The organism is Anaerococcus senegalensis JC48 (assembly GCF_000321005.1).
GTDB lineage: Bacteria > Bacillota > Clostridia > Tissierellales > Peptoniphilaceae > Anaerococcus > Anaerococcus senegalensis.
Window position 1 is genome coordinate 385,930 of record NZ_HE578907.1, and the last position, 57,671, is coordinate 443,600.

The 57,671-nt window shown below is 26.0% G+C and carries 65 protein-coding genes and 1 pseudogene (1 of these 66 running past the window's edge); 4 read left to right on the plus strand and 62 right to left on the minus strand.

Translation table 11 applies throughout. The annotated features are described in order from the left end of the window. The first annotated feature begins 517 nt into the window (after positions 1-517). Positions 518-1,510 carry a tyrosine recombinase XerC gene (locus tag ASHG_RS01945; RefSeq protein WP_040397161.1) on the plus strand — a complete coding sequence of 331 codons (993 nt, stop codon included), beginning with the start codon at positions 518-520 and terminating at the stop codon, positions 1,508-1,510. Between the two features lie 5 nt (positions 1,511-1,515). Here ASHG_RS01945 and ASHG_RS01950 read toward each other — a convergent pair whose 3' ends face one another. The 6 genes from ASHG_RS01950 to dut all read right to left on the minus strand — a co-directional run bounded on the left by ASHG_RS01950 (position 1,516) and on the right by dut (position 9,223). Next, on the minus strand, positions 1,516-2,802 hold the full coding sequence (locus tag ASHG_RS01950) for a methionine gamma-lyase family protein (RefSeq protein WP_040397162.1): 1,287 nt from the start codon (positions 2,800-2,802) through the stop codon (positions 1,516-1,518). Next, on the minus strand, positions 2,792-3,745 hold the full coding sequence (gene miaA, locus ASHG_RS01955) for a tRNA (adenosine(37)-N6)-dimethylallyltransferase MiaA (RefSeq protein WP_051145893.1): 954 nt from the start codon (positions 3,743-3,745) through the stop codon (positions 2,792-2,794). The genes ASHG_RS01950 and miaA overlap by 11 nt, the downstream gene beginning before the upstream one ends. Beyond that, positions 3,735-5,543, minus strand: coding sequence for a DNA mismatch repair endonuclease MutL (gene mutL, locus ASHG_RS01960; protein ID WP_040397165.1), 1,809 nt, complete (start codon positions 5,541-5,543; stop codon positions 3,735-3,737). Before mutL ends, miaA begins: the two co-directional genes overlap by 11 nt. Further along, entirely contained in the window at positions 5,540-8,149 is a 2,610-nt protein-coding gene (gene mutS / locus ASHG_RS01965) for a DNA mismatch repair protein MutS (RefSeq protein ID WP_040397167.1), read from the minus strand. The genes mutL and mutS overlap by 4 nt, the downstream gene beginning before the upstream one ends. A gap of 97 nt (positions 8,150-8,246) precedes the next feature. After that, a complete protein-coding gene (locus ASHG_RS01970) occupies positions 8,247-8,789 on the minus strand; it encodes an oxidoreductase (protein WP_040397169.1) in 543 nt (180 codons plus the stop codon). Continuing rightward, positions 8,789-9,223, minus strand: a complete 435-nt coding sequence (dut, locus tag ASHG_RS01975; RefSeq protein WP_040397170.1) for a dUTP diphosphatase — start codon at positions 9,221-9,223, stop codon at positions 8,789-8,791. The genes ASHG_RS01970 and dut overlap by 1 nt, the downstream gene beginning before the upstream one ends. 116 nt (positions 9,224-9,339) lie before the next feature. Here dut and pepT point away from each other — a divergent pair, with 116 nt between their 5' ends. Both pepT and ASHG_RS01985 read left to right on the plus strand, forming a co-directional pair. Next, positions 9,340-10,557, plus strand: a complete 1,218-nt coding sequence (gene pepT, locus ASHG_RS01980) for a peptidase T (RefSeq protein WP_040397171.1) — start codon at positions 9,340-9,342, stop codon at positions 10,555-10,557. A 72-nt stretch (positions 10,558-10,629) separates the two neighbouring features. Further along, positions 10,630-10,866, plus strand: coding sequence for a hypothetical protein (locus ASHG_RS01985; protein ID WP_040397172.1), 237 nt, complete (start codon positions 10,630-10,632; stop codon positions 10,864-10,866). Positions 10,867-10,930: 64 nt separating this feature from the next. Here ASHG_RS01985 and ASHG_RS01990 read toward each other — a convergent pair whose 3' ends face one another. The 21 genes and pseudogenes from ASHG_RS01990 to ASHG_RS02090 all read right to left on the minus strand — a co-directional run bounded on the left by ASHG_RS01990 (position 10,931) and on the right by ASHG_RS02090 (position 26,712). Continuing rightward, positions 10,931-11,554, minus strand: a complete 624-nt coding sequence (locus ASHG_RS01990; RefSeq protein ID WP_040397173.1) for a class I SAM-dependent methyltransferase — start codon at positions 11,552-11,554, stop codon at positions 10,931-10,933. A gap of 223 nt (positions 11,555-11,777) precedes the next feature. Next, positions 11,778-13,007 (minus strand): peptidase U32 family protein, encoded by a 1,230-nt coding sequence (locus tag ASHG_RS01995; RefSeq protein ID WP_040397174.1) that lies wholly within the window; start codon positions 13,005-13,007, stop codon positions 11,778-11,780. After that, positions 12,991-13,632: an O-methyltransferase gene (locus ASHG_RS02000; protein ID WP_040397175.1), complete on the minus strand. Its 642-nt coding sequence runs from the start codon at positions 13,630-13,632 to the stop codon at positions 12,991-12,993. The genes ASHG_RS01995 and ASHG_RS02000 overlap by 17 nt, the downstream gene beginning before the upstream one ends. Next, positions 13,622-15,298: a ribonuclease J gene (locus tag ASHG_RS02005; protein ID WP_040397176.1), complete on the minus strand. Its 1,677-nt coding sequence runs from the start codon at positions 15,296-15,298 to the stop codon at positions 13,622-13,624. The genes ASHG_RS02000 and ASHG_RS02005 overlap by 11 nt, the downstream gene beginning before the upstream one ends. Further along, positions 15,282-15,740, minus strand: coding sequence for a Fur family transcriptional regulator (locus ASHG_RS02010; RefSeq protein ID WP_040397178.1), 459 nt, complete (start codon positions 15,738-15,740; stop codon positions 15,282-15,284). Before ASHG_RS02010 ends, ASHG_RS02005 begins: the two co-directional genes overlap by 17 nt. Further along, the gene (locus ASHG_RS02015; protein ID WP_040397180.1) at positions 15,730-15,972 is read right to left on the minus strand and encodes a DUF1292 domain-containing protein; all 243 of its coding nucleotides are present in this window, start codon (positions 15,970-15,972) and stop codon (positions 15,730-15,732) included. Before ASHG_RS02015 ends, ASHG_RS02010 begins: the two co-directional genes overlap by 11 nt. Further along, the gene (ruvX, locus tag ASHG_RS02020; protein ID WP_040397183.1) at positions 15,965-16,384 is read right to left on the minus strand and encodes a Holliday junction resolvase RuvX; all 420 of its coding nucleotides are present in this window, start codon (positions 16,382-16,384) and stop codon (positions 15,965-15,967) included. Before ruvX ends, ASHG_RS02015 begins: the two co-directional genes overlap by 8 nt. Continuing rightward, on the minus strand, positions 16,377-16,634 hold the full coding sequence (locus ASHG_RS02025) for an IreB family regulatory phosphoprotein (RefSeq protein ID WP_040397184.1): 258 nt from the start codon (positions 16,632-16,634) through the stop codon (positions 16,377-16,379). The genes ruvX and ASHG_RS02025 overlap by 8 nt, the downstream gene beginning before the upstream one ends. Before the next feature lie 9 nt (positions 16,635-16,643). After that, positions 16,644-19,256, minus strand: coding sequence for an alanine--tRNA ligase (gene alaS / locus ASHG_RS02030; RefSeq protein WP_040397186.1), 2,613 nt, complete (start codon positions 19,254-19,256; stop codon positions 16,644-16,646). A gap of 13 nt (positions 19,257-19,269) precedes the next feature. Beyond that, positions 19,270-19,673: pseudogene (locus ASHG_RS09560) on the minus strand (RrF2 family transcriptional regulator). A 9-nt stretch (positions 19,674-19,682) separates the two neighbouring features. Next, positions 19,683-20,309, minus strand: coding sequence for a helix-hairpin-helix domain-containing protein (locus ASHG_RS02040; RefSeq protein ID WP_040397188.1), 627 nt, complete (start codon positions 20,307-20,309; stop codon positions 19,683-19,685). A gap of 22 nt (positions 20,310-20,331) precedes the next feature. After that, positions 20,332-20,643: a ribosome silencing factor gene (gene rsfS, locus ASHG_RS02045; RefSeq protein ID WP_040397190.1), complete on the minus strand. Its 312-nt coding sequence runs from the start codon at positions 20,641-20,643 to the stop codon at positions 20,332-20,334. Then, positions 20,636-21,196 (minus strand): bis(5'-nucleosyl)-tetraphosphatase (symmetrical) YqeK, encoded by a 561-nt coding sequence (gene yqeK / locus ASHG_RS02050; RefSeq protein WP_040397191.1) that lies wholly within the window; start codon positions 21,194-21,196, stop codon positions 20,636-20,638. Before yqeK ends, rsfS begins: the two co-directional genes overlap by 8 nt. Continuing rightward, positions 21,189-21,782, minus strand: coding sequence for a nicotinate (nicotinamide) nucleotide adenylyltransferase (gene nadD, locus ASHG_RS02055; RefSeq protein WP_040397192.1), 594 nt, complete (start codon positions 21,780-21,782; stop codon positions 21,189-21,191). Before nadD ends, yqeK begins: the two co-directional genes overlap by 8 nt. Further along, a complete protein-coding gene (gene yhbY, locus ASHG_RS02060) occupies positions 21,782-22,069 on the minus strand; it encodes a ribosome assembly RNA-binding protein YhbY (RefSeq protein ID WP_040397193.1) in 288 nt (95 codons plus the stop codon). Before yhbY ends, nadD begins: the two co-directional genes overlap by 1 nt. 8 nt (positions 22,070-22,077) lie before the next feature. Beyond that, complete coding sequence (gene obgE / locus ASHG_RS02065) at positions 22,078-23,361, minus strand: GTPase ObgE (RefSeq protein ID WP_040397195.1); 1,284 nt, start codon at positions 23,359-23,361, stop codon at positions 22,078-22,080. A 50-nt stretch (positions 23,362-23,411) separates the two neighbouring features. Next, entirely contained in the window at positions 23,412-23,705 is a 294-nt protein-coding gene (gene rpmA / locus ASHG_RS02070) for a 50S ribosomal protein L27 (RefSeq protein ID WP_040397197.1), read from the minus strand. A 1-nt stretch (position 23,706) separates the two neighbouring features. Then, entirely contained in the window at positions 23,707-23,979 is a 273-nt protein-coding gene (locus tag ASHG_RS02075) for a ribosomal-processing cysteine protease Prp (protein WP_051145860.1), read from the minus strand. Positions 23,980-24,016: 37 nt separating this feature from the next. Beyond that, complete coding sequence (gene rplU / locus ASHG_RS02080) at positions 24,017-24,328, minus strand: 50S ribosomal protein L21 (RefSeq protein ID WP_040397201.1); 312 nt, start codon at positions 24,326-24,328, stop codon at positions 24,017-24,019. 99 nt (positions 24,329-24,427) lie between these two features. Further along, positions 24,428-25,594, minus strand: a complete 1,167-nt coding sequence (thiI, locus tag ASHG_RS02085) for a tRNA uracil 4-sulfurtransferase ThiI (RefSeq protein WP_040397203.1) — start codon at positions 25,592-25,594, stop codon at positions 24,428-24,430. Continuing rightward, on the minus strand, positions 25,594-26,712 hold the full coding sequence (locus ASHG_RS02090; protein ID WP_040397204.1) for a cysteine desulfurase family protein: 1,119 nt from the start codon (positions 26,710-26,712) through the stop codon (positions 25,594-25,596). The genes thiI and ASHG_RS02090 overlap by 1 nt, the downstream gene beginning before the upstream one ends. Positions 26,713-26,842: 130 nt before the next feature. Here ASHG_RS02090 and ASHG_RS02095 point away from each other — a divergent pair, with 130 nt between their 5' ends. Next, positions 26,843-27,697: a ribonuclease H-like domain-containing protein gene (locus ASHG_RS02095; RefSeq protein ID WP_244264226.1), complete on the plus strand. Its 855-nt coding sequence runs from the start codon at positions 26,843-26,845 to the stop codon at positions 27,695-27,697. On the opposite strand, the gene ASHG_RS02100 is transcribed toward ASHG_RS02095, so the two are convergent. The 35 genes from ASHG_RS02100 to mnmL all read right to left on the minus strand — a co-directional run. Beyond that, positions 27,692-28,375 carry a uracil-DNA glycosylase gene (locus ASHG_RS02100; protein ID WP_040397206.1) on the minus strand — a complete coding sequence of 228 codons (684 nt, stop codon included), beginning with the start codon at positions 28,373-28,375 and terminating at the stop codon, positions 27,692-27,694. The genes ASHG_RS02095 and ASHG_RS02100 overlap by 6 nt on opposite strands. Continuing rightward, positions 28,353-28,820, minus strand: a complete 468-nt coding sequence (gene lspA / locus ASHG_RS02105) for a signal peptidase II (RefSeq protein WP_040397207.1) — start codon at positions 28,818-28,820, stop codon at positions 28,353-28,355. Before lspA ends, ASHG_RS02100 begins: the two co-directional genes overlap by 23 nt. Then, positions 28,817-29,584 (minus strand): YlmH/Sll1252 family protein, encoded by a 768-nt coding sequence (locus ASHG_RS02110; RefSeq protein WP_040397208.1) that lies wholly within the window; start codon positions 29,582-29,584, stop codon positions 28,817-28,819. The genes lspA and ASHG_RS02110 overlap by 4 nt, the downstream gene beginning before the upstream one ends. A 25-nt stretch (positions 29,585-29,609) precedes the next feature. Then, positions 29,610-30,188, minus strand: a complete 579-nt coding sequence (locus ASHG_RS02115) for a cell division protein SepF (protein WP_040397209.1) — start codon at positions 30,186-30,188, stop codon at positions 29,610-29,612. Continuing rightward, on the minus strand, positions 30,178-30,852 hold the full coding sequence (locus tag ASHG_RS02120) for a YggS family pyridoxal phosphate-dependent enzyme (RefSeq protein WP_040397210.1): 675 nt from the start codon (positions 30,850-30,852) through the stop codon (positions 30,178-30,180). Before ASHG_RS02120 ends, ASHG_RS02115 begins: the two co-directional genes overlap by 11 nt. Before the next feature lie 10 nt (positions 30,853-30,862). Continuing rightward, positions 30,863-31,843, minus strand: coding sequence for an NAD(P)H-dependent glycerol-3-phosphate dehydrogenase (locus tag ASHG_RS02125; protein WP_040397211.1), 981 nt, complete (start codon positions 31,841-31,843; stop codon positions 30,863-30,865). Between the two features lie 9 nt (positions 31,844-31,852). Further along, positions 31,853-32,431 (minus strand): glycerol-3-phosphate 1-O-acyltransferase PlsY, encoded by a 579-nt coding sequence (gene plsY / locus ASHG_RS02130; RefSeq protein ID WP_040397212.1) that lies wholly within the window; start codon positions 32,429-32,431, stop codon positions 31,853-31,855. After that, entirely contained in the window at positions 32,428-33,744 is a 1,317-nt protein-coding gene (gene der / locus ASHG_RS02135) for a ribosome biogenesis GTPase Der (RefSeq protein WP_040397213.1), read from the minus strand. The genes plsY and der overlap by 4 nt, the downstream gene beginning before the upstream one ends. A 62-nt stretch (positions 33,745-33,806) precedes the next feature. Continuing rightward, complete coding sequence (locus ASHG_RS02140) at positions 33,807-34,220, minus strand: SoxR reducing system RseC family protein (protein ID WP_040397215.1); 414 nt, start codon at positions 34,218-34,220, stop codon at positions 33,807-33,809. An 11-nt stretch (positions 34,221-34,231) separates the two neighbouring features. After that, positions 34,232-35,989: an aspartate--tRNA ligase gene (gene aspS, locus ASHG_RS02145; protein ID WP_040397217.1), complete on the minus strand. Its 1,758-nt coding sequence runs from the start codon at positions 35,987-35,989 to the stop codon at positions 34,232-34,234. A gap of 8 nt (positions 35,990-35,997) precedes the next feature. Then, positions 35,998-36,603 carry an MBL fold metallo-hydrolase gene (locus ASHG_RS02150; RefSeq protein WP_040397218.1) on the minus strand — a complete coding sequence of 202 codons (606 nt, stop codon included), beginning with the start codon at positions 36,601-36,603 and terminating at the stop codon, positions 35,998-36,000. After that, entirely contained in the window at positions 36,603-37,052 is a 450-nt protein-coding gene (gene dtd, locus ASHG_RS02155; protein WP_040397220.1) for a D-aminoacyl-tRNA deacylase, read from the minus strand. The genes ASHG_RS02150 and dtd overlap by 1 nt, the downstream gene beginning before the upstream one ends. Then, positions 37,052-39,232 (minus strand): RelA/SpoT family protein, encoded by a 2,181-nt coding sequence (locus ASHG_RS02160; protein WP_040397222.1) that lies wholly within the window; start codon positions 39,230-39,232, stop codon positions 37,052-37,054. The genes dtd and ASHG_RS02160 overlap by 1 nt, the downstream gene beginning before the upstream one ends. Positions 39,233-39,240: 8 nt before the next feature. Continuing rightward, entirely contained in the window at positions 39,241-40,971 is a 1,731-nt protein-coding gene (recJ, locus tag ASHG_RS02165; RefSeq protein WP_040397224.1) for a single-stranded-DNA-specific exonuclease RecJ, read from the minus strand. Between the two features lie 60 nt (positions 40,972-41,031). Then, positions 41,032-41,301: a preprotein translocase subunit YajC gene (locus tag ASHG_RS02170; protein ID WP_244264227.1), complete on the minus strand. Its 270-nt coding sequence runs from the start codon at positions 41,299-41,301 to the stop codon at positions 41,032-41,034. Further along, positions 41,291-42,415: a tRNA guanosine(34) transglycosylase Tgt gene (gene tgt, locus ASHG_RS02175; RefSeq protein WP_040397227.1), complete on the minus strand. Its 1,125-nt coding sequence runs from the start codon at positions 42,413-42,415 to the stop codon at positions 41,291-41,293. The genes ASHG_RS02170 and tgt overlap by 11 nt, the downstream gene beginning before the upstream one ends. A gap of 8 nt (positions 42,416-42,423) precedes the next feature. Beyond that, positions 42,424-43,446: a tRNA preQ1(34) S-adenosylmethionine ribosyltransferase-isomerase QueA gene (queA, locus tag ASHG_RS02180; protein WP_040397229.1), complete on the minus strand. Its 1,023-nt coding sequence runs from the start codon at positions 43,444-43,446 to the stop codon at positions 42,424-42,426. After that, positions 43,443-44,456 carry a Holliday junction branch migration DNA helicase RuvB gene (gene ruvB / locus ASHG_RS02185; RefSeq protein ID WP_040397231.1) on the minus strand — a complete coding sequence of 338 codons (1,014 nt, stop codon included), beginning with the start codon at positions 44,454-44,456 and terminating at the stop codon, positions 43,443-43,445. The genes queA and ruvB overlap by 4 nt, the downstream gene beginning before the upstream one ends. Before the next feature lie 9 nt (positions 44,457-44,465). Beyond that, positions 44,466-45,059, minus strand: a complete 594-nt coding sequence (gene ruvA / locus ASHG_RS02190) for a Holliday junction branch migration protein RuvA (RefSeq protein ID WP_040397232.1) — start codon at positions 45,057-45,059, stop codon at positions 44,466-44,468. After that, positions 45,059-45,553, minus strand: coding sequence for a crossover junction endodeoxyribonuclease RuvC (gene ruvC, locus ASHG_RS02195; protein ID WP_040397236.1), 495 nt, complete (start codon positions 45,551-45,553; stop codon positions 45,059-45,061). The genes ruvA and ruvC overlap by 1 nt, the downstream gene beginning before the upstream one ends. 41 nt (positions 45,554-45,594) lie before the next feature. Continuing rightward, entirely contained in the window at positions 45,595-46,302 is a 708-nt protein-coding gene (locus ASHG_RS02200) for a hypothetical protein (RefSeq protein ID WP_040397238.1), read from the minus strand. Positions 46,303-46,499: 197 nt separating this feature from the next. Continuing rightward, positions 46,500-47,243 (minus strand): HAD family hydrolase, encoded by a 744-nt coding sequence (locus tag ASHG_RS02205; RefSeq protein ID WP_040397240.1) that lies wholly within the window; start codon positions 47,241-47,243, stop codon positions 46,500-46,502. Continuing rightward, complete coding sequence (locus ASHG_RS02210; RefSeq protein ID WP_040397241.1) at positions 47,230-47,583, minus strand: hypothetical protein; 354 nt, start codon at positions 47,581-47,583, stop codon at positions 47,230-47,232. Before ASHG_RS02210 ends, ASHG_RS02205 begins: the two co-directional genes overlap by 14 nt. 13 nt (positions 47,584-47,596) lie before the next feature. After that, a complete protein-coding gene (locus ASHG_RS02215) occupies positions 47,597-48,073 on the minus strand; it encodes a metallophosphoesterase family protein (protein WP_040397242.1) in 477 nt (158 codons plus the stop codon). Then, entirely contained in the window at positions 48,054-48,659 is a 606-nt protein-coding gene (gene rdgB, locus ASHG_RS02220; protein ID WP_040397243.1) for an RdgB/HAM1 family non-canonical purine NTP pyrophosphatase, read from the minus strand. The genes ASHG_RS02215 and rdgB overlap by 20 nt, the downstream gene beginning before the upstream one ends. Before the next feature lie 56 nt (positions 48,660-48,715). Further along, the gene (locus tag ASHG_RS02225) at positions 48,716-50,182 is read right to left on the minus strand and encodes a hypothetical protein (RefSeq protein WP_040397244.1); all 1,467 of its coding nucleotides are present in this window, start codon (positions 50,180-50,182) and stop codon (positions 48,716-48,718) included. 1 nt (position 50,183) lies between these two features. After that, a complete protein-coding gene (locus ASHG_RS09285; RefSeq protein ID WP_244264228.1) occupies positions 50,184-51,032 on the minus strand; it encodes a HAMP domain-containing sensor histidine kinase in 849 nt (282 codons plus the stop codon). Next, complete coding sequence (locus ASHG_RS09290) at positions 50,947-51,543, minus strand: cell wall metabolism sensor histidine kinase WalK (protein WP_244264229.1); 597 nt, start codon at positions 51,541-51,543, stop codon at positions 50,947-50,949. Before ASHG_RS09290 ends, ASHG_RS09285 begins: the two co-directional genes overlap by 86 nt. Before the next feature lie 59 nt (positions 51,544-51,602). Beyond that, a complete protein-coding gene (locus ASHG_RS02235) occupies positions 51,603-52,298 on the minus strand; it encodes a response regulator transcription factor (protein WP_040397246.1) in 696 nt (231 codons plus the stop codon). Next, positions 52,291-53,190, minus strand: coding sequence for an ROK family protein (locus ASHG_RS02240; RefSeq protein WP_040397248.1), 900 nt, complete (start codon positions 53,188-53,190; stop codon positions 52,291-52,293). The genes ASHG_RS02235 and ASHG_RS02240 overlap by 8 nt, the downstream gene beginning before the upstream one ends. Further along, the gene (locus ASHG_RS02245) at positions 53,183-54,811 is read right to left on the minus strand and encodes a nucleoside kinase (protein ID WP_040397249.1); all 1,629 of its coding nucleotides are present in this window, start codon (positions 54,809-54,811) and stop codon (positions 53,183-53,185) included. Before ASHG_RS02245 ends, ASHG_RS02240 begins: the two co-directional genes overlap by 8 nt. Next, the gene (locus ASHG_RS02250; protein ID WP_040397251.1) at positions 54,795-55,751 is read right to left on the minus strand and encodes an RluA family pseudouridine synthase; all 957 of its coding nucleotides are present in this window, start codon (positions 55,749-55,751) and stop codon (positions 54,795-54,797) included. Before ASHG_RS02250 ends, ASHG_RS02245 begins: the two co-directional genes overlap by 17 nt. A 2-nt stretch (positions 55,752-55,753) precedes the next feature. Further along, complete coding sequence (locus tag ASHG_RS02255) at positions 55,754-56,293, minus strand: DUF6648 family protein (protein WP_040397253.1); 540 nt, start codon at positions 56,291-56,293, stop codon at positions 55,754-55,756. Between the two features lie 36 nt (positions 56,294-56,329). Beyond that, positions 56,330-56,758: an ATP-binding protein gene (locus tag ASHG_RS02260; protein ID WP_040397254.1), complete on the minus strand. Its 429-nt coding sequence runs from the start codon at positions 56,756-56,758 to the stop codon at positions 56,330-56,332. Next, a protein-coding gene (mnmL, locus tag ASHG_RS02265; protein ID WP_040397255.1) for a tRNA modification radical SAM protein MnmL/YtqA crosses the window boundary here: on the minus strand, positions 56,755-57,671 show its 3' portion. The gene runs 40 nt beyond the window's last position; 917 of the gene's 957 nt are visible here — the last part of the coding sequence; its start codon lies off the right edge, out of view; it ends in the stop codon at positions 56,755-56,757. Before mnmL ends, ASHG_RS02260 begins: the two co-directional genes overlap by 4 nt.

Sequence of the window (57,671 nt, forward strand, 5' to 3'; positions counted from 1 at the left end):
CAAACTTTAAAGGAAATATTGATTAAAAATATATTAAAATATTTTGAAGTAGACTTTTTTAAAAAAAATTATATTTAATCATATTTTTTTAAGTTATAGATTTATATAAAAGAATTATTCAAAGTAAATTATCTTAAAATTTTCAAGAATATAAAAAGATATAAATAGTAAAAAATAAACAAATATAGTATTTTAATCAAATATGAAGTAATTTTCTAAAAATTTAATTGCTTTGTATGATATTAGAATTATACTGGTACAAATATATTAGAAAAAATATAAATTCGCTTAAAACGTAAAATACAACTTAATTTTTTAGTGAGAATTTAAAGGGGTATTTTGAACTATAGTATAAATTATTTTTTTAATATTCAAATAATTGTATAGATTATTAGTTGGGAGGGATAAATTGGAAAATAATATTATTGCACAAAATAATAATTTTGTGCAATAATTGATATTTGTTTAGAATTGTGTTAAAATATTCTTAGTTAAAAACAATTAGGAGAATTTTTTTATGAATTTAACAACACCTTTAATTCTAGATGATTACCTATCTTATTTAAAATCAATAAGAGCCTTATCCGAAAAAACTATTAGAGAGTATCGATACGACCTTATTAATTTTGTTTATTTTCAAATTTTAAGAAAAGTCTACTTTAATGATAAGGAAAATTTAAATAATGATATTAAAAATGAAAGAATTAATATCAATAAGTTGTTTAACAGATCTTTTATAAACGATATTAATATTCAAGATATGTATTCTTATATATCGTACTTAGATAATGAATTAAATGATAATTCTTCTACAAGATCTAGAAAAATTTCTGCTTTAAGGTCATTTTACAAGTATTTACATCAAGAAATCGAAATAATTGATAATAATATAACAGAAAAATTAAGAAATCCAAAAATACAAAAAAGACAACCGGTTTATCTTACTTTAAGTGAAACTGAACTTTTATTAGATACAATAAATGAGGAAAAAAACGAATTTTTAAGAAATAGAGATTTAGCGATTGTTTTTACCTTTCTTACGACAGGTATGAGACTTTCAGAACTTGTTAGTGTTGATTTAAAAGATATTAAAGATGATCATTTTTCAATTGTTGGTAAAGGAAATAAAGAAAGAACAATCTATCTAACTAAAAATTGTATAGATTTGATTGATAATTATATTATGATAAGAAAAAATTATTTAAAAGAAATTAAAGTTGATGCTCTATTTATTTCAATCAGAAAAAATAGAATATCTAATAGAGCGGTCCAATCAACTGTTGAAAAATATTTAAAAAAAGCTGGATTTGATACAAGAGTCTATTCTACTCATAAATTAAGACATACAGCAGCAACTTTAATGTATAAGTATGGTAATGTAGACATAAGAGCTTTAAAAGATGTTTTAGGTCATGAAAGTGTTTCAACTACACAAATTTATACTCATTTGGATGATGAAGATTTAAAAAATGCTGTTAATAAGAACCCATTATCAAATTTAAAAATATAAACTCTCTATACAAGAGAGTTTATGTCTAATATTTTGTTGTCTATATATTTTTCTAAAACTTTCATCAAAGCTAATTTTCCATGGTACTTATTTAAACCACCTTGAAGATAAACTGTATAAGGTTTTCTAAGCGGTCCGTCGCATGATAATTCTGAAGTAGCTCCTTCTACAAAACCACCTGATGACATTATTACCTTATCTTCATATCCTGGCATATCGTCTGCAATTGGTGTTAGATTGCTATCTACGCTACAAGATTCTTGAATAGCTTTCGCAAATAATTCTAACTTTTCACTTGAATTTAATTTAATCGCTTGAACTATATCACTTCTTGGATCATCCAATCTTGGAATTATTTCAAATCCTAAAATATCAAAAGCTTTGGCAAATAACAAGGCTACTTTTATAGACTCAATTGTGGTTTTGCTTGAATAATAAAGTCCTTGTAAAACATTTCTCGTTGTTCCAAAACTTAATCCCTCATCTTTACCAATACCTGGAGCTGTTAAAGTATTTGAACAATATTCTATTAATTCTTTTTTTCCAGAAATATAGCCTCCGGTAAGAGCGATTCCTCCACCAAGGTTTTTTATTAGAGATCCTGCCATAATATCTGCACCAATTTCTATAGGTTCTTTAGTTTCAGTAAATTCCCCATAGCAATTATCTACAAATATAATCACATCTTCATTTACTTCACGAATAGTTTTGATAGCTTTTTCAATTTCTTCTATACTAAAAGCTCTTCTATTTGTATAACCGGTTGATCTTTGAAGCATTACAAGCTTTATATCATCTTTTAATATTTTTTTTATCTTATCGTATTGAAACTCTTGTTCATTTTTTAATTCGATTTTATCGTATTTTATTCCTTTAGAAATTAAATTTCCTTTTTTATTTCCTTCAATTCCTATAACTTGTTGTAAAGTATCATAAGGATCACCATTAATTGATAATATTTTATCACCGTAATTTAATAGTGAAAATAGGACTAAAGAAATGGCATGAGTACCAGAAACAATGTTGGGTCTAACTAAAGAATCTTCCGACTTAAAAATTGATGAGAAAATCGATTCAACAACTTCTCTTCCAATATCAGCATAACCATATCCAGTTGCAGAATTAAAATGAATGCTAGATAAATTATTATCTTTAAAAGCTTTTAAAACCTTAATATGGTTGTATTCGCTAATTTTATCTAAATTTTTAAACTTATCTTCTAAATCAGTATCAATTTTTTCAACATATTTTTCAATATTTTCATTTATATTATATAATTTATTATAAATCATATTTCTCCTTTGTTAATTTTTTAATATATGATAAATTTTCATCATCTGAAAACTTATCTCTGTAAATTTGATAAGAGAAATCATAGTTTAGGTACTTTTTCATCCAAGTTATTTGCCTTTTAGCGTAATGTCTGGTATTTTTTTTGATTTCATCTAATAAAATTTCTTTGGAAAATTTTCCTTCTATATATGGGAAAAATTCTTTATAACCTATAGCTTGAAGAGATTTTGAATTTTCACACAAAGAGTATTTTTCTACTATATACTTAAATTCCTTTTCTAATCCATATTCAAACATTAAGTCAACTCTTTTGTTAATTTTTTCGTAAAGAGTTTTCCTATTTTCATAGTTAATAAAAAAAAGCAAGGGATTAATTTCTTTGTTTAACTCTTTTGCACCTTTTCTTATTTGGCTAGGTTTTTTGCCACTTAATTCATAAGTTTCTATTGCTCTTATTATTCTTTGAACTTCATTCGGATGATATTTTTCTGCTGCTACTGGATCGATTTTTAATAATTTGTCATAAATATAATTATTTCCATAGATTTCTGCTTCATTTTCCAATTTTTTTCTCAAATTTTCATCTTTTTTGTATGTCCCATAATTCATATCAAAAATTATAGAATCTATATAAAATCCAGTTCCACCTGCAATTATAGGAAGTTTATTCCTTGAATTTATATCCTTGATTAAATCTCTTGATAAGTCTTTAAATTCACTAACTGAATATTCTTGATCAGGATATTTTAAATCTAGACCATAATGCTTGATACCACACATTTCATTTGATTTAATTTTATTTGTACCAATATCCATTTCCTTGTATATTTGCTGGCTATCAGCAGAAATGATTTCTCCATTAAATTCTTTTGCTAAATTTATTGCTATATCACTTTTACCACTCGCTGTAGGACCTGTGATAATTAATACCTTATCTGTCAAAATATTTCTCCAATTCATTTTTCTCAATTGTGATTATAGTAGATTTACCATCATATGTTTTGTATGGATTTTCAGATTTATTTAACTTATTAAGTGTAGCTAAAGCTTCAGATTCATCAATTTTATCACCTTTTCTAAAGGTATTTTTATTTATTAAAGAAGAAATTTTTTCTTTAAATAAAGTTTCATTAGAATTGTCAATATCTAATAGATTATAGAAAAATTCAAGATTTTCTGGATTATCGAAAACTATAGGCACAGACCTTATTATCAATTTATCAAATGAAAAAATATCTATTTCAAAACCAAGTTTCTTGAAAATTTCTTTTTTTTCTAAATACTTATTGTATTCTTCAAGACTTACTTTTATTATTTTAGCTTCTAATAATTGCTGAGAATTTATTTTATCTTTATTAAAATTTTCAATAAATTCATCAAACTTTATTCTTTGATCTGCCCTTCTATGGTCTAATAATAATATTTTATCAGAATTTATAAATAAAGAATATCTATTAAAGATGCTAGTCTTATATAATAGATTTTTAATATTAATTAACTGCTTTTTTTTGTTTTTTTCTATATTCTTATATTCTAACTTTTCATCATCCTTTTCTTCTATAAAATTTAACTCTTCCACTTCAAAAAAATCATCATCAACATTATTATAACTTATATCATCATGAAATTCTTGTTCATAGAAGTTTTTTTCTTCATTTACCCTATTATATAAGTTTAAGACTTCAGTATAATCATCATAAAAATTTAATTCTTCTTTATCTTCTTCTGGTGCTTTTACTTTTTTAAAATCAGAATTATCATATAAAAAATTAGATATATCATCCTCTAATAATTCTAAAAGACTATCTTCATAGGTGAATTTTATTTCTTTTTTATTTGGGTGAATATTTACATCAATATTACTAGTATTTGTGGCAATAAATAAGAAAAATGCAGGAAATCTTTGATTTGGTATTAATGATTTATAATTATTTTCAACAGTTTTAGTGATATTGCTATTTTCAATCAATCTATTATTTACAAATATATATTGAAAAGATCTGTTTCCTCTATAATAATTTGTACTTGAAATATAACCACTAATATCATACAAAGAGTTTTTCGATCTGATTTTTATAATATTATCCTTTAGGTTATCATCAATAAGTTTAAATATTCTATCTTTTAAGCTATCACTTTCTAATGTTTGAAAAACCAATCTATTATCTTTAATAAATTTAAATGAAATATTATCATAACCTAAGGCTAAAGCCTGGATGATTTTTGAAATTTTATTTGATTCATTTATATCAGAACCCAAAAATTTTCTTCTTACTGGAAGATTTGAAAATAGATTAAATACTTCTATACTAGTTCCATTGTTTGTAGCAATAGAATTTATAGATTCTAATTTTCCGTTTTTAAACTCTAATTTTTTTCCTATATCTTGATTTTTTGTTTTAGATACAGCTTTAACATCGGCACAAGATATAATTGATGAAAGGGCTTCACCCCTAAATCCTAAAGAAAAAATCCTATATAGATCTGAAAAATCCTTTATCTTTGATGTTGCATGTCTTTTAAATGCACGTTCAAAATCATCTTCATCAATTCCTATCCCATCATCTGTAACCCTAATATATGATTTTCCACCATTTTTTATTTCAACTATTATATTTTTTGCCTTGGCATCAATTGAATTTTCTACTAACTCTTTAATAATAGAAACAGGAGACTCTATAACCTCTCCTGCTGCAATTTGTTCAATGGTTTTATCATCTAATTCTATGATTTTCATCATATCTCCTTAATATTTTCAATAAGCTTACTCAATACATTCATAGCCTCAAGGGGTGTAAGCTCATTGATATTTATAGAATCAATATTTTCCTTTATCTTATCTACCTTAATCTTATAGATATCGTCAATTGTATTATTAACAATATTAGTACTATTTTTAAATACCCTATCATCTTCGTCTAATTTATCCATGAAAATTTTAGCATTTTCAATTAGTTCATCTGGCAAACCTGACAATTTAGCTACTTCTATTCCATAAGATCTATCAGTTTTCCCTTTTGATATTTTTCTTAAAAAAACTAAGTTATTATTTTCTTCTAGAATATCAATCTTTAAATTAACAACATTATCAAGCTTATTTTCAAGTATTGTAAGTTCATGAAAATGTGTAGCAAAAACAGTTTTTGCTCTTTTTTTCTTACTTAAATAATCAACCAGACTCATAGCAATAGATAAACCATCATCAGAGCTTGTTCCCCTACCAACTTCATCTAAAATTATAAAGGAATTTTCTGTAGAATTTTTCAAAATATTACTAACTTCATTCATTTCAAGCATAAATGTTGATTCACCTTTTGAAATATTATCACTTGCTCCGATCCTTGTAAATACTTTATCACAAACAGAAATACTGGCATTTTGACAAGGAACAAAAGATCCCATTTGAGCTAATATAATTATTATAGCCATTTGTCTCATATAAGTAGATTTTCCAGCCATGTTTGGGCCTGTAATAATTTGAATTAAATTATCATCTTCTCCTATATCAGTATCATTTGCTATAAATTCATTCTCTTTTAAATTTTTCTCAATTACAGGATGCCTACCTTCTTTGATTTTTATAATATTATCATTGGTAATTATTGGTTTTGTATAATTATTTTCTATAGCTAGTTTTGAAAGAGAATTTAATGAATCTATAATAGAAATTAGTTTAGACAGATATTGGAGTTTTTTTGTATTATCTAAAATAAAGTCACGAATTTCTCCAAAAATTTTATATTCAAGTTCATTAATTTTATCACTAGATCCAAGAATTAAATTAGATAATACTTCAAGTTTTTCAGTAGTATATCTTTCTTGATTTTTTAAGGTCTGTTTTCTAATATAATAATCAGGGACAAGGTGTGTATTTGCCTTAGTCACTTCTATTGAATATCCATTATTTTTATTATAATTTATTTTTAATTTATTTATTCCAGTTTTTTCTTTTTCATCTTTTTCGTAATTTATCAAATCTTTTTCAGCCGATAATGATGACTCTTTTAACTTATCTAAATCATCATTAAATCCTTCTTTAATAATACCACCTTCTGTAATTGATATAGGTGGATCATTAATTATTGACTTATCTAAAATTTCATAAATATTTGAAACATCTGGAATATTTTTTGAAAAACTTACTATATCTTTATTATCTAGTTTAGAAAGAAATCTCTTAAATTCAGGGATATTTCTTAAAGAAGTTTTTAAGGATATAAAATCTCTTGCATTTGCTCTTTTGTATGAAATTTTTCCTATTATTCTTTCAAGATCATAAATATCATCTAAGAAAAAAGAAATTTTATTTGAAATATCAGTATTTTGATAAAAATACTCTACCAAATCTAATCTTTTTTCTATTTTTGCTTTATCAATTAAAGGTCTCTCAAGCCATTCATTTAAAAGTCTAGATCCCATAACTGTATCAGCTCTATCTATTAATTTGATTAAAGAATTTTCCTTTCCTTTCTTATCAATATTAGAATGTAATTCTAAATTCCTCCTAGTATTTGCATCAAGTTGCATAAAAGATGATATTTCAAGAATTTCAATTTGATTTAAATGAGCTAAATTTTCTTTATGATACCTATAAACATAATCCAATAAATTTGAAATAGCAATTAGAGATATCCTTAAATTTTGAATCTTTTCAAAGTTTTTATCTCCCAAATGTTTTAATACATTTTTACTTAAAGTATCATAACTATTTGTTTCATCAATTTTGTTAATTAATATATCCTTGTTTAGATCTAAATATTCTAAAACTTTTTTATTAGAGAAACTAGAATTAATTATAATTTCTGATGGAGATATTTTTTCTATTTCATTAATCAATTTATTGGCACTAGAACTTAAATCGCTTCTTATTTCAAAAGCTATCAATTTTCCAGTAGAAATATCAGAAAAACAAGCTCCAAGTCCAAATTTATTTTCAAAAATTGATAATAAAAAATTATTATTTTTTTTATCTAAGGATTCTAAATCAACAACAGTACCTGGACTTATTACTCTTGTAATAGCTCTTTTAACAAGTCCCTTTGCTTTTTTTGGATCTTCAACTTGATCACAAAGTGCAACCTTATAACCATTTTTTACTAATTTATTTATATAAGTATCAATTACATGATGAGGTACTCCACACATTGGAGCTCTTTTATCATGACCACATTCCTTACCTGTCAATGCAAGCTGTAAAGATTTACTGATAGTTATGGCATCTGAAAAAAATGCTTCATAAAAATCTCCAACCCTATACAAAAGTAAAGAGTCTTTAAAATCATTTTTAATATCAACATAATGTTTTAACATGGGTGTTAATTTTTCGTATTTAAATTCTTGATTCATTCAATCACATCCTTAATAAGTGCTTATAACTCTTATATTGTACCATAATTAGCTATAATAAAAACTTATATTTAAAAATAGCTCATGTAAAAATGAGCTATTTAATATTTATTGTTTGTATATTTTTAATCCATTTGCTAGAATCTTTGTCTTGCTTATCAAGAGCAAATAAAACTCCTAATTTTTTATTATACTCAATACTTGGTTTTGAGTTTATTTTATAAACTAATAAAACTCTATTCACTTCCAATGCTGTTTCCATACTCAAGTTTGTTTTATTACCTTTTTGGTCTGAAAATTCTATTATATTATTAAGATTAGGATTGATTTTTTCTTTTTTTAATATTTTTTCAATTGAAATTCCAACTATGCTAAATTCTTCTCCATTTTCAAAAGTAACATTACTTTCTGTTGAACCTAGCTTACGCAAATCTTTTAGCGTTAAAGAATCTATCTCGCTATCATTATTTTTAATTACAAAAATCTCATTATCATAATTAGATAAATTTCTGTTAGATATATAGTTAACAAGCTTTGAGAATAAAATTAGACTTATAACAATTACAACAGCTAATAGAATAATATTATATTTATTTTTTCTAAATAATTTTACTATATTATTATTTTTACTTTTTCTCATTATTTTCCGGTTGAACCTATTCCGCCCTCTCCTCTTTCACTTTCACATAATTCATCAACTTTTTTAACTTCAACTTTTTCATAAGGTTGAATGACCATTTGAGCAAGTCTTTCACCACTTTTAATAGTTTGTTTTTCATTTCCAAAGTTGTAAAAGAATAATTTTATCTCTCCTCTGTAATCACTATCAATTATACCAGTTGAATTTGCAAGCATTAAATGTCTTTTGACACCTGTAGATGATCTAGGATAAATTGCTGCAAAAAATCCTTCAGGTATTTCAATATGTAAACCTGTTTCAACTTTTGCAGTTTCTCCTGGATTAATTACTATATCATTTTCGTTTGCAGAATATATATCCATTCCAGCAGAATATTTGGTCTTATATTCTGGTAAAATATTATCTGTTTCTATTTTAAGAATTTTTTTATTCATATACACTCCTATCTAATTATATGCTTTATTTTATCATATTATACTATAGATTTAAAATTAATATATTTTTATAAATATAAAACATTAATAGTATAATTAAATTAAAGGAGAAAAGTATGGAAAATATAACAAATAGATTTTTAAAATATATATCAATAGATAGCAAAAGTGATGAAAAGAAAGCAAAAATTATAAAACCGACTAGTAAAGGACAAATTGAGTTATCGATGTTACTTAAGGATGAACTAATTAATCTTGGTCTTGAAGCTAATATAAATAACGAAGGATTTGTTTTTTCTACATTAAAAGCAAATACAGACAAAAAAATTCCTAAAGTTGGATTTATTGCTCATGTAGATACTTCACCAGAAATGCCAGGAGGAATTAAAAATCCCCAAATACTAAAATATCAAGGTGGAGATATAAAATTAAAAGATAATATATATATAAAAGAAGAAGACTTTCCAGTTTTAAAAGATTTAATAGGTAAAACTTTAATTACAACAAATGGAGATACACTTTTAGGAGCAGATGATAAAGCTGGAATTGCTGCAATAATGAATGCAGTCGAATATTTTGTAAATAATCCTCAAATTAAACATGGAGATATAAAAATAGCTTTTACTCCTGATGAAGAAATTGGAACAGGTTGCGATAGTTTTGATGTAGAGACTTTTGATGCTGATTTCGCCTATACTATAGATGGAGGTAGACTTGGAGAATTAGAATATGAATCATTCAATGCAGCTGAAGCAAAAATTTTTATCAAGGGGAAGTCTGTTCATCCTGGCACAGCTAAAAACACAATGATTAACTCTATAACAGTTGCAAAAGAGTTAGATGATCTATTAGGTCAAGTACAAAGACCAGAACATACAGAAGGCTATGAAGGATTTTTACATATGATCTCTATTGATGGTAGTATAGAAAATACAGAAATGACTTATATAATAAGAGACTTTGATAGACATAAATTTGAAAAAAAGAAAGAATTTTTTAATGACTGTGTAAATTTCTTGAATAAAAAATACAACAATATAATAAAAGTTGAAATTAGCGATACTTATTATAACATGGGTGATATTTTAAAAGATAGAATGGAAATTGTATATTACGCTAAAAAAGCAATGGAGAACTTAGGTATAAATGTTATTGTTCAACCTATAAGAGGTGGAACAGATGGTTCTAAATTATCATTTATGGGACTTCCTACTCCAAACTTATTTACAGGTGGTTATAATTTTCATGGTATCTATGAATTTATACCGATAGAAGATATGAAAAAATCCAGTGATGTAATAATTGAAATTATAAAATTAATAAGTAAGCAATAAAATTGGTTAAAATTAATACAAAATGGTATAATAACTATAGATTCTAATTTTTAAAATTAAAAGGAGTAAAAAATGTCTGACGAAAAAAACATCACAAATGAAAATCAATACAGAGGAGATAAAGAACTCGACAAGAAAACTAGAGAAGATAATAAATCTGAAGGTGGCGAATCTTTAGATAAAAAAGCACACACAGATCAAGAAAATTTAAGAAGTATTAGCGATGAAGCTGATGAAAACTCAAACGTTGGAGCTGAAGCTAGAAGAACAAGATCTGATTTCTCTGAAAATCCATCAAAGGATAAATAATTATATTTATAGGCTGTAAAATGATTACAGCCTTTTTTATTTATAATTTTATATATAAGTTACTTTAAATAAAATTATTTAAAGTAATTATTCCTGAGCAATCAGAAATTTTTTTAAATTTCATTTTAGGAAAATAATTTTTAAACTCATTGACAACGAAATATATTTCATCTTTATCCCGCTCATTTTTAGCATCTATCATGCACTTATCGTGTTCTTTACGTGATGAAAATATAATATCTCCAATATATATACATCCTTTATTATTCAACAGTTTTTGTAGATCTTTCAAAAATTTAATTTTTTTCTTATTTGTTAAATGATGTAGTGAGTATGTAGCAATTATTGCATCATACTTATGTTCTAATAATGGATCTACTAAGCCATTAGAAAAATTTCCCAAATATAGTTTAGCATGAGGCATTTTTTCTTTCGAAACTTCTAACATTTTTTTAGAAAAATCTTGTCCATAAACTTTATATCCACACTCATATAACCTTGATGTTAATGTTCCTGTACCGAATCCTAAATCCAAAATATTACTATATGATTTACTTAAAATATCATTATAGATTTCATTTAGTATATTATTATATCCTGCAAAAGGATATAATCCATCATTATTAGAGATTTCAACACTTTTATCATACTCTTTAGACCAAAAATCAAAACCTTTATTAGTTAACAATTTATCCCCCTAAAAAATAGTAATTATAAGATTCTATTTTTATTATACATAATATTGTAAGTAATTCAAATGTAATTAAATATCTATATATATTGTAATTATATCTTTAAAAAGTTAAATACTTTTATAAACCTCAAAAAACCTTCTGATCAGTGCAATATTACCCTAATCAGAAGGTATCTATAAAAATTTTAAATATTCCATTACAATATAATATATAAAATTATTCTTTAATTTTACGTCTAATCATATCTCCTTTATTAAGCTCATGATCGATTTTGATATAAACAATTTGTTTTGCCTTATTTGCTACCTCTATATCTCCACCATTTGAATCTTTCATATTATCAATTTTAAATTTAATAAATTCTGGACTATTTCCAAAAATTTCTACTTCATCACCTAAAATAAATTTATTTCTTTCTTCAAGCTTTGCTACTTTGTTTTCTTTATCATAATCTAAGACAACTGCTATAAAATCATAACCTCTGATGTATGATGAATTTTCATAAATTTGTGAATCAGAGCCAGCTTTTTTATAGAAAAACCCTTTGGTAAAATGTCTATGACTAGCTTTTTTTATTTCATCTAAATATTTTTGAGCTATTTTTTCATCAAATGATCCGTTATAATAAGAATCAATTGCTTGCCTATAACTTCTTATTACTGTAGCAACATAAAATACAGTTTTCATTCTTCCTTCAATTTTAAATGAATCAATTCTAGCCTCAATTAATTTATCAATTTCATCAATAAGACAAAGATCTTTTGAATTCATAATAAAGGTACCATTTTCATCTTCACCTATAGGATAATATTCTCCAGGTCTTTTTTCCTCTTGAATAGAATATTTCCATCTGCAAGCATGTGCACAATCTCCCCTATTTGCATCTCTTCCTGTCATATAATTACTTAACAGACATCTTCCAGAATATGAAATACACATGGCTCCATGTATAAAGCATTCGATTTCTAAATCTTTTGGAACATTTTTTCTAATTTCTATTATCTCTTCAAGTGATAATTCTCTAGCTAAAATTACTCTTTTAGCGCCAAGATTATACCAAAAATTTATAGTATGAGAATTTGTAACAGAAGCTTGAGTTGAAATATGAAGGTCAATATTTGAATTTTCTTTAGCAATATTAAATATTCCTGGATCTGAAATAATTAATGCATCTACTCCAATTTCTTCTAAATATTTAATATAATCAATAATTCCATCTAAATCCCCATCGTGAGGAACTATATTCATAGTTATATGACATCTAACATTGTTTTTGTGAGCATAATCTACAGCTTCTTTTAATTCATTCTTATCAAAATTTTTAGAATTTTTCCTTAGACCAAAATTATTTCCTGCCATATATACAGCATCTGCTCCAAACTTTATTGCTGTTTTTAATCTTTCCATATCACCTGCTGGTGCTAATAATTCAACTTTGTCTCTCATCTACACTCCTTGCACTAATACTAATACCATCTCCTATAGGTATTATACTTGTAACGTAATCATCTAAATTTGTTATATGAGATAAAAACTTTCTTAGATTTTTAACTATGGTTATATCTCTTTTATTTACAATGTTATCATTTGTAATTTGTCCTCTAAATAGGATATTATCACAAACTATAATTCCATTTTTATTTAATAAACTTAAAGCTTTATTAAAATAATATTCATATTGTGACTTATTTGCATCTATAAAAACAAAATCAAAGCCTTGATTAATATTATTCAAGGCTTTTTTTGCATCCATATTTATTATATTGATATCTTTTTTATATTTTTTAAAATTAGATTTTGCTATTTCATACATTTTTTTGCTCTTTTCTATTGTTGTTATACTGGCATCTGTGTATTTAGAAAAAAGTAAAGAAGAATAGCCAATAGCTGTTCCAATTTCTAAAATATTTTTTGGTTTTTGTATAATTACCAATTGCTTTAAAAACTCCTTAGTTTCTAATTTCATTATTGGAATATTATTACTGTTTCCATAATTTTTTAAATCTAAGAAATCCTCATCTATATAGATATTGTTTAAATAGTTAACTATATGTTCATAATTAATATTCATTATTTTCCACTTCTGTAAGAACAGGTAAAATCATAGGATCTCTTCCAGTTTGATTATAAATGTAAGATTTTAGTGATTCTCTTATTTGATATTTTATTTGACTAATAGCATGTATTTCTTTCTTTTGACATTTTTTCATTGTTCTAATAACAATATCTTTAGAATTTTCAATTAAATCTTGATTTTCTTTAACATAGATAAATCCTCTAGAAACTATTTCTGGATTAGATAAAACTTTTTGAGTATGTTTTTCAATAGTTAAACTTACAACTAATAGTCCATCTTCTGATAAGTGTTTTCTATCTTTCAAAACTATATTACCTACATCACCAATACCAGATCCGTCTACTAATACATTACCAGCTTGAACCTTACCATTAATTCTTGCGCTTTTTTTAGTAAATTCAAATACATCACCATTTTGACCTACCAATATATTATCTTCATTCATTCCCATATCCATAGCAATTTCTTTGTGTTTTTTTAATTGTCTTGGTTCACCATGAGCAGGAATAAAATACTTTGGTGTAGTTAATTGATGCATTAATTTAATTTCTTCTTGGCAAGCATGTCCAGATGCATGAACTTTTGCTAATGAATTATAAATTATATTACAACCAATTTTAGTTAAATTATTGATTGTATTATTGATTGACATTTCATTACCTGGAATTGCGGATGATGATAAAATAACAGTGTCTGAAGAGTTTAAATGAACTTGTTTATGTTCATTATTTGCCATCCTTGTTAAAGCTGATAATGGTTCTCCTTGTGTTCCAGTTGATAATATAACTATTTGATCATCAGCATAATCTTTAAGATTTTTTATATCTATAATTGTGTTACTTCTAACTTTTAAGTATCCTAATGAAGATGCAATTTTAACATTATTTAACATTGATCTTCCTGATAATGCTACTTTTTTATTATATTTTTCAGCAGCATAAATTACTTGTTGAACCCTATGAAGATTAGATGCAAAAGTTGCAACTACAATTCTACCTGGAGCTTGTCCAAATAAATTTATAAATGTTTCTCCTACCTTTTTCTCACTAATCGAACTACCTTCAATTTCAACATTTGTTGAATCAGAAAATAGACATAATAATCCTTTTTTTCCTAAAGCAGCAAGTTTTTGAATATCTGTAGGTTCACCATCTATAGGTGTAAAGTCCATTTTAAAATCACCAGTAAATAAAATAGTTCCAATTGGAGATTTTACTGCAATTGAGCATGAATCTGGAATTGAATGGCTTACTCTAATAAATTCAGCACTTAAATTACCAACTTTTACAGTATTGTTAACATTAACCATTTTTAGTCTATTTGAATTAAGACCATGTTCTTTAAATTTATTTTCTAATAACCCTTTTGTAAGCTTAGAGCAGTAAACATTTGTATCTACTAATTTTAATAGATATGCAATTGCTCCTATATGGTCTTCATGACCATGAGTTATAAAAATACCTTTTAGTTTATCTTTATTTTCTTCAATATAGGTAAAATCAGGAATAACTATGTCTACTCCTAACATATCTTGATCAGGAAATGTCAAGCCACAGTCAATCATAATCATTTCATTTTTATATTCTACAACTGTACAGTTTTTACCTATTTCTCCAAGTCCTCCCAAAGGGATAACTTTTAACTTATTTTGCATTCTCATTTTTACTCCTTATATCTTCTTTACATTCGGAGCAAAAGCCATATATTCTTAGAGAATAATAATCTAATTGAAAATTATATTTATCTTTTAATAATTTTGATAAATCATTATTATCTAAAATTTTTTCTTCAACTATTTTTCCACAGTTTTTACAAATCAAATGATCATGGTGTTCATCATCTTGACTTATAAGCTCATATGTGTTTATGGAATCTGTAAATTCTTGTTTATTTACAATTCCCAAATCTTCAAAAATATTTAAAGTTCTATAAACTGTAGCTATACCCACTTGCTTATTTTCTTGATGTACTATAGAAAAAAGTTCTTCAGGTGTTAAATGCTTTGAATTAGAATTTTTAAGAGCATTGAATATTATTTGTCTTTGTTTTGTGAACTTATGACCATTTTTTTCAAATATTTTTTTTAACTGTTCAATGTTCATTATTTTCTTCTTTCATATTTTCATAAATATTTGCTATTTCATCTAACTCTCTATCATTTTCAATTGCTTTAAAGCTTATTGAGTCTTTCTCTTTTATCATTTCAAATATTACAATAAAATCCTCATCTAAGGGCTCTAAAACAGCATATTCTTTATCATCCACTCCGAATGTATCTATTAAATTGAATTCGACTTCTTTGTTATTTTCATCCATTAAAATTATTTTATTCATTACTTCTCCCATCTAAGTAGGTTTGTAAAATAAAAGATGCGGCAATTTTATCTATATATTTTTTCTTATTTTCACGTCTAACACTCATATCTGTTAAGACTTTATCAGATTGAATAGTAGTCATCCTTTCATCTTGGTATTTAATATCAATATCAATTTCTTTTTTTAATAAATCAACAAAAGAAATCACCTTCATAGCTTGTGGTCCTAAGGTGTTATTCATATTCTTTGGTAAACCAATAACTATTAAATTAACGTCTTTTTCTTCTACTATCTCCAATAATTTTTCAATATCTAAACTAGTTTTTTTTCTTTTTATTGTCAGATAGGCTTGGGCAGTGATAAAAAATGGATCACTTAAAGCAACACCTATTGTTTTATCACCCAAGTCTAAGCCCATAATTCTACTCATTTATATAATATTTTAATATTTCTTCAAGTATAGTATCTCTATCTACTTGTCTAATTAATTTTCTAGCATTATTATGACCAGTTATATAAGTAGGATCTCCACTTATAAGATATCCTATAATTTGGTTAGTCGGTTTATAACCTTTGTCTTCTAAAGCATTATAGACTTTTGTAATTATTTCTCTAATATCAACTTCTTTTTCATCTTGTGGATCAAATCGCATTGTTTCGTTGAAATTTTTATCTGACATAATATCTCCTTATACTAATTGATAAACTTTTTTTAAAGCCTCATCCAATTTGGACAAATCTTTACCTCCAGCTTGAGCAAAATTTTTCTTTCCTCCGCCATTACCTCCTGTTATTTTACTTATTTCTTTAACTATATTACCTGCATTATAACGATTAGTTAATGAGTCTGAGACTGAAGTTGTAAATACTATTTTATTATTATTAACTGTAGCAAATACAATTATTATATCACTGTATTTACTTTTAACTTTTTGTTCAAAATTTCTTAATGTGTCTAGATCTTCATCTTCAAATTTATGAACTAAAAGGTGTATTCCATTAATATCTTCTACTTCATTTTCTATATTTTTATAAATATCTTTATCATTAAAGTTTTTGAGTTTTTGTACTTCTTCTTTAAGATTTTTAATTTCATTATTTAGTGAGTCTATTCTAGTTAGAATATTGTTTGAATTAGTCTTTATTTTTCTACTTATTTCATCAATTAAATCAATATTATCATTTAAATATTTATAAACCTTTTTACCTGTAATAGCTTCGATTCTTCTTATACCAGAAGCAGCAGAAGATTCTTGTATTATCTTAAAGATTAAAACTTCAGAAGAATTATTTACATGACAGCCACCACATAATTCTTTTGAGTAGTCATCAATTGAAACTACTCTAACCAAATCTTTGTATTTATCCTCAAATAAGCCTATAGCTCCAATTTTTTCAGACTCTTTATATGTCATGACCTTTTTTGTCACATCAAGTTGTTGTCTTATTTTCTCATTAACCTCATTTTCAATTTCTTCGATTTGTTTCTTACTTAATGCAGTTGGATAGGTAAAATCAAATCTTAACTTATCTTCATCTACTAGTGAACCTGCTTGCTTTACATCTTCATTTAAAATGTTTCTTAAAGCTTGATCTAGTAAATGTGTCGCTGTGTGGTTTCTAGTGATATCTAGCCTTCTTTCTTTATCTATTTTAAAAGTAGCCTTACTTAAATCTAAATCACCATCTAGTACTTCTACATAATGAAATATTATTTCATTTTTCTTTTGAACATTATAAACTTTTGCCTTTGCTTTATCAGTTATAATATATCCAGTGTCAGCTACTTGTCCACCACCTTCAGCATAAAAAGAAGTCTTATCACTTACAACTATACCCTTGTTACCTTCTTTTATAAAGCTAACTTTTTTACTATTATCAAATAAACCAATTATATTGCCTTCTATATCAAATTTATCATAGCCTTCAAATTTTGTTTTTTCAAATTCATCTATGTTTATTGATTCTAAGGACCAACCTGAATCTGATTTTCTCGCATTTCTAGCTAGATTACGTTGCTTTTCCATTTGGATATCAAATTCTTTTGTATCTACTTTTAAATTATCTTCTGTTAATATTTCTTTTGTTAAGTCTAAAGGAAAACCATAAGTATCATATAATTTAAATGCATCTTTTCCATTTAATGTATCTTTATTATTTTCCTTCAAATCTTTAATATAATCATTCAAAATATCTAAACCACTATCTATGGTGTTTTGGAAATTAGCTTCTTCTTTTTTAATAATATTTATAATTTTATCTTTTCTATCAACTAGTTCGTCATATTCTGCTTTGTATGATTCTATTACATTATTAATTACAGAAGATAAAAATTCGCCTTCTATACCCAATAATTTACCATGTCTAAATGCCCTTCTTATAAGTCTTCTTAGTACATAACCTCTTTTTTCATTTGAAGGTTGAATTCCATCAGACACCATAAATGTCATTGCTTTTGCATGATCTGCAATTACTCTTATTGAAACATCATCTTTTTTATTTTCTTTATATTTTTTATTAGATAATTTTTCTATTTCTCTAATAATATTTTGATTTACATCTATTTCAAAAATATTATCCTTATCCTGTAACACCATAGCCATTCTTTCAAGGCCCATTCCAGTATCTATATTTGGATGAAGAAGAGGTGTGTATTCTTTATTGATGCTTTTATTAAATTGAGTAAAAACTAAGTTCCAAACTTCCATAAAACGATCCGAATCATCATTTCCTGGTTTATTATCATTTTCATTAATTGCTTTTTCAATTCCTCTATCAATAAATATTTCTGAATCCGGACCACAAGGACCAACTTCTAGTTCCCAGAAATTATCTTCTTTACCAAATCTTAAAATTCTATCTTTATCAATTCCTATTTCTTCATTCCAGATTTTAAAAGCTTCATCATCATTTTCATACACTGAAACCCATAGAAGATCTTTATTTATTTCAAGATTTTCTGTCAAAAATTCAAATGCCCAATGTATAGCTTCTCTTTTAAAATAATCTCCAAAAGAAAAGTTTCCAAGCATTTCAAAAAAAGTTCCATGTCTTTCAGTTATTCCAACTCTTTCAATATCTCCAGTCCTAATACATCTTTGAGATGATGTGGCTCTATTATTTTTTATCTTCTTTTCACCAGTAAAATATTTTTTAAGTGGTGCCATACCAGCATTAATTAAAAGTAGTGATTCATCATCTTTTGGTATTAGCGGAAATGATTTTAATACCGTATGATTTTTTTTTGATCCAAAGAAATTCAAATATTCTTTTCTTAATTCATTCATTCCTAGTTTTCTCATAAATTTCTCCTAATTATAGTTTTTCATTTACCATATCTTTTATAGTTATTGAATTAACAGCTTTATTGATAGCATTGTCTATTTTTGCAAAAACATAGTATGCTTCACAGTCTTCATTATTACAGTTTTTTCTATCAGCAACACATTGACTTGAGGTCATTTCTCCTTCTAAGGCTCTTAAAACATCACCAACAGTTATATCGTCAGAAGATCTTGAAAGTCGGTATCCTCCCTTTGCTCCTCTTGCTGATATTACTAATTTATTTTTTTTAATATTCTAATTAATTGTTCCAAGTAATTTTCAGGTAATTTTAAAGTATTAGAAATATCAGAAACAGAAATATATCCATTATCTTCATTTTCTGCTAAATAATGTATAGCTCTTAGTCCATACCTACCTCTTGTTGATAATTTCATATTTTCTCCTCAATCTACTACTATTATATCTTTCATTGCTTCAAAATATTTATCTCCAATTCCAGATACATTTTTTATATCATCAATTTTGTTAAATTTATTTTTTTGTCTATATTCAATAATAGCTTCTGCTCTTTTTTCTCCAATATTTGGAAGCGTCATAAGCAAATCCTTATCAGCGTGATTTATATTTATCTTTTTATTTTCATTTGTATCGGTAGGTGTTACTAACTGATTTTGTAATTGATCATTATTATCTTTATCATTTTTATTCGGAATTATTACTTTCATTTGATCTTCTAGTTTCATTGCTAAATTAATTTTATTAATATCAGCATTTTCTGTTAGACCACCTGCATCATTAACCAAGTCTTCTAGTCTATAGTTTTCTTTAATATCATAGACTCCCGAATTTTTAATTTCTCCACTTATATGTACTTTCATAGTGGAGTCATTTTCTGTTTTTTCACTTAAATCTTTCGTGATTGTATTATTAGATTCAATAGAAATTGATGAACTTGCATTTTCAAATACAAGTTCATCTTTTTTCTGATTATTTACAAAATTTTTAGACAAAATAATAACAATTCCAATTATCAAAGCTATAATAATCTTATCTTTTTTGTCAGTCTCCATAAAACACCTCAATTTATGATAATTATGACTCCCATAAATCTTCTATATTATAAAATTCTCTTTGATTAGATGAAAAAATATGAACTATAATATCTCCACAATCAATTAATATCCAGTTTCCTTCTCTTAAACCTTCGACTGATATAATGTCATATCCTTCTTTTTTTAAATTTTCTTCAATATATTCAAGCAAAGCTTTATTTTGATTTATAGAATTACCTGTTGCCAATACAAAATAATCAGCAACTGACGATTTATTTTCTAAATCTATTACTTTAATGTCAAAAGCTTGTTTATCTTCTAAAGTTTTTACTATTATATCTAATTTACCCATTTTTCTTCCTTAATAAATAATTTCTAGCTTTTATTGTTAGAGGAAAAATAATAATTTTTCTGTCTATTAGTGACTTAATAGTTCCATCCAAACTAAATAACACTGCATCATCTAAATTTTTAAAAGCTAATTTTCGTAAATCTTCAACACCTTCATAATTTCTTTTTTCTTCACATGCATCAGCTAAAAAAATAATTTTTTCTAAGTCATTCATATTTTCTCTTCCAGTTGTATGATATTTTATTGCATTTAAAATTTCTATATCATTTATTCCATATTCATTTTTAGCTACTATTGGTCCTAGAAAAGAATGTAGAACAGATTTGTTTGTAAGAATTTCTGTTGAAAAATCACATTGATTCTTATATTTTTCTAAAAAATGTTTTTCGTTATACTTAGCACAATCATGTAAAAGAGCTGCTGTAACTACTTTTTCCTCATCTATACCTTTATTGAGTTTTAATGCCATATCTTTAACCCTTATTACATGATTAAATCTTTTTTCACCTATATCATTTTTTAGCTTATCTCTATACTTAGAAAAATCAAACATATAAGTTCTCCTTCTTTATTATTTCAATAACTTTATCATTAACTAAATACTTAATACTTTTTTTATCTTTTACTAAAGACCTAATAAGAGTTGATGAAATATCCAAAGCAATATTATCAATTAGGTATATATTTTTATTATACTTTTTTATTTTATTTATTTCTGACAATAATGAAGAATTTTTTTCGCTATATCTTTTAAAAACTATTAAGTTTTCTTTTAATATTTGTTCATAATTTTTCCGTTTTTTTATATCTAAAAAAGAATCTTCACCAATTATAAAATAAAATTTATCGTCAGGATAAGTTTTTTTAAAATAATCTATTGTTTGATAAGTGTAGTGAATACTATTATTCCTGTAATCATAATCGTTAATTTCTATCTTATGATTATCATCTATAGCTTCTTTCACCATTTTTATCCTTATATTTATATCAGTTTTTTTGTTTTGTACTTTATGAGGTGGATTTGAATTTGGAAGAATATATATCTTATCCAAATTCATGGTATTGATCACATTTTCCATTACAATAAGATGACCTATATGGATTGGATCAAAAGTGCCACCGAATAATCCTATTTTCATTATAAATTAATTTTTTTATTGTTCTTGCTTTCTCTATAAATGGTAAATATATTACCCAAATGAGAAACAAATTCACAATTAAGTTTTTCAATTGCTTCGTCAATAATCTCATTGTTATCATCAAGATTATTATTTAATATCTTTATTTTAATTAACTCTCTTTTTTCTAAAGCTTCATCAATAGCTTCAATTACTTCATCAGTTAATGAATTTTTACCGATATTAATTATTGGTTTTAAGTCATGAGCTAAAGACTTTAAATAAGATCTTTGTTTTCCTGTAATCATTATTCCTCCTATTCATAATAGTCAAATACTATATCGCCGATTGCAACTAAATCGCCTTCTTGAATACCCATTTCTCTAAATTTATCAAAAACACCCATTTCTCTTAAATTTCTTTCAAAATACATACGGCTGTCATAATCATCTAAATTTACTTTTTCAAGCAACTTATCAATCCTATATCCACTGCATACAAAAATTCCTTCTTCTATTTCAAAGTTTAATTCATCACTTGCAACAGACATATCATAAAATTCATCTAGATAATCTTCATCTACTTCCTCATCTAGATTATATTGTTCATCATCAAAAGAATATAATACATTGCTAACTTCATCTATTAATTCCTTTATACCGTTAGTAGTAGCTGCTGAAATTCTAAAAATCTTGTATTTCTCAGAAAATTTTTCTTCAAATTTTTTATAATTTTCATTTAAATCTAAGTCAGATTTATTTAAAGCAATTATTTGATATTTATTAGCTAAGTTTTCATCAAATAATTCTAGCTCTTTATTTATTAGCTCAAAATCTTCAATTGGATTTCTTCCTTCAAATCCTGATATATCTACCAAATGTACTAAAATCTTACATCTTTGAACGTGTTTTAGAAAGTCATGGCCTAATCCTAATCCTTCATTAGCACCTTCAATCAATCCAGGTATATCTGCTACAATAAAAGATCTTTCTTTATCGATTTTTACAACTCCAAGATTAGGATCTAGTGTTGTAAAATGATAATTTGCGATTTTTGGCTTAGCTTTTGAAATCACAGAAATTAAAGTTGACTTACCTACATTTGGTAATCCAACAAGTCCAACATCTGCTAGTATCTTTAACTCAAGATTTACTGTAATTTTTTGGCCTTCTTTACCTTTTTGAGCAAAACGAGGAGCTTGTCTTGTGGAAGATTTATAGTGAACATTACCTTTTCCACCTCTTCCACCTTTTGCTATAAGAAATTCTTCGCCATTTTTCTTAAAATCCTTAATTATTTTGCCACTTGAAACTTCTCTTACAATAGTGCCAACAGGTACAAATAAATAAAGATCTTCACCTTTTTTCCCAAATCTTTTTTTCCCCATTCCATCTTCGCCGTTTGTGGCTTTATATTTTGATTTATATCTAAACTCTTCAAGAGTTGAAAGTGAATTGGTAGCTTTTATATAAATACTAGCTCCATCTCCTCCGTCTCCACCTGCAGGTCCACCCGTAGGTTCATATTTTTCACGTCTAAAAGCTACGGCTCCATCTCCACCTTTTCCTGCTTGAAGTTCAATTTTTGCATTATCAATCATTAAATTTCCTTTTACAAAAAAAGCTTGCCCGTAGGCAAGCTAGTTCTCTATTAAGCAATGTCTTGCTTTGGATATACAGAAACTTGTTTTCTATTTTTTCCTTTTCTTTCAAATTTAACAATACCATTGCATGAAGCAAATAATGTATCATCTCCACCTTTTTTAACATTTTCGCCTGGGTGAATTTTTGTTCCTCTTTGTCTAACGATAATTGTACCAGCATTTACTGCTTGTCCATCAGCTCTCTTAACGCCTAGTCTTTTTGAATTAGAATCTCTACCGTTTTTTGAAGAAGAAACTCCTTTTTTACTAGAAAATCTTTGTAAGTTAATGTTTAAAAACATCCTAAACCTCCCTATAATTTAAATTAACATATTCATTATAGTTTGTAAGTAAAGTTTTTATACCTATTTCAAAATCACTTAAAATAATTTCTGATTTATCATCTGACTTATTTAGTAAAACTTCCATGATTTCATCAGAATCTGAAAAATCAAAATCTATCTTATAATAATCCAGTGTATTTACTGCTGTGTAAGATAAAATAGAAACTGCAGCACAAACTATATCATATCCATGTTGATCAAAATTTGCATGACCTTTTATAGCAAATCCCAATCTTTTTTTCTTTTTTTTAATAAAGTAACATCAATCATTAACAAGAAATGTTGTTAATTTCTACTAAAGTATATGGTTGTCTATGACCTTTTTTAGATTTTGATGCTTTTTTAGGTCTATATTTAAACACAACTACTTTTTTATCTTTAGCTTGATCTTTTACAGTTGCTTCTACTTTTGCATTTTCAACTTTTGGAGTTCCAACTTTTAAATCACTATCACTTTTTACTAATAGTACATCTTCAAAGCTTACACTTTCTCCTACTTCTGCATTAAGTTTTTCAACTCTAACTAGATCGCCTTCTGATACTTTATATTGTTTTCCACCTGTCTTAATTATAGCGTACATAGTACACCTCCTATTTAGATTCTCGCCAGTCAAGGTGATCAGAACCCATACTGAGCGGTTTACCTTAACATATTACCAATTTTTACTTATTTTGTCAACTTATATATCAAATATTTCCATATTTTCTATCGCATTATTTTCAAGCTCTTCAATTTCTAATTTACTTTCACTTTCTTTTATATATTTCAATTTAGGTTTTGTAATTGGATTTGATGGAGCAAAAATTGAACAACAATCATCAAAAGGTTCAATACTTTTTTCGTAAGATCCTATAAATAATGCTCTGTCAATAATTTCTGTTTTATCAAGAGCAATTAAAGGTTTAAATATTGGAAGTTTTGTAGCATCTTCAATCACAGTCATAGATTCTACAGTTTGACTTGCAACTTGTCCTAAGCTTTCACCAGTGATTAATGCATGGTAATTATTTTTTTCAGAAATTTTTTCTGCAATTCTCATCATAAATCTTCTTGATAAAATTGTAGTTTGATTTCTACGACAATTTTTATTAATTGATTTATAAATTTCAGCCATATTAATAGAATAGATTCTCATTTTTCCAGTATATTGAGATAATATTTTTCCTAAATCAATAGCTTTTTGTAAGGCTCTTTTTGACGTAAATGGATAAGAATGGAAATGTAAGCAATCAATTCTCATTCCTCTTTTTGCCATCACAAAGCCAGCTACTGGAGAATCTATACCTCCAGATAATAACAATAATCCATTACCACTAGATCCTAAAGGAAGACCTCCAACTCCTTCATGTCGGTTTGCGTAGACATAAGCATATTTTTTAATATCTATAAATATTTTGAAGTCTGGATTATGAACATCAACTTTTAAATTGTTTTTTTGGGCATAATTTTTTAATACATATCCTCCCATCATTTGTGAAAGCTCTGGAGATTTTATATCAAATGATTTATCTACCCTATTTGTTATTACTTTAAAAGTTTTATTTTTTAAATCCATATCATCGAGTATTTCTTTTATAGCATTCTCTATTGAATCTAAATTTTTATCACATCTTTTAATTTCAGATATATAAATTATTCCAAATACTTTTTTTATTTCTTTTGTTAAACTTTCAAAATTCTTTTTATCAGCTTCTATATATAACTTCGAACTTTCAAGATACATATTATCGTATCCAATTTTTTCGATATTTCTTTTTATATTATCAATTGCAGTTTTAAAAAACTTATTTCTATTTTTGCCTTTTAAAAATAATTCTCCAAAACTAACTGAAAGTAAATCTTGCATTAATACACCTTTCTTATTACATCTACATATTCATTTAACTTATTGACAAGAAAATCTAAATCTTTTTTTGTTATTTCATGAGAAAATGAAAATCTCAAAGCTCCATCCATATATTTTTCATCCAAGTTTAAGGCTGATAATATTCTGCTGTTATTTCCCTTAGAGCAAGCTGATCCACTTGAAACAAAAATATTATCACTTTCTAACATATGAAGCAAAACTTCTGATTTTATTTTCTCAAAACTAATATTTAAAATATATGGACTAGAATTTTTAGTAGGAGAATTAATCTTATAACCTTTAAATATATCGGTGATTTTATTTCTTAAATAAATATTTAAATTTTTAATATACTCAAAATCTTCCTTTTCTTTTGATAATTCTAAGGCTTTTGAGCAAGCATATATAGCAGGGGCATTTAAAGTTCCTGATGAGAAAACTTCTTGCCTTCCACCATATAATACTGGTTTTATTATATTTTTAAATTTATTACTAATATATAATCCACCAATTCCCTTTGGTCCATGAATTTTATGGGATGAAAAACTCATAGAGTCTACTCCCAATTCATTAATATCACAAGATATTTTTCCAAAAGCTTGGGTAGCATCTATGTGAAATAAAATATCTTTATTTTTAGCTTTAATTATTTCTGATATTTCTTTTATATTTTGAATACTACCAATTTCATTTTGAACATAGATAATTGATACAAGCTTTGTATCATCATCTATTTTTTCTTCCAAATCTTTTAAATCGACAAAACCAAATTTATCGTTATTAATTAAGTCAACTTTTTTAAAGCTTGAATTTTCAAAAGCGTCAATGACCGAAGAATGCTCTAATTTTGTTGTAAGTGCTTTATTTTTTTCATTTGATAATGAACTTATAATTATATTATTTGATTCAGTGGCACCTTTAGTAAAATAAATCTCATTAGAATTACAATTTATATTTGAAGCAATAATGTCTCTTGCTTCTTTTACCTTATTTTCAACATCCATACCAAAGCTATGTAAAGCTGATGGGTTAGCAAAATATTTTTTTTCAAAATCTTTTTCTATATCTATTACTTCATCATACATTCTCGTAGTTGCTGCGTTATCTAAATATATCATTCTATCACATCCTTTAACTTACTTATTATAATATTTCAAAGAAAATAAATCAAATATAAGGTATAATACAAACATGTTATGTGTTAGATACCCTTTTAAAGAAAAAAATATAAAAAAAGATGAGTGCATTTTGGATATAGAAACAACAGGACTTGATCCCACTAAAGATAGTCTAGTGGTTCTAGGTTTAATATATTTTTATAAGGATAATTTCTATATTGACCAATATTTTGCAAAAAATGACAATGAAGAATTTAAACTTCTTAAAATTTATAAGGAAAAAATTAAAGATAAAAAGTTAATTACATATAATGGGGATATTTTTGACCTTCCTTTTTTAAATATTAGGCTAATAAATAACAATTTAGACCCTGTTTTTCCAGATAATAAGGATATTTATAAAATCATAAAATCAAAAAGAAAATTAATGGAATTTGAATCAATGAAACTAAGCAATATTGAAAAAAGATTTGGAATAGAAAGAAATGACCCATCACGTTATAAGGTAATTAGCAAATTAAATAATGAAATTAAAAACAGAAATAATCCATGGCCTATTTTAATTCACAATAAAAATGACCTTATAGCTACAGAAACAATATCAAATATTGAAGAATTAATTAATGATAAGCTTTCTTTTAAGATAAACAATTATAAGGTATATCTTGATAAGGCTTATATAAATAAAGATATTGCAAATTTTGAATTCAAATCAAATATGGATTTTGATGAATCGTTTTTTCAAGGATATAATTATAATTTTAAAATAAAAAATAAAACAATTATTCTCAAATTAATAGTTTTATATGGTAAGCTTTCTAAAAATTCTTCTGGTTTTGTATGTGTAAATAAATTTAATATTATTAACAAGGGAAATTATATCATAAATAATAACTTAATTAGTATAATGGAAGACGGAATATTTTCTACAGAAAATATTTTAAATATTATGAAAACTCTAATTGAAAAAAACCTAGACTTATAAGTCTAGGTTTTCTATTTGCCAATCAATTGGCTTAAAATTATTTTTTTGTAAAAATTCATTAGTTTTTGAAAAAGGTCTTGAACCAAAAAATCCTCTATGAGCTGCAAAAGGAGATGGGTGAGCACTTTTTATAATCAAGTGTCTATCATTTGTTATTAATTCTTCCTTTGATTGGGCAAATTTGCCCCATAATATAAATACAATTGGCTTACTTCTAGCATTCAATATTTTTATAATATTATCAGTTAGAATTGTCCAACCCAAATCTTTGTGAGAATTTGCTTGATGAGATCTAACAGTTAAAGTTGAATTTAAAAGTAATACTCCCTGATCTGCCCATTTTATTAAATTCCCATTATTAGGTATATATAAACCTAAATCATTGTGTAATTCTTTGTATATATTTTGCAAAGATGGTGGAGTTTTAATTCCTTTTTTTACAGAAAAAGAAAAACCATGGGCTTGTCCTTGACCATGGTATGGATCTTGACCTAAAATTACAACTTTTACATCTTTATAAGAAACTTTCTTTAAAGCATTAAAAATATCATACATATTCGGATAAACTGTATAATTTTTATACTCATATATTAATTTTTTTCTTAAATTAATATAATAATCTTTTTTCCGTTCTTCTTTTAATATATCATCCCAATCATTTCCTATTTGAACTGACATTATCTTCTCCATCCATTTTTCCAAAAATAATAAAAGTAATAAGAAAAACTGATCCTATAGTTACTAATATATCTGCTACATTAAAAACTGGGAATGAGAAAAACGAAAATTCTATAAAATCTACTACAAAGCCATGAAATAATCTATCATAGAAATTTCCTAATGCTCCAGAAACTATTAAAGATAAAGAAATATTTAATAATTTTGGATTACTTTTTAAATTACTAACAAAATAATATAGTAAATATGATACTACTACTAAGGTTAAAATTATAAAAAATAACCTCTTATCTTGTAATATTCCAAATGCAGCTCCCTTGTTCTCAACATAAATAAAATTAATCAATTTAGTGTAGACAGGATTTTCAATAAAATGTGATATGGCATAAGATTTACTTATCCTATCTAAAACTATTCCTAATATAATAAAAATCGTGTAAATCATTTATACTTCCTATATTCTATATGATAATTATCTTTTTTACTTTTTCCAATAACTTTGTCAAAAATAAATCTTCCTTCTTTTCTAATTGAAATCAAAGAATCTTCTTCTACAACTTTTGAAGGATTATCAATAATTTGGTAATTAACTTTAACCAAACGTCTTTTTATTAAAGTCTTTGCTTTTGATCTAGATAGATTAACAAGCTCACTTACAATATTATCGAGTCTTAAAGAAGAAACGAATCCTTTACTTTCAATATATTCAATTCTAGTAGCAGATAGACTATTATCTTTTTTAAAATCAACTTTCACTTTTTCATTTTTGATTTTTAATAAATTAAATTTAACAAAATCCTTATCTTTGTTTAAAATTACAAATTCACACTTATCATCCCCAATATAGATATCGCCTATATCATTTCTTTCTAGTCCCAAATTTAACAGCGCTCCTAATACATCAGGATGAGAGATATTATTTTGTTTAAATTCTAAAACATTAATATAAGAACTTTTTTCTATATAATCTGAATAAGGATTCGCTACAAATATCTGTCTTTCACTTGTATCATTACATGACAAAAAAACTATCTCTATATTATTAATTTTTGCTATATCATTTAATACAGAAATTTCAAATGGATTTAAGAAAAAACTTGAAACTTCTTTGTTTGTATAAAATGATTTTTCTAATAAAGAGATAGCTTTTTTAATATTTGCCCTGACAGATTTATCTTCAACAAAATCTATATTATATTCTAATTTCATAAAGATCTATCTTTAAATAATTATCTTAAAGTTGATTATAATTTCCGTTTGAAATTTGATCTTCTACATAATTATCAATATCTACACCTTTTGGACAAATTACAAAAATACCTTTAGATACTTTTTCAACTGTTCCTTCTAAAGCGTAAACTGCTCCTGAAACAAAATCTAAAATTTGTCTTTTCTTATCAACTTCAAGCATTTCTAGATTTAATACAACTACTTTTTTATCTAAAATATCATCTACTATTTTTGGACCATCTTCATCATAACTTAAAGGTTCTTGAATTGAAATCCTAAAATTATTTGATGAATTATGACCAAAATTTCTATTTGTACTATTCATGCTTACTATATTATCTCCTCCCCTAGTTTTTCTATTTTTATTGGAAGAATAATCATTTGAAAAAGATGAGAAAGAGCTAGTTTTATCATCATTTCCAATAGAATCATTAGAAAAATCATAAGTAGAACTAGGAGTATAAGTACTATCTGTAGTTATCTCACTAGATTTTGTTTCTTCTTTTTCATCTTCTTCTAATTCATCATCATAATCTTCGTAATCGTCGTTAATTCCTATAAATTCTTTAAATTTATCTAACATTTTTATACATCCTTTTACCAAATATTTTTGAACCAACTCTTATAATATTTGCCCCTTCTTCTAGAGCTATTTTATAATCGTGTGTCATTCCCATTGAAAGATATTCCATTTCAATATTATTATAACTTAAATTGGATAAATTATCGAATATTTTTTTAAGTCCTTTAAAACATGATCTAATTACTGAAATATCTTCAGTATTAGGAGCCATAGTCATTAATCCTTTTATCTTGATATTTTCTAATTCTTTTACTTGATCAATTATTTTATCAATATCTTCTTCAAAAAATCCTGATTTTGTTTCTTCTTTAGAGATATTAACTTGTAATAAACAATCTTGAACTATGGATAATTTTTTTGCCCTATTATTAATTTTTTTTAAAATTTTCAAAGAATCAACTGAATGAATTAGACTTACTTCTCCTACAATTTTATTTACTTTATTTGTTTGTAAATGTCCTATTAAATGCCAATTAATATCGTCTGGCATCTTTTTCTTCTTGTCTAAAAGCTCTTGAACTTTATTTTCACCAAAATCTCTTAGGCCATAATCATAAACTTCCATTATTTTATCAATTCCATGAGTTTTAGTAACTGCTAAAAGCTTTGCATCATAATCGTTCATATCAATTATTAGATTATCAATATTTTCTTTTATAGTCATAACACATCCTTTAATATTCGCTTTTTTTATCTCTATTCATCAATATTTCTACTGATTTTTTTGGATCTGAATTTTCAAATATCACTTTATATATTTCTTTGGTTATTGGTAATTCGATATTTTCTTTTAATGATAATTCATATAAAGCTTTTGTTGTAGGAATACCCTCTACAACAGTCTTCACCTTGTTACAAGCTTCTTCTAATGAATAACCTTTACCAAATAAAATCCCGCACCTATTATTTCTTGAATGCATACTAGTCGCAGTTACGATTAAATCTCCTATACCACAAAGACCATTTATTGATTTTGAATTTGCCCCTTGACTTACAGCAAATTTATTCATTTCATAAATTCCTCTAGTCATAATTGCAGCTTTTGTATTATCTCCAAATCCAAGACCTGTAACCATTCCTATTCCAAAAGCAAGTACATTTTTTATAGCTCCTCCAATTTCAGATCCAATTACGTCAGTTGAAGTATATACTCTTAAATAATCTTTAGAAAATAAATTTTGAATTTTTATAGCAACTTCTTCATCTTCACAAGCACAAACCAAAGCTGTAGGCATTTTTTTTATAACTTCTTCTGCATGACTAGGACCAGTTAAAACTGCATAAGTGCAATTTGAGTTTAATTCTTTTATAATTTCTGATACTCTTTTATAACTTTTCAATTCAATACCTTTTGACAAATTTATCAGTATCTTATTATCAAGCCTATCTTTTATCTTTTCTAAAACTTCTCTTATAGACTGAGTTGGAATTGCATTTATAATAATATCATTATCTAATAATTTTTCTAAATTATTTGTTGCCTTAATATTTTCACTTAATTTTACCTTATCAAAATACTTTTTATTTATATTAAAATTATTTATATTATTCACATCTTCAATATTTCTAGCATACATAAGTACGTTATTTTCTTTTGACAAGGAATCAGCAATAGCACTCGCCCAACTTCCTGCACCAATAATTGAAATATTCATATTACTACCTCAAAACATCTTTTTTTCTTCATGATTTTTAATTCTAATTATATTTGCCCTATGTTCTACAATAATCATTAATGCTACACAAGTAATAATTATTGTAAATAAACTCATCTGTTGAAAATAATAGGATATAAAGGGTGCCAAAATACAAGCACTCAAAGATGCCTTTGATACAGTTCTTGTAATTAAAAATATTACAACAAAAACAATAGCCAAACATAAAAACACTCGTAAATCATATGCAAATAGTGCTCCCGCAGATGTTGCTACCCCTTTTCCACCTTTAAATTTCAAAAAAATTGAAAAAATATGGCCTAGAACGACAAAAACTAAGGAAGTAAGAGCATATTTCTCGCCTAAAAAGAAATATGTTATATAAACTGCAACTAACCCCTTTGCCATATCTAGAAAAAGAGTAAAAGTTCCAGCTAGGGCACCAAAATTTCTAAAAACATTTGTAGTTCCAGGGTTCCCACTACCCATCATTCTAATATCTTTTTTGAAAAATATTTTTCCTATAAGGTAAGAAAAAGGTATTGAACCTATTAGATATGAAAAAAGTGCTACTAAAACAAATTTCATTTTTCTTTCCTTTCTCTAACTTCAAAAGTAAAAGGAACCCCTTGTAAACTATAGTTTTGTCTAATTTGATTTTCAAGATATCTTTGATAAGAAAAATGCATCAATTCCTTGTCATTTACATGTAATAAAAATTTTGGTGGAGCAGCTTGAACTTGAGAAATATAATATATTTTAAGTCTTTTTCCTTTATCTTGAGGAGGGGCTGTCATCATTATTGCATCTTGTAAGATTGTATTTAAAACACCTGTTTTAATTCTTGTATGGTAATTACTATTTACAATTTCTAGTAAGTTTAAAAGATCTGTAATTCTTTGACCTTTTAGTACAGAAATAAAAATAATAGGAGCATATAGAGCAAAAGAAAGTTTATTTCTTATTTCTCTTTCCATATTTCTCATAGTATTAGTTTCTTTTTCTACCTTATCCCACTTATTAACAGCAATAATTATAGCTTTTCTTTTATTATGTGCATATCCTGCAATCTTTGTATCTTGTTCAGTAACACCTACTGTTGCATCAATTAAAAATAAACAAATTTCTGAACTATCTACAGCATCAAAAGTTCTTTGGTTTGCATAATATTCGATATTATCACTAACTTTATTTTTTCTTCTTAGTCCTGCTGTATCAATTAAAACATAATTATTATCCTTATATTGCCAGTAAGTGTCTATTGCATCTCTTGTAGTTCCAGCAATATCAGTTACTATCATTCTTTCTTCATTTAAAAGGTGATTTACTAGTGAAGATTTACCAGCATTAGGTTTTCCTATTATAGCAATTCTTGTAGCATCAAGGTCCGTATCAAATTTTGAAAAATCTATCGATTCTACAACCTTATCAAGTAAATCACCTAAATTTTTTGAACCTTCCGCAGAAATTGTAACTAAATCATCAAATCCAAACTGATAAAAATCATATATATGATCAGGTATAATTGCTCTATCAATTTTATTAGCTACAACAATTACTTTTTTATTATATTTTCTTAACTCGTTAGAAATTTCAAAATCATGTGGATTTATACCTTCCCTACCATCAACGACAAATAAAATTAAATCACTTTCCAATAAAGCTTTTTCTACTTGTGATTTTATCTCTTGATTCATAATTTCCTTATTTGAAATATCTAATCCACCAGTATCTGCTAAGATAAATTCTTTTCCAAGCCAATCTACCTTATCATATACTCTGTCTCTGGTTACTCCATTTTCATCTTCTGTAATGGCTTTTCTTTTTCCAACTAATTTGTTAAATAATGTCGATTTTCCAACATTAGTTCTTCCAACTAGCGTTACTATTGGTGCCTTCATATTATTCTCCATCTATTTTTTTATAAACAAATAGATAAAGTTAGCTAAGCTAACCTTATCTATTAAGCTTTCCTTAATGTTACAATTTCTTTATTTTCATAACCCTTATCCATAAACCTTAATACTAAAATGGAAAGAGCTAGAAATATAAATATAAATAAAACAGTAAGTAAATTATTATCTTGAATAGCATCTTTGAATATCGTATTTGCCAAAACTGCTCCTGTAATCATCATAAAAACGGGAAATAGATAAGTAAAATAAGATAATCTATTTACAGTTTTTATATCAGAATCAAGATAAACAAAATCTCCAGGATTTAGATTTTCATTAGTAAATGTAGTGTAGTAAGATGGTTTTATTTCACAACCACCACAAGAAGAACATGAACCACATCCTGATTCTTTTTGAATCATTACTTTTACATTACCATTCAAATTTTCTACAACTATGCCTTTTTTACTAATAGTTTGCATTTTTTCCGTCCTTACTTTTCTACTTTTATACTTAATTCATTTAAACTTTTATCATCAACTATGCTTGGTGCTTGAGTTAATGGACAAGTTGCTGATTGAGTTTTTGGAAAAGCAATAATATCTTTGATATTATCAGTTTTTGCAAATAACATTACCATTCTATCAAGTCCATAAGCAAGGCCTGCGTGTGGAGGTGTTCCGTATTGTAAAGCTTCAATAAAGAATCCAAATTTTTGCTCAATATCTTCATCTGATAATTTTAAAGCCTTAAATACTTTCTCTTGAAGCTCTTGGTTATTTATTCTAACAGAACCTCCACCCATCTCATCTCCGTTTATTACTATATCGTAAGCTTGAGTTCTTACTTTCTCAGGCTCAGTTAATAATAAATCAATATCTTCTTCATTAGGCATTGTGAATGGATGGTGTTGAGATACATATCTGTCTTCTTCCTCACTGTATTCAAACATAGGGAAGTTTACTACCCAACAAAAAGCATATTCTTTTTCATATAGATTTTGATCTTTTGCAACTTTTCTTCTTAAAGCACCCAAACCTTCAAGTACTGTTTTGTTTTTATCTGCTGCAATTAATACTAAATCATTATCTTTAATTTCTAATTTTTCTTTAAGATTATTTATAATATCATCAGTTAAAAATTTCTTAATTGATGAGTTAATATCATCTTCTGAGTTAAATTTAATAAAGCTTAATCCCTTTAGACCATAATCTTTTACAAAATCTGTTAGCTTATCAAGTTGTTTTCTAGAATAATTAGATGCTTGTCCAGTAAAGTTAATCGCTCTTACTGAATGTCCTTCTTTGATATTATCAGTAAATACTTTGAAGTCAGAATCTTTAAATATTTCAGATATATCGTTAATTTTATATCCATATCTTAAATCTGGTTTATCAGATCCATAAGAATTCATAGCTTCAGAATAATCCATTCTAGGAATTGGTAATTGTAAATCGTAATCTGTAAATGTATCAAAAAGTTTTTTAAGAAGACCTTCATTAACTTTAATTACATCATCTTGGTCTGCAAAACTTAATTCAATATCTAGTTGTGTAAACTCTGGTTGTCTATTCGCTCTTAAATCTTCATCCCTAAAACACTTTACAATTTGAAAATATCTATCAAGTGAACCAATCATCAATAATTGTTTCATTAATTGTGGAGATTGTGGCAAAGCATAAAATTTACCTTGATTTACCCTTGAAGGCACTAAATAATCCCTTGCTCCTTCTGGAGTTGGTTTTGTTAAAAACGGAGTTTCAACTTCTGTAAATTTATTCTCATACATGTATTCTCTCATACATCTAACAATATCAGATCTTAATTTTAAATTTTTTTGAACTGATTGTTTTCTCATGTCGAGATATCTATATTTTAATTTTAAATTTTCGCTTACATCATCATCATCTTTTATATAAATTGGAGGTGTTTTAGCCTTATCTAAAATATTTATTTTTTCTGCAACTATTTCTATATTTCCTGTAGGTATTTCAGGATTCTTTGATTCTCTTTCTCTAACCTCTCCTTTTACCTCAAGAACATATTCACCAGCAACATCTTTTACTGTTTTATAATTTTCGCTGTCTTCTTCTCTTGTTACAATTTGTGTGATGCCAGTTTTATCTCTAAGATCAATAAAAACCAAAGATCCTAAATTTCTTTTTTTGGCAACCCAACCCATTAAAACAACTTCATCCCCTATATTTTCTTCTCTAAGTTCACCACACATGTGGCTTCTTTTAAATTCCATACTACCTCCTAATTTAAAAATGGATTATTATTTTTTTCAAAACCAATACTTGTAGATTCTCCATGTCCTGGATGAACCTTAGTTTGATCATCATATATAAACAATTTATCGTTTATTGAATTTATTAAAATATTATAGCTTCCACCTGGAAAATCACTTCTTCCTATAGATAAATTGAATAATGTATCTCCAGAAAAAATATGGTCTCCGACCTTATAAGACATTGAATCTAAACTGTGACCTGGAGTTTTTAAAGCTTTTATATTATACTTAGAAAACTCTTCCATATCTTTTAAATATTCATCAATTTCAACACTTAATTCACAATATCCTCTAGATAAATTATAATCTGGATCATTTGCTATAGCTTTACTATCTTCACTTGCATAAACATTTACTTTAAATTTATCTTTAAAATAATTTAGACCTAATACATGATCAAAATGAGTATGTGTTAATAAAATAAACTCTATATTAATTTTATTCGTATCTATATAATTTTCAATTTTTCCTCCAGGATAAACTGGATCAATTAAAAAACCATTTTTATTCTTATCAAAAACCAGATAGCAATTTGCCATCATAGAGCCTTCACTTACTTTTACTATATTCATTAATATAACCTCTCACTATCAAGTTGAATAGTTACAGGACCGTCATTTATCAATGATACTTCCATATGAGTTTGGAATTTTCCAGTTTTTACATCAAACCCATCTTCTTTTAATTTTTTAATTAATATTTCATAATATTCTTTTGCTTTTTTTGCATTTGATGATCTTATAAATGATGGCCTATTGCCTTTTCTAGCATCACCATATAGGGTAAATTGACTAACTATAAGCAATTGTCCACCTTCATCTTCAACTGACAAATTCATTTTTCCATCAGAATCTTCAAATATTCTTAATTTTTCTATTTTCTTTTTTATATAATCTATATCTTTTTCATTATCAGAATCTGTAACAGCTACAAAAACTAATAATCCATTACCAATTTCTGATATTAATTCATCAGAAACTTTAACACTTGCTTTTTTTACTTTTTGTACAATAGCTCTCATTAACTTTTCACCCTATATATGCTTTCAATCATTTTTATAGTTTTAAATTTCATAATTAATTCGTTTAATTTTTCTGTATTCGGTACACTAACTGTCAAATCAATTATTCCTTCATGATTTTCATTACTTCTTACATTCATAGCTTCAATACTAACATTTTCAGTTGAAATTAATTTTGTAATTTCAAATATAATTCCGGTGCCATCCTTTGTAGTAATTTGAATTCTAACAGGAAACATATCACTTGAACTATTTTGCCAGTAAACATCAATTAATCTTTCAGGAGTTTTTAAATTAGTTATATTGGGACAGTTTCTCACATGAACACTAATTCCATTTCCCTTAGTAATATATCCAACAATTTTATCTCCAGGGACTGGGTTGCAACATTTAGCAAATTTAACATCAACTTGATCATCAAGATCGCTCACCCTAACTTCATTCGAGAAAGATTTGTTGGTATTATTGGTTTTATTAATATCCAAACTTTCAGGATTTTTTGGCAATTCATCTTTGTGTTTTTTTATTAATTTTTGAATTATTTGATCAGTATTTGTTTTTCCAAAACCAATTGATGCAAACATTTCATCTTCTGTTGGATATCCTAAATCATTAGCAATTTCTGTAAGCCAATCATCTTTTATATCTTTTTTATAAATTTCGTTTGTTTTTCTAAGTTCTCTAAATAGAGAATCTTTACCAATTTCTATATTTTCTTCTTTTCTGTATCTTTTGAAAAACTGTTTTATTTTGTTTTTTGCTTGATTTGATTGAACAATATTTAACCAATCTCTTGATGGACCTTGTGAATTTTTACTTGTGAGAATTTCTACAACGTCCCCTGTGTTAAGTTTATGCGAAAATGGAACAATTTTTCCATTTACCTTTGCACCAACACACTTATTTCCAACTTCTGTATGAACTCTATATGCAAAATCAATAGCACATGAATTTACCGGTAAAGAATAAATCTCTCCTTTTGGAGAATAAATATAAATTTCCTTTGAGAAAAAATCACCTTTTAATGTATCCAAAAATTCTTTACTATCTACATCTTTTCCGCCTTCTTTTTGCCATTCCATAATTTGCCTTATAAAGGTTAATTTTTCATCAAATTCTGTAGATTTGCTTTTATTTTCCTTATATTTCCAGTGAGCAGCAATTCCATATTCACATTCATAATGCATTTGTCTGGTTCTTATTTGAACTTCAAATGGTTTTGAATCAGATCCAAAAACAGTTGTATGCAAAGATCTATATCCATTAGGCTTAGGTTGACCAATATAATCTTTTATTCTATTTGGTATTGGTCTCCAAATTGAGTGAACTTTACCTAATACTTCGTAACATTCAGCAACTGTATCAACTAATACCCTAACAGCAGTTAAATCATAGATTTCATTAAATTCAATTTTATTTCTACTCATTTTCTTATAAATAGAAAAAAGTCCTTTTGGTCTACCTGATATTTCATAATTTATCTTTGATGATGAAAGAGAATTATCAAGAGTTTCAATTATTTCATTAATGTATGCTTCTCTTTCTCTTCTTTTATTATGAACCATTTGAGCAAGTTCGTAATATTCTTCAGGTTTTTGATACCTAAAACATAAATCTTCAAGTTCCCATTTCATAGTATAAATACCTAACCTATGTGCCAAAGGAACATATATTTCTAGAGTTTCACTTGCTGTTTGTTTTTGCTTTTTTTCAGTCTTATATTCCAAAGTCCTCATATTATGCAAACGATCTGCTAGTTTTATTAAGATAACTCTAACATCATTACTCATAGCCAAAACCATTTTTCTAATGTTCTCAGCTTGTTTTTCTTCTCTAGTCTTATAATTTAATTTTTTTAGCTTTGTTACTCCATCGACTAAAAAAGTAATCTCTTCACCAAAAAGATCTTTCATTTGGTCTTCAGTTACTGGAGTATCTTCTAATACATCATGCATTAAACCTGCACAGACTGTCTGATCATCTAATTGCATATTTGAAATTGTTGTTGCAACAGCAATAGGATGAATAAAATAATCTTCTCCTGAATTTCTCTTTTGGCCTCTATGATGATATTCAGCAAAATCATAAGCTTTCTTTATTAAATTTATATCTGCATTTTCATTGTTTTTTAAGATTATTTTCTTAAAATTAATGAACTCTTTTTGAAAATCTTTTGCCATAATATCACCTACCTTATATCGATTAATTTTAATTGTAAATTTTTTTGACCTCTAAATTCATTAATATCAGGATAAAAAATAGCATCAATTTCTTCTCCTACTATATTTGAATTAAACTTATCTGATAGGTAATTATAGTCCTTAATAGCATTGAATTTTATAGCATCAATATCTCTTCCATTTTTATTAAGAGTCATTTTTAAGGTGTTTTTATTTTTTCCTATCATGTTAATTGATTTTATAATTAAGTTTTTATCCGCAAATTTTGCTTTAGGATTATCCTTTCCAAAAGGTTCCAACCTATTTAAGCTTTCAGCAAATTCAAGAGATAATTTGTTAATTGGAATTTGTGCATCTATATTTATGATTGTGTCAAAATCATCCTTTGTTAATTTAGATTTATCATTTAATCTTTTTCTAAATTCATCTACCCTGTCTTTTTTTATAGATAGACCACATGCCATAGGATGGCCTCCAAATGATTCTAGCATATCTTTTATTTCAAAAATTTCTGTATATATATCATATGCTTCTATACTTCTTCCAGAACCTTTTAGTATTCCTTCTTTATTTGAATTTGTCATTATAATAGTAGGTTTATTAAATTTTTCCTTAATTCTACCAGCTATAATACCACAAATACTTTCTTCAATATTTTCAACATCTACAATAATTATATCATCATTGTAATATTTTTTATCTTTTATAATTTCTATAGTTTTTTCAAGACCTATATTTGTCAAATCTTTTCTTTCATTATTCAAACTAACTAACTTTTTTGCGTATGAATAAATCTTATCTATATCTTCTTCCATTAGCATATCTATAGCGAGTTTTGCGGTTGAAAGTCTACCGGTTGCATTCATACAAGGCCCTATAACAAAACCTAAAGTATAGGCGTTTACTTCTTTATTCCAAGAATTTTCTTCAACTAAAGCTTTAATTGCTAATTTTTCTGTATTATTTATTCTATTTAGTCCTTCTTTAACAAATATTCTATTTTCATCAGTAAGAGAAACTACATCACATATAGTTCCCATGGCTACATATTCCAGTAAACCATACAAATAGTTTCTATCTCCCTCTAATCTTTGATACAATGCTTGCATCAATTTAAAGCTAACACCAGCTCCACATAAATCGTCAAATGGGTATGTATTATCTAATCTTTTTGGATTTATCACACAAGCAGCTTCAGGTAATATTTGTTTTACCCATTCTCCATTACTATCTTTTGAAACTTGATGATGATCTGTAACAATAACTTTAATGCCACTTTCTTTTAACTTTTTTACCTCGTTTATAGCTGTTATTCCATTATCGCATGTTATTACAAGGCTAACTTTAGCTTCAATGGCTCTTTCGATCATTCTATCACTAATTCCATAACCATCAATTACCCTATCAGGAATATCATAACTAATATCGTCATAAAAATATAACAAACCATCAAGCAAAGTCATAGTAGAACTAATTCCATCTTGATCATAATCTCCAAAAATTCTAATAGATTCTCCATTTTCCATTGTTTCAATAATTAAATCAATTGCCTCTTTCATATCCTTTAATAAAAAAGGATCATGTAATTTATCTAGGCTAGGATTTATAAAGCTTTCAACCACCTTTGGTTCAACTATATCTCTATTTGCAAGTATTAATGCTTCTAACTTGGTAATATTTTTATTTTTCAAATTTGATAAATAATTATTTTTTTTATTATATATATACCACTTGGTCATAAGTCCCTCTCTTACTAATAAATTATACCATTTTTAGAATCAATATAAAGATAGAGGCATTTAAGCCTCTATTATACTTTCTATACTATTTAGTTTTATTAAAAGATATGAATTTTTTTCTTCTGTACCTGTTATAATAAGGCATTCGTTTTTATTTATTTCTAAAACCTCTCCTATAATTTTACTTTCAGTAATTATTCTAGATCCAATTTTTAAATTATTTTTAACAAATTTTTTATTCTTTTTATGTTCTAAATCATCTTTTAAAGAATAAAAATAAAACATCAAAGCTAAAATAATTAAGATTATATATTCTAATTTAAGATTCATATCCATATTTTTTATAAAATTCTTTTTTAAAGTCTAAAAACCTATCTTCCATAATAGATTTTCTAATATCTTCACATAATTTAAGTAAGAAATATAAGTTATGATAGGTTAAAAGTCTTGCTCCAAGAATTTCATTAACATTTACAAGATGTCTTAGGTATGCTCTAGAATAATTTCTACAAGTATAGCAATCACAATCATGATCTAATGGAGTAAAATCTTCTTTATATTTTGCATTTCTTACTACTAGTCTTCCTTCAGATGTTATTGCAGTTCCATTTCTAGCAATTCTTGTAGGAAGCACACAATCCGCCATGTCAATACCAGCTTCAAAAGATTCGAACAAATAATCAGGACTACCTACTCCCATATTATATCTTGGCTTATCTTCTGGTAAAAGTGGGGTTGTATATTTTAAAAGTCTTATCATCTCTTCTTTTGGTTCTCCTACTGATAAACCACCTAGAGAATATCCATCAAAATCCATAGCACAGGTTTCTTCTACAGATCTTTTTCTTAAATCTTCATACATTCCACCTTGAATAATTCCAAATAAGGATTGGTCTTTGTAGGAATTTTTCTTGTGATAATCAAGACCTCTTTTTGCCCACCTAACAGTTCTTGCTACTGAATCTTCTACATATTTATAATCTGCAGGATATGGAATACATTCATCAAAACTCATCATTATATCAGAATGGATATCATTTTGAATTTCAATGGATTTTTCTGGAGTAAATAAATGTTTTGAACCATCAATGTGAGATCTAAAAACTACTCCTTTTTCTGAAATATCTCTGTTATCTGACAAAGAAAAAACTTGAAATCCTCCACTATCAGTAAGAATAGGTCCATTCCAATTCATAAATTTATGTAGACCTCCAGCTTTTTTCATAATATCCATACCTGGTCTTAGATATAAATGGTAGGTATTTCCCAAAATTATTTTTGCATCTATTTCTTTTAACTCTTCAACACTCATAGTTTTTACAGTTGCTTTTGTTCCAACTGGCATAAAAATTGGTGTTGGTATGTCTCCATGGTCTGTATGAATTACTCCACATCTTGCATTGGAATATTTATCTTTTTTTATTAATTCATATTTTATAGCCATTTTTTCTCCTATTTTAAAAACATAGCGTCGCCAAAGCTGAAAAATCTATATTTTTTATCAACAGCGTCCTTATAAGCATCTAATATTATTTCTTTGTTTGCAAGAGCTGATACAAGCATGATTAAAGTTGATTTTGGCAAATGAAAATTAGTTATTTGACAATCAATTACATTAAATTTAAATCCTGGATATATAAAAATATCTGTCCAACCTGAGTCTTCTTTTATTTGTCCATTTTTTTTGAATACAGATTCCAAAGTTCTTGTAGTTGTAGTACCTGTTGAAATAATTCTTTTATTATTTTTTTTAGTTTCATTTATTAAATCAGCTGTTTCTTTACTAATTTGATAATATTCAGAATGCATTTTATGATTTTTTACATCATCTACCTTTACAGGTCTAAATGTACCTAGTCCTACATTTAAGGTAATAAATGCTAATTTTACGCCTTTATCTTCGATTTTTTTAAGAAGATCTTTTGTAAAATGAAGTCCTGCAGTTGGTGCTGCAACAGAACCTGGATTTTTAGAATATACAGTTTGATATCTTTCCTTATCTTTTAATTTTTCTTTTATATAAGGAGGTAGTGGCATATTTCCTAATTTATCAAGAATCTCTTGAAAAATACCTTCATATGAAAATTCTACTACTCTATTTCCATCTTCTTTAATATTAATAACTTCAAGGCTTAATTCATCCGAAAAAATACACTTTGTACCAATTTTCATCTTTTTACCTGGTTTTACTAAAACTTCCCACTTATCTTTTTCAATGTTTTCTAGTAAAAATACTTCTATTTTTTCTTCTTTTTCTGGTCTGTGACCAAAAAGTCTTGCAGGAATTACCCTAGTATCATTCATTACAAGAAGATCGCCTTCATTTAAGTAATCTATAATATCATAAAAGTGTTTATCTTCCCTTTGTCCAGTTTTTCTATCAACAACCATTAATCTTGAAAAATCTCTTTTATCAGCTGGGTGTTGAGCTATTAATTCTTCAGGTAAATTATAATCAAAATCTTCTGTTCTCATTTTTTATCCTTATATTTTAATCCATAGTGCTCATAAGCTTTCTTTGTTAGAATTCTTCCCCTAGGAGTTCTTGTTAAAAATCCTATCTGTAATAAATATGGCTCATAAACATCTTCTATTGTAACATTTTCTATTCCAGTTGATGCAGCAATTGTATCAACACCTACAGGACCTCCATCAAAATTTTCATACATAGTTAAAACTATTTTTTTATCCATATTATCAAGTCCCATAGGATCAACTTCAAGTAATTCTAATCCTTCACATGAAGTTTCATAATCAATTATTTCATCTTTTTTTACAATTGCGTAATCCCTGACTCTTTTTAGAAGTCTATTTGCAATTCTTGGAGTACCCCTACTTCTTCTCGCTATTTCAAAAGCTCCTTTTTCATCGATTGGAATATCTAATATATCTGCAGATCTTTTTACAATTTTTGTAAGATCTTTTGTATCGTAAAGATTTAAAGATAATAAAACTCCAAATCTATCTCTTAACGGAGCAGAAAGCATTCCCGCTCTTGTTGTTGCTCCTACCAGAGTAAATTTTTCCAAATCTATTCTAATTGACTGAGCATTAGGCCCTTTTCCAACTATTATATCTAAGGCAAAATCCTCCATAGCAGGATACAAAATTTCTTCAACTGACCTATTTATCCTATGAATTTCATCAATAAATAAAACATCACCCTTATCAAGATTTGTTAGTATACTTGCAAGATCTGATGGTCTTTCGATTGCAGGCCCACTTGTAATTCTAATATTTACTCCAAGCTCATTTGCAATTATATTTGAAAGGGTAGTTTTACCAAGTCCTGGAGGCCCTTGTAAAAGTACATGATCCAAAGCTTCTTCTCTTTTCAAAGAAGACTCAATAAAAATTTTTAATTTTTCTTTTGCTTTATCTTGACCTATATAATCATTTAACCACTTAGGCCTTATACTTAATTCCTTGTATTTGTCATTTATTTGCTCATTAGAGCCAACTATTCTTTCATTTTGATCATACATATAATCACCCTAAATCATTCTCTTTAAAGCTTCTTTTATAATTTCTTCAAGGCTTAAGTCTGAATCTTTTAAAGTAGTTAGAACATTATCAATACTATTTCTTTGATAACCTAAGTTTATTAAGGCTTCTCTTGCTACATCAATCTCAGAGTTAGAACTTTTACTAGACTCTTCTAAAATTGATATATCATCATTAATAGCCATCTTCTTAACCTTATCCACAAGCTCAAGAATTATTCTTGAAGCAGTCTTCTTTCCTATTCCTTTAGCTTTTGTGAGAGTATCTATATCATTATTTACAATGGCAAGTTTAATCTTATCTACATTCAAAGTTGACAAAACTGCTATGGCATTTTTTGGTCCAATTGTTGATACACTTGTCAAAAGTTCAAATACTTCAAGTTCATCTTTTGATGAAAAACCAAATAAAGAAATATCATCCTCTCTAACATTCATTTTTGTAAAAATTTTAAATTCATTATTTATTTCTAATGTTTTTATAGTATTAAATGAAGAATTTATTAAATAACCTATATCATTATTTTCTATAACAAAATTTTCTTCGCCAATATATTTTATTTCACCTATTATATAACTTATCATTAATTCATCCTAAATTGTTCCTTAAATCTTTGACTAAATGCATGTGTGAGAGCAACTGCCAATGCATCTGCTGCATCATCTGGTTTTGGAATCTCACTTAAATTTAGTAAAGTTGTAATAGTTTGTTGCATTTGTTTTTTATTAGCCCTACCAAATCCAGTTATAGCTTGTTTTATTTGAAGTGGTGTGTACTCATAAATAGGTAAATTATTAATTTGCGCACATAAAACTTGGATTCCCCTTGCATGACCTACGGTAATAGCTGTTTTTACATTTTGATTAAAAAACAATTCTTCAATTGCAAACTCATCTGGATTATATTGCTTTATAATATCACTCAAATTTTCATATAAAATTTCTAGTCTTTTTGGAGTTTTTGTTTTAGATGATGTTGTAATCACTCCGTTTTCCAAAACATTATACCTGTTTCCATTAACTTCCAAAACTCCATAACCCATTATAGCAATTCCAGGATCTATACCTAAAATAATCATATTTTCCTTTCTAATCAAATTAAAAAAGGGCTTATTGCCCTTTAATGATACCTATTTATAACTTCTATGCAAAGCCCCTTCCAATAATAATCAGCATATACATCAATAGCTATATTGTAAAAAAGGCTTACTAACTTATCATTAATTTCCTTCGCCTGATTTATAGTAATATCTTCCGTATAAATCATATCCATATCAAATGCCAATTGTTTATTTGTATTTACATCTAAATTTAAAACTTTATACTTTAAATATGTATCTGAATACTTTTTTACATCTTTTCTAATATTAGCTATTAGATTTCTATCGTTATATATTTTTTTAATATATTTGTTTTTAGTTTCATAAACATATTTATTATCCTCTGTAAATATTTGATTTTCTTCAAATAAAAAAGAGTCCCCATAATAATTAATAGCACAGAACTCTAAGTCATCAATTAATTTTTTATCATTAAATGACTTGTTTTCACTTTTTATACTCAATAAAAATTCAAATTTATCAAGATCTTTTCCAATTGATTTATCTAAACTTCTAATAATCTGATCAATATCAGATAAGTACCAGAAATTCTTTTTTAGATTTTTTAAAATATATGATTTAACATAATATTTATTTTTATTAAAATTTCTAAAATTTTTGTTATCATACAATGACATCAATGTATTTAGTGATGAAATGTCATCATTAATTAAATAATCATATTCAAGTTTTTCAATTATTGGTTTTTTTTTCGCACTTGATGTCATATTTCCTATCCCTCTTTAATATTCTGTAAATAAATTTTAACATAAATTAAAATAAAATTATTTATGTTTATTTATGGATAAATAAAAATAGCTAAAAAATTCAGAAAAATTATTCAAATTTAATATGATTTTGAATAAAAGAAATCTGTTTTAGCTATTATAAAGTTTTCCATTTAATTTTATACATTTTAAAAAAATTAAAATTTATTGAATTTTACTTTTAAATCTGCTAGTGAAAAATTGTAATTCACATCTTTTCTTTCAATATGAATTGTTGTTTTATTTTTTAATCTTTCACAAGTATTAATTCTTTCTATTAGCTCAAAACTTGGATTTATTGCATGGGCGAATCCTACTTTTTCAAACATAGAATAATCTCCATTTGTATCTCCATATGCATGTGAATTCAACAAATCAATGTTATATTTTTCAGTTAAAAAATCTATAGATTTTTTCTTATTACCACTATCCCACATAGGATATATTTTCCCAGTAAATTTATTATTTTCATCAAATATATATTTAGTAGCTATAGTAAAATCTGCTCCATATATTTTAGCAAAATCATTTACCAAAAAATCAGGAGATCCTGAAATCACAAAGACCTTGTAGCCTTTCTTTTTATGATATTCTAAAGCATTCTTAGTTATTCTATAAACTTTATTCTTATTATTTTCAATTACTTTTTTTGCATAATAATTAATTGTTTCTTTATCTAAACCTTTTAAATTTTGTTGATATAGTAAAGACGCCTTATCTAAGTAATCTTCGTATGGTCCTTTTCTATTTTGATATTTTTGATACAATGGCTTTACATTTAATAGCCAATTTTCTTTATCTAAAATATTGTTTTCTGTTAATAAAAAATAATGTTCAATTAACAATGAATTTCTAAATAATGTTCCATCTATATCAAAAAAAGCCGCCTTACTTTTTTGCATTTTTTCTTACCTTTTTCTTATTATTAGTTTCACTAGAATTTTTTACATTTTCAATTAAATCTAAAATGATTCCGAAAAATATTCCTATTATTGAATTTGAAATTAAAATTACACCAATTAAGGCTAAATTTAAGCCAATCATTGAAGTTAAATTTAAAATTGCTATTATAGCAAATATTAAACCCGCAATTCCTATTATAAAAGACGGATAAAATTTTATAATTTTTCCATCACTATTACGGCTTACAATAAAAGTAACCCCAATAATTATAATTGATAAAATTGGTATAACCATTAATTTTGATATATTGTCTGCAACTAAGTTTATTAATCCTGCCATAATTTTTCCTTATTTAATCTAAATTTATTCTTTTTATTTTTAATCCTTTTTCTGTATCTATTATAACAAATCCAGCTTTATTATCTCTAGGTAAACTTGGAGATCCTGGATTTAATAAATATAAATCAAAATCTTTAAGATATTTATTACAGTAAGTATGTGTATGACCAAAAATAACAATATTACAATCATAGTCTATTGCTTTTTGAATAAGTAATTTATCTGTAAAATAAACATCTTCCTTATGTCCATGCACCAATAAAATATTATTATTTTCAATAGGTATGATTTGCTCAATCGGACTTTTATGATCACTATAATCATTATTCCCTTTTACTGTAATATAATTTACTCCGGTTAATTTTGATATATTAAATGCATCTTTTGTGAAATCTCCTGCATGAATCATAAAGTCTACTTTGTTATTATTAATATATTCACTTACTGAATAAATATCTCCGTGAGTGTCGCTAGTTACTAGAATTATCATTAAAGTCTTCTTTCAATAAAAATTCTTTAAATTTATTTAAAGCTATTGACCTATGACTATATAAATTCTTTTGTTCATCAGTCATTTGACCAAAAGTTTTATTTTTTTCTTTTACTTTAAAAATTTGATCATAACCAAATTCTTTATCGCCATATTCCTTATCACTTATTTCACCATCAATTTGTCCATCGAAATAATAATCATTACCATTTTGATCAATAAAACATATTGTTGTTTTAAAATAAGCATCTCTATTATTGACTCCCTTCAGTTCATATAATAGTTTATCTCTATTTTCTTTATCTGTAGGATTTTCACTAGCATATCTATGTGAATGAACACCTGGTTTTAAATCTAAAGCTTTTACAAATAATCCAGTATCATCTGCTAAGGTAGGTTCTTTAATTATATTATATAAAGTTTTTGCTTTTTTATATGCATTTTCTTTTAAAGTATTACCATTTTCTTCAACTTCAAAACTTTTTAGATCAAAATCTACTGTAGTATATACATCAAAATTATCACTTAAAATTTCTTTAATTTCTCTTACTTTATCTTGATTAGATGTTGCTAAAACTATTTTCATAATTACCTCTTTTAAATGTTATCAAAAATTACAAAGTTCAGTCAATATTTTTAGTATTAATGAATTATGATATTATTTTCATTAAATGATTTTTCCCATTTTTCAGCATAAGAACCAAGCCCTTGTTCAAACATAACAATTTGAGTAGAATTATTTAATTTTATAGAAAATTTTGGATTTGGGTCAATTAAGCCATTTTTTATGCTATAAAATAATATTTCATCTGGGCTTTGTACCGCTATATATTGACCATTAACTAACTCAAAATAATCTTTTGCTTGATTATTTATATTTTTTATTTGATCAACAGTAATATCTTTATTATTTTGACTTATAAAACTATTATTATAAGCCGTATCTATAGGAAAAGATTTTTGCTCAAGTGACCCATCATTTTCAATATTATAAGATGATTGCAGCTGCCACATTCCAAAATTTCTGATTAATCCAAAATTCGTATAATCATATGATAAATTCTCTTTTTTTGTAGACAAATTATTACTAACCTGATCATAAATCAAACCTTTAAATTGTTTTTCACTATCTTTATTGCCTGTAAAATCTGTGATATTTAAAAACGAATTAGATTTTAAGTCACCAGTTTTTACAACAGCGTATTTTGTAATTGGTAATTTATCATTGATTAGGTTATAATCGAATGAAATAAAATTTTCATTTACAAAATTAATTTTTAAATTAATTTTATTATTTTCTAAAATATATCTTTTTTTATTATCTTTCTTATTAATTTCTTTTTCTAATTTTACAGGATAAGCTTCGATATTATTGTAGCTTTTACTATTAATATCTGTTTCACATCTTAATCTCCAAAACTCCTGTTTATGCGGAAAAAAGATATGTTCAGATTTTTCAATCCTTGCCATTTTATCTGGTTCTAATCTTATACAATAAGTATAGTAGTAGTATTTTGGATTATTGGCATCTGTTTCTATTTTTTCTCTTACTCCAATTAGTACTGTTGTATCTTTTTCTACTTTTTCACCATTTTTTGTGGTTCTTTCTTTAGATGCTTTTTTTACGTATTTTTCAACGATTGATCTAGGTACAGATTTATTAACTTTTTTTAGCGTTATAGCGTAATCATCTTGTATGAATAGAATTTTTTTATTATTTAATATAATGAAATCTTTTGAATATAGTTGGCCTTGACTAGCAGATAAAATCTTTACATATTTATCAGAAGATTCATTAAATTCTATTGATCTACTTTCTAAATAGGATTTTAAATTTACAAATTTTGATGAGAATTTTGGAGGAAATGCATAGTCATTATTTAATGCTACAATATCATTATCAATATATAATTTATCATTTTTATTTATATTTAATGAATTGTTTTTACCTATTTTTCTAATTTCTGTTACTTTCCAAGTTCCCTTTAATATTGTCTCTTCTTGTTTGGGAGATTCTATTAACTCAGTCATATCTTCGGGACGACCAAAACTACAAGATGTAAGAATTAAAAATAAAATTATTAAAGATATTTTTTTTAATCTAATCATATTAATTTATCCTCGGTAAAACTACAGTAACTGATGTACCCTCTGTGTATTTGCTTTTTATGATAAGTTTTCCATCATGAGCTTTTACAATCTCCTCACAAATCGACAAACCTAAACCAGTTTGACTTTTTGATGAAGAACCTTTAAAAAATTTGCTTGATACAAAAGGTATTTCATCCTCTTTAATACCTTCACCGTCATCCTTAATTTCTATAACAACATTATCATCATCTTTTGTAATCATAAGATCAACATGACCATCCTTATCTGTAAATTTCATAGCGTTATCTATGATATTTATAAATACTTCCTTTATTCTATTTTTGTCACAATCAACAATAATATTGTCATAAGCAGTTTTAAATTCAAAATTAATTTTTTCATTTAAGCTTCTCGGATATAACTGATGGTAAACTTCTCTAACAATTTCAACTATATTCAAATTTTCTTTCTCATACTGGAATGATGATGAAGATAATCTTGAAAAGTTTAAAAGATCTTCTACCATTAATGATAGTCTTTCTCCTTCATTTTCAATAATTATTAAACCTTGGCTTAACATTTCTTCATTTTTTTGAATTTCTTTAGACTGTAAAGTTATAGCCCATCCTTTTATTGATGTGAGTGGTGTTCTCAATTCATGTGAAACAGATGATATAAAATCATTTTTCATATCTTCTCTTTTTACTATGTTCTCACTCATATAGTTAAGAGTTTGTCCTAATTCTGAGATTTCATTTTTTCCACTTTCGTTAGCTTTAACTTTAAAATCTCCCTGAGCTAATCTTTCGCCAACTTTTGTTAATTTTTTTATCGGTACAGTCCATTTTTTGGCCGCATAATATGACACAATTAAAGCAAAAAGATAAATAATTAATCCAAAAAAAAACGAATACAATCATTTGATTATTTACATTTTCCTTTACTTTCGATGTTGAAGATATTAATCTAAGAATTCCAATTTGTTTTTGATTATCACTTAATGGATAAGATAAGGCTATAACTTCCTCACCTGTTTTTTTATTCTTAATTTTTTGATAAGAATATTCACCTTTATTAGCATTATTAACATCTTGAGTCTTTATTTTTTTACCAATGTTGGAAGAGCCTTGTGAGTCAAATAAAACATTTGATGAATTATCAAGAATTTGAACTTGACTAATATTATCTCTATAAAAAGAATTCTTATCTCCTATAACTATTTCAGATAGATCATATCGAGATAAATAATTAGTGTATAAAACTTGATTATATTTAGCTTGATTTAGCATAGCCCCAACTAGAGCTGATTCATAATAATTTGTAATTGATCTATATGAAAATATTTCAAATCCAATTACTACAACCGTTACAAATATCATTATTATTTTCATAATGCTAAATATAATACTGTTAAATCTAAATTTTAAAAAATTATTTTTTATCTCCATCTATAGCCTGTTCCCCAAACTGTTTCAATATACTCAGGTTTAGCAGGATTTTCTTCTATTTTTGCTCTAATTCGTCTTATATTTACATCTACAATTTTAGTATCTGTACTATAATTATCTCCCCAAGTATCTTTCATTATTTCCATCCTACTCATAGCCTTACCCTTATTTAAAATGAAATTTTTTAATATCACAAACTCTGTTGGTGTTACATCTATTTCAATATTATTCTTATAAAAATTTCTAGAATATAGATCTAATTTAAATACTCCATCTTCTAATACCTTATCATTCTTTTCTTTTTTATCTTCTTCTGTAAAATTAACTCTCCTAATTAAAGATTTAACTCTTAATATTAATTCTTGAGGATTAAAAGGTTTGATTATATAATCATCACAACCTCTTTCTAAACCAAGAATTTTATCAATATCTTGACTTTTTGCTGAAACCATTATAATTCCAGCTTTTGGATATTTTTTTCTAATAGTATCACATACCTCATATCCACTTATACCTGGTAGCATAATATCTAATATAAAAACAGAAGGTTGTTGTTCATCTGCTAAATTTAGTGCTTCTTCTCCAGTTCCCGCCTCAACTATATCAAATCCAGCATATTCAAGATTTATTTTCATAAATTGTCTAATATGATCTTCATCATCACAAATCAATATTTTATTACTCATTTTTTAACCTTTCCATTGCAATTCTACCTGCACCAATCACACCAGCATCATTTAAGTATTTAGCAGGTTTAATTTTTATTTTTTCAGATAAATGACAGTAATTATCGAAATTTTCTAAAACTTCTTTCCACCAATAATCTTTGGAATTTATAACTCCGCCGCCAATTATTATAAGCTCAGGATCAAATATATTTCTTAAACTTGTTAAAAACCAAGCTAAATCACTTGTAAATCTATCAATGACTTTCTTAGCATTATCATCTGTTTTTACTAGTTTAAAAATTTCTTGACCCTCTAATTTATTTCTAGTAAGTTCTTCATAATGTCTAACAATTGCTGTACCACTACAATAACTTTCTGCACAACCACTTTGCCCACAAGTACAATACTCACCATTTGGGTGAAGAATTAAATGTCCAAGTTCTGCTCCTTGAAAATTACTTCCTGATAATAGTCCCATTTTTTTATTATATACAGCTCCACCAAGTCCTGTACCAATGGTAATCATTACTATATCATTAAAACCCTTACCAGAACCCAACCATTTTTCACAAACCAAGGCAATGTTAGCATCATTTTCTATAAAGACTGGTAAAGATGATCTTTTTTCTATTTCTTTTTTTAAATTAAGACCTGTCCAACCATCAATATTTCCAGCAAAAGTAACAATTCCATTTTCTGAATCTATAAAGCCAGGGGTACCCACTCCAACAGCTTTTATATCATCTGTTTTTAAAAAATCAATGATTTTTGAAATATTATCTAAAACTTTATCTTTTCCTTCTCTAGCACAAGTTTCAAGTCTGTATGTCTTTAATATTTCACCTTTCTCATCGATAACTGCACCTTGAATTTTTGTTCCACCTATATCTAAGCCAATTGTTTTAGTCATTATCATCTCCTATAAATTCTCTTAGTATTGAATTATCATCAATAACTTTTGTATCTTTCATATTAACAAAATACGATAAAATATTTTTTAACCTATCTACTATATAAAAATATCTAGAATCATTTGAAACTTGATTTAAACATTCCATTGCATATTTTTTTAGAGCATTATATTCATAAATTAAAGATGAATCCACATAAAAATCTGCTCTATTTTGATATGGGAATATATATCTTTCTTCACCATATTTTACTTTATCCCACGATTTTAATGTATCTAAAGTATTATATCCTCTATATTTATTATCTCTTACAATTCTTCTAATTAGTCTTGTCTCAGTTGAAGAAATTCTATTTGTTGAATCAATATTAATACTTGTTAATACAGAAACATAAATCTTATATTTATTTTTTTCTGGAATATAGTCAGTAAGTTTTGGATTAAGAGCATGAATTCCTTCAATAATTAATACAGTATTTTCTTTCATCGTAATTTTTTTATTTGATAAAGTTCTAATCCCTTTAATAAAATTAAATGAAGGTAAAATAACCTCTTTACCTTCTAGAAGATTTAGTAAATCTTCATTCAAAGAATTTAAATCTATTGCATCAATACTTTCATAATCTTTATTTCCATTAGTATCAAGTGGAGTTTTATCTCTATCTACGAAATAATCATCAGTAGAAATTACAAAAGCATCTTTTCCTAAAACTGCAAGTTGAATTGCCAGTTTTTTAGCAGTGGTTGTTTTTCCTGAAGAAGATGGTCCAGCAAGCATTACTATGTTCATATCATTACTAATAATATCTTTAGCACATTTACTTAATTGGTTATTGTAGTATGTCTCATTTACATTTATCAAACTTTCTATTTTATTACTTCTTACCAAGTTATTTAAATCACTTGCATAATTTATTCCTAATAAATTTGTCCATCTTTTTGATCTTTCATAAATTTTAGGTATATTAACTTGTTCTTTAAAGTCTAATAATTTGGAATCCTTATCTTTCTTAAAGTTGATTAATATCCCAGGATAATAATAAATTAAATCAAAATCTTCTATCCATGATGATTTTGGACATAAAAAATTGGTAAAAGAAAAACACTCTCCCAAAATTTTATAAATTCCTATACCATCTGTATATATACTCTTTAGCAAATTATATTTATCTAATTGGTTGCTATTTTTAAAGATTTTTAAAGCCTCATCTTTTGTATAAAATTCTCTAAAAAATGGAATATCTTTTTTTATGATATTATTCATTTCATTTTTTATTTTTGATAAATCATTATGTAAAACTTTAAAGCCATCAATTGATAAATATAAACAATTATTTACAGAATATTCAACATTTACTTTAACATTTTTATAAATTTCTTTAATTGCCAATATACATACTAAAGCAATACTTGATTCATAGCTAAGATTTGAAATGTGACTTGATTTATCTATAAGTAAAATTTCATCATTAGGTGAGATTTTATAATTTAGATCTTTAATTTTGCCATTTATATTTGAAAGTATATATTTTTTATAAGATTTAGGATACAATTCCCTAACTAATTCATGTAAAATTTCTTTATCAGTATTTATAAATTCCTTATTAATTGAAACCTTCATTAAATACTTCCTTTTTTAACCTATTAATTTCTTTAACTTGTTTTGAGATAAAAATTTTATTTTCTAAATAATCTAAACTTTTAATTTTCCCAAATTCTAACTTATAAGCAAGTAAAGCTTGACTATTAAGTTTTATCTTATTGTAATCTATGTTTGATTTTCTGTATTTTCTATCCCCAATAATAGGTGTAGAGTTTTTGTGTAAAGAATATCTAATTTGGTGAGTTTTTCCTGTTATTAATTCACATTCAAGTAGAGTAAAATTATTTTTACTTTCAAGAGGATGAAAATTTGTAATTATTCTTTTTCCATCTTTATTTTCTTTTACCATATTTTTATTTTTATATTTACTAATATTAGTATCAACTGTAAAATCTTTTTTTATTTCACCTTCTACTATAGTCAAGTAATATTTATTTATTTTTCTTTGTTTAATTGCTCCATTTAAAGCTCTTAAGGAATTAGCATTCTTTGCACCAATAATAAGTCCTGCTGTATTTCTATCAAGTCTATTTACTATACTTGGCCTAAATGTTAAATCTCTACTATTTACTTTGTTTGTCTTGTATAAGTATGAAGTCATTTGGTCAACCAAATTTTTCCCATAGTCACTTGAACTTGCAGCATGAGATAAAACTCCAGATTTTTTATCTATTATTATAATATTCTCATCTTCATAAAGTATATCAAGATTAAAATCACTTGGTTTAGAATCTTCTTTTCTAACCCATTTTTGGTAGTCTTCATCTTTAATGTACATCTTTATAATGTCATCTTTTTTTACAAAATCATCTTTTTTTGCTCTTTTATCATTTATTTTAAAATTTTTCTTCCTTATATTTTTTTGAATTATTGACAAGGGAGCATTTTTTAAATATTTTCTCAAAAATCTATCAAATCTTTGATTTGAATCATTTTCATTTATTTTAACTTCTATCATATTTAATATGACTTATTAACGTAAGAATCTATCATTGAAACTTTTGCCTCTTCTAAAAAACATTTTTTTTCCTGAAGTTTTTTCAATAGATTTTTATTTTTAGAATGTAGAATTAATTTATCATAATCTTTAATATATATTTCAAAAATCTCACCAGTTAATCTTTTAGATTTTAATTTTATATAATATGCTTCTATATCTTTATAGTCTATCAATTCTAATAGTTTTTCAGTAGCTATATCTTTTAGATAATAATAGTTTTCCCTATTATTTATTTCTTGTTTATATCTTTTCTTCTTTTTAGATATTAAATTTAATGCTATTTGGTTAGATCTTTTTGCCATAATATTATAATATTGATAATTATAGACAGCTTCTAAAACTGTAGAAATATTTGAAAATGGTTTTAAATCTAGTTTGACCAAATATTCATAATTTATATTTAAAAATTCATTCTTACAGATTTTTTTCTCAGTTAATAAATCAATACTTTCCTTTCTCCACTTATTGAAAGTTTCTAATTTTTTTACTTCATCTAACATAATATCAAAAAACCGTCTCAATGAGACGGCTTAAATTTAGTCTAATAATTTTGTTTCGTGAATTTCTGCATCAAGAGATTCAGGTATATCACTTGCTTTACAATCTAAGCCAAGATAGATATCAACCTTGCATTCATTAGAAAGTTTAGTTAAGCTATCTGAAAGTTTCTCAATATTTTCACTATTTATATCAACTATGTCATAAATACCATCAATATAAATTTTTCCAATATCGTAATCTCTTGCTAATATTCCAGCTATAAAACCTCTAAAAGATTCTACAGAATCGATAAAGAAATCTGATGCATCAATTAATCTTACAGCATGATCTAATGAATAAATTTGTTCATTATCACTATCTACAAATACTATATTTGCATTTCCCTTACCTTTTTCATCATTAGCTTGGTCAATTAACCATTTTGTTTTTCCACTTCCTGAAGGTCCTAATACTAAATAAATCATTTCATCTCTCCCTTTAATTTTTTATATTCTTTTAAAGTGCTAAGGTCACCTTGAAGAATATTATTTTCGTTCATATACTTAATTATTTCATCTCTTATCATCCACCAAGAAGTATCCCAGTTACAAAAAACTGAATCTTCTTTTGGAGCTCTACCAACTATCCTTTGAATTGCTATATCTTTATTTATGTGTCTTAAAAATAAAATGACATTTTTTTGATAATCTTCCTTTGAACAGATATTAAATTCATTATTTTTATACATTTTTTCAAGCTTTGTATTTTTAATTATAAATAATGAATGAATTTTAACTTCCTTTATACCAAGAACATTAATAATTCTAGCAGTTTCAATTATATCTTGTTCATCATCCCACGGTAGTGATAATATGACATGTGTACAAATTCTAAATCTATATTCATTAATCATATTACAAGCTTTGATAAAGTCTGCTAAATCCTCACATCTATTTAAAATTTTTAAAGTTTTATAATTAGCAGTCTGTAAACCTAGTTCTATAATTATATCTTTTCCAGTTTTTTCTGAAAATTCTTTCAAAAATTCTAGCCTCTTGTAAGTAATACAATCGCTTCTAGTTGATATGGAAATTGCATCTATATATTCTTTATCACAAGCTTCTATAACATCTACAAATTTATCATACTCCATATAAGTGTTTGAAAAATTTTGAAAATAAGCTATAAACTTTTTTGCTTTATATCTATTACCTATATAATTTTTATTAGTCTCTAATTGCTTGTCAACTGTCATGGACGATGGTAAATTTTCAAAACTACCACCACTTTCAGAACAAAATATACATCCTAGATTACTTCTTTCTCCATCTCTATTTGGACAAGTTATAGATAATTTAATAGGTAATTTATATACTTTTTCTCCATATTTAGTTTTAT

Coding starts and splice junctions, on each gene's coding strand:
- ASHG_RS02040 (WP_040397188.1), bottom strand. CDS start 20,309: ATGGAGACTGACAAAAAAGATAAGATTATTATAGCTTTGATAATTGGA.
- ASHG_RS02110 (WP_040397208.1), bottom strand. CDS start 29,584: ATGAAATTAGAATATAATATAGATTTTGTTGAAGATAAATCTGTCAGG.
- ASHG_RS02100 (WP_040397206.1), bottom strand. CDS start 28,375: ATGTCAGTTCAAATAGGAAATGATTGGGATGATATATTAAAAGAAGAA.
- ASHG_RS02140 (WP_040397215.1), bottom strand. CDS start 34,220: ATGCAAACTATTAGTAAAAAAGGCATAGTTGTAGAAAATTTGAATGGT.
- ASHG_RS01945 (WP_040397161.1), top strand. CDS start 518: ATGAATTTAACAACACCTTTAATTCTAGATGATTACCTATCTTATTTA.
- ASHG_RS02120 (WP_040397210.1), bottom strand. CDS start 30,852: ATGACTATAAAAGAAAATATTGATAATCTAATAATTGATATGAACGAT.
- ASHG_RS02090 (WP_040397204.1), bottom strand. CDS start 26,712: ATGATATATTTAGATAACGCAGCAACTACGAGAATGTATGATGAAGTA.
- ASHG_RS02015 (WP_040397180.1), bottom strand. CDS start 15,972: ATGAATAAAATAATTTTAATGGATGAAAATAACAAAGAAGTCGAATTC.
- ruvB (WP_040397231.1), bottom strand. CDS start 44,456: ATGTATGATCAAAATGAAAGAATAGTTGGCTCTAATGAGCAAATAAAT.
- ASHG_RS02000 (WP_040397175.1), bottom strand. CDS start 13,632: ATGAATATTAATTATGAACATATAGTTAACTATTTAAACAATATCTAT.
- ASHG_RS02235 (WP_040397246.1), bottom strand. CDS start 52,298: ATGAGTAATAAAATATTGATTTGTGATGATGAAGATCATATTAGACAA.
- ASHG_RS02240 (WP_040397248.1), bottom strand. CDS start 53,190: ATGACTAAAACAATTGGCTTAGATATAGGTGGAACAAAAATTCAAGGT.
- ruvA (WP_040397232.1), bottom strand. CDS start 45,059: ATGATAAGTTATATAATAGGTGAAATAAAATATATTGGCGAAGAAAAT.
- dut (WP_040397170.1), bottom strand. CDS start 9,223: ATGAATAAAAAAATTCTTAAAATAGAAACAGATAATATTTTACCAGAA.
- ASHG_RS02210 (WP_040397241.1), bottom strand. CDS start 47,583: ATGGCAGGATTAATAAACTTAGTTGCAGACAATATATCAAAATTAATG.
- ASHG_RS02260 (WP_040397254.1), bottom strand. CDS start 56,758: ATGATTTATTTAGTATTAGGACCTTCAGGAAGTGGAAAAACAAAATGG.
- ASHG_RS02245 (WP_040397249.1), bottom strand. CDS start 54,811: ATGAAGGTTTCAATTAATAAGGAATTTATAAATACTGATAAAGAAATT.
- mutL (WP_040397165.1), bottom strand. CDS start 5,543: ATGATGAAAATCATAGAATTAGATGATAAAACCATTGAACAAATTGCA.
- ASHG_RS02250 (WP_040397251.1), bottom strand. CDS start 55,751: ATGATAGAAGTTAAAATAAATGAAAATGATTCAAATCAAAGATTTGAT.
- ASHG_RS02025 (WP_040397184.1), bottom strand. CDS start 16,634: ATGTCAGATAAAAATTTCAACGAAACAATGCGATTTGATCCACAAGAT.
- tgt (WP_040397227.1), bottom strand. CDS start 42,415: ATGGCTATAAAATATGAATTAATAAAAAAAGATAAATATTCCAATGCA.
- ASHG_RS02150 (WP_040397218.1), bottom strand. CDS start 36,603: ATGAATATAGTAAAAGTAAGTGAAGGCTCTATGATGGCAAATTGCTAT.
- ASHG_RS02160 (WP_040397222.1), bottom strand. CDS start 39,232: ATGGCAAAAGATTTTCAAAAAGAGTTCATTAATTTTAAGAAAATAATC.
- ASHG_RS01950 (WP_040397162.1), bottom strand. CDS start 2,802: ATGATTTATAATAAATTATATAATATAAATGAAAATATTGAAAAATAT.
- thiI (WP_040397203.1), bottom strand. CDS start 25,594: ATGCAAGATTTACTTTCAGTTAGTTTTGGAGAATTATTTTTAAAAGGC.
- pepT (WP_040397171.1), top strand. CDS start 9,340: ATGGAAAATATAACAAATAGATTTTTAAAATATATATCAATAGATAGC.
- ASHG_RS02225 (WP_040397244.1), bottom strand. CDS start 50,182: ATGATTAGATTAAAAAAAATATCTTTAATAATTTTATTTTTAATTCTT.
- queA (WP_040397229.1), bottom strand. CDS start 43,446: ATGAGAACAGAAGATTTTGATTATAATTTACCTGAAGAATTAATAGCT.
- der (WP_040397213.1), bottom strand. CDS start 33,744: ATGAAGGCACCAATAGTAACGCTAGTTGGAAGAACTAATGTTGGAAAA.
- rplU (WP_040397201.1), bottom strand. CDS start 24,328: ATGTACGCTATAATTAAGACAGGTGGAAAACAATATAAAGTATCAGAA.
- alaS (WP_040397186.1), bottom strand. CDS start 19,256: ATGAGAAAACTAGGAATGAATGAATTAAGAAAAGAATATTTGAATTTC.
- ASHG_RS02205 (WP_040397240.1), bottom strand. CDS start 47,243: ATGCAAAAAAGTAAGGCGGCTTTTTTTGATATAGATGGAACATTATTT.
- ASHG_RS02125 (WP_040397211.1), bottom strand. CDS start 31,843: ATGAATATTTCAATTATTGGTGCAGGAAGTTGGGCGAGTGCTATTGCT.
- rpmA (WP_040397197.1), bottom strand. CDS start 23,705: ATGTTTTTAAACATTAACTTACAAAGATTTTCTAGTAAAAAAGGAGTT.
- ASHG_RS09290 (WP_244264229.1), bottom strand. CDS start 51,543: ATGATATTTGTAACGGTTGTAGTAATTGGATTTGAAATATTTTCATAT.
- aspS (WP_040397217.1), bottom strand. CDS start 35,989: ATGGAATTTAAAAGAAGCCACATGTGTGGTGAACTTAGAGAAGAAAAT.
- recJ (WP_040397224.1), bottom strand. CDS start 40,971: ATGACCAAGTGGTATATATATAATAAAAAAAATAATTATTTATCAAAT.
- ASHG_RS01985 (WP_040397172.1), top strand. CDS start 10,630: ATGTCTGACGAAAAAAACATCACAAATGAAAATCAATACAGAGGAGAT.
- ASHG_RS02215 (WP_040397242.1), bottom strand. CDS start 48,073: ATGATAATTCTAGTAACTAGCGACACTCACGGAGATATTTATTCAGTA.
- ASHG_RS02010 (WP_040397178.1), bottom strand. CDS start 15,740: ATGAACATTGAACAGTTAAAAAAAATATTTGAAAAAAATGGTCATAAG.
- dtd (WP_040397220.1), bottom strand. CDS start 37,052: ATGAGAGCTATTGTACAAAAAGTAAAAAAAGCAAGTGTTAAAGTTTCT.
- ASHG_RS02170 (WP_244264227.1), bottom strand. CDS start 41,301: ATGAATCTTAAATTAGAATATATAATCTTAATTATTTTAGCTTTGATG.
- ASHG_RS01970 (WP_040397169.1), bottom strand. CDS start 8,789: ATGAGAAAAAGTAAAAATAATAATATAGTAAAATTATTTAGAAAAAAT.
- rdgB (WP_040397243.1), bottom strand. CDS start 48,659: ATGAAAATAGTTTTAGCAACATCTAATCAAGATAAAGTAAGAGAAATT.
- ASHG_RS02005 (WP_040397176.1), bottom strand. CDS start 15,298: ATGAGAATGCAAAATAAGTTAAAAGTTATCCCTTTGGGAGGACTTGGA.
- lspA (WP_040397207.1), bottom strand. CDS start 28,820: ATGATTTACACGATTTTTATTATATTAGGAATAGTTTTAGATAGGATA.
- obgE (WP_040397195.1), bottom strand. CDS start 23,361: ATGATTGATAATGCAAAAATTGAACTTCAAGCAGGAAAAGGTGGAGAT.
- mutS (WP_040397167.1), bottom strand. CDS start 8,149: ATGAATCAAGAATTTAAATACGAAAAATTAACACCCATGTTAAAACAT.
- ruvX (WP_040397183.1), bottom strand. CDS start 16,384: ATGAGTAGAATTATGGGCTTAGACTTGGGTGATAAAACAATAGGTGTT.
- ASHG_RS01995 (WP_040397174.1), bottom strand. CDS start 13,007: ATGAGAGACAAAGTTGAATTATTAGCACCAGCAGGTGATATGGAAAGA.
- ruvC (WP_040397236.1), bottom strand. CDS start 45,553: ATGATTATTTTAGGTATAGATCCTGGAATTGCTATAATGGGTTATGGA.
- nadD (WP_040397192.1), bottom strand. CDS start 21,782: ATGAAAATAGGATTATTCGGTGGCACTTTTGATCCAATCCATATAGGT.
- yqeK (WP_040397191.1), bottom strand. CDS start 21,196: ATGTTTGATTTTTCTAAGTATAGAGATAAGCTAAAAAATGATATAGGT.
- yhbY (WP_040397193.1), bottom strand. CDS start 22,069: ATGATTACAGGAAAACAAAGATCTTATTTAAAGTCTTTAGCTCATGAC.
- rsfS (WP_040397190.1), bottom strand. CDS start 20,643: ATGGGTAAATTAGATATAATAGTAAAAACTTTAGAAGATAAACAAGCT.
- ASHG_RS02255 (WP_040397253.1), bottom strand. CDS start 56,293: ATGTTAGATGAAGTAAAAAAATTAGAAACTTTCAATAAGTGGAGAAAG.
- ASHG_RS02115 (WP_040397209.1), bottom strand. CDS start 30,188: ATGTTAGATAAATTTAAAGAATTTATAGGAATTAACGACGATTACGAA.
- ASHG_RS02200 (WP_040397238.1), bottom strand. CDS start 46,302: ATGACATCAAGTGCGAAAAAAAAACCAATAATTGAAAAACTTGAATAT.
- plsY (WP_040397212.1), bottom strand. CDS start 32,431: ATGAAATTTGTTTTAGTAGCACTTTTTTCATATCTAATAGGTTCAATA.